This is a genomic window from Gluconobacter oxydans, assembly GCF_006539685.1.
GTDB lineage: Bacteria > Pseudomonadota > Alphaproteobacteria > Acetobacterales > Acetobacteraceae > Gluconobacter > Gluconobacter oxydans.
The window spans coordinates 1-56729 of sequence record NZ_BJNM01000008.1 but is presented as its reverse complement, the minus strand read 5'-3'; the positions used below and the strand labels follow the sequence as shown (position 1 = coordinate 56729).

Sequence of the window (56729 nt, the reverse complement as noted above, 5' to 3'; positions counted from 1 at the left end):
ATCCGTGGTCCGTTCACCCTTCAGTGGCAGACCCTCTGGTATGGTCCGTCCCACTACGCGGTCCAGGTCCCTGCGACCCAGTACTTTGCCAACAAGCGTCCGTCCTTCGCCATGTTCAACCTGACGGTTGGCTACGAAATCACCCGGAACTTCAGCGCAAACTTCATGGTGAACAACATCACGAACGCGCTGCCGAAGTACCCTGGCGCAGTCAGCCTGACGCGTTACTACGATGCGATCATCGGCCGTTCCTTCCAGATGAACCTCGGCGTTCATTTCTGATCCTTCGATCAGGCGGAACACTGGAAAAGAGGGGCTTCGGCCCCTCTTTTTTTGTCTGTCGCCCCAAACGCAGGCACAAAAAACGGGGCGGATTATCATCCGCCCCGTCTCCGGTTCCAGCTCCCGGTAAGGGCAGAGGTCAGTTCGTCTCTTTAGGCGTATGCTTGACCTTGATGTTGTAGCCTTTGAGCATTCCGTACCAGTACAGACGGGGGAAGACTTCCGTCTTGAGGAACCAGGCGAAGCGGCTGGGCTTGCGCTGGTCATACGGAAAGCTCGGCGCAACCTTGCCGCCATACAGGAACTCGGCCAGCACGACCTTGCCGTAGGACACTGTCAGCGGGCAGGCGCCATAACCGTCATAGCTGCCCATCTGCGGGCGGCCATCGAGCGAAGCCAGCAGGTTTTCCACGACAACCGGAGCCTGTTCGCGGGCAGCAGCGGCCGTTTTGGCATTGCTGGTGCCCAGAACGTCACCGGCCCCGAAGATGTTGTCATAGGTCTTGTGACGCAGGACGGTCGGATCGACGTCCAGCCAGCCGGCGTCGTTGGCGAGCGGGCTTTTCTTGACGAAATCCGGCGCACTCTGCGGCGGCACGACATGCAGCATGTCGAACTGGCGCACCACGGTCTGATCCGTTCCGACGATCTGGAACGTGGCCTCGCGCTTCTCACCATCCACCTTGATCAGGTTTTCCTTCATGTGAAGGTTCACGCCGTAATAGTCGATCTCGCGCTGAAGCGAGGGAACGAAATACGGCACACCGAACAGGGCGTTTCCGGCCAGCGAGAAATCGACTTCCGTGCGATGCAGCGAGCCTTCGCGGCGCCAGTGATCGCAGGCCAGATAGACGATCTTCTGCGGCGCACCAGCACATTTGATGGGCATAGGCGGCTGTGTGAACAGGGCCTTGCCGCCATCGAGATGACGGATGCACTCCCAGGTATAGGCGGCCGTCTCACGCGAATAGTTCGACGTCACGCCATTGCGGCCCAGCGTTTCGGGCAGGCCTTCGATCTTGTCCCAGTCCAGCTGGAGGCCGGGGCAGACAACCAGACGGCGATACTCGACAACGCGGCCGCTTTTCAGCGTCACGGTATTGGCTTCGGGCTGGAAGCTCTCAACGCTGTCGCGCAGCCAGGTGACATTGCGCGGGATCAGCCCGCCTTCCTGCCGCAGCGTTTCGGGCAGAGTCATCACGCCCGCGCCCACAAGGGTCCAGCCGGGCTGGTAAGCATGAGTCGTGGACGGCTCGATGATGGCGATCGACAGGTTGGCACGCTCGCGCCTGAGCTGGGCTGCAATGGTAATGCCGGCGGCACCGCCACCAACGATGACGACTGAGAAGCGATCCTGCTGGGTCGGGTCTGCCATGTTCGGTTACTCCAACGTCATTGTGTGACGGAAAGAGTCTAGTCCAGAAGGGCAAGTCTTTCCGTCAGAAGGGAATAGAAGGCGTCTGAATCAACGTCATTGATCCATAACGCGTTCGGAACGCGATCGGTTACGTTCCACAGGTCAACAACACTCTGACCCACACACAAAGGCGCGTCGACCTCGATTTCCACATTGCAGTCCCGCCCAGAGAAAAGCTCGGGCCACAGAAGGAAGCCGATGGTGAGCGGATCATGCAGCGCACCGCCTTCCCAGCCGTATTTCAGCTTCTCGAAGCGGTCTTCCGCGCCCAGCATCCGCACCACCATGTCCGTCACCGGCGTGCCGACCGCGGCGATCAGCGCCAGACGGGCCGGTGTGGCGATGGCGCGATGCGTCACGTCCAGCGGCAGGAGCGTGATGGGGATGCCGGAATGCATGACGATCCGGGCGGCGTGCGGGTCCACGAAAAAATTGAATTCTGCGGTCGGCGTGATGTTGCCGCCTTCGCGCTGCGCCCCGCCCATAGCCACGACTCCCGCGATCCGGGACGCGATATCGGGCGCGTGGGTCAAAGCCAGAGCCAGATTGGTCATCGGGCCGAGGCAGACGAGCGTGATCGCGCCCTCGGGTTCACGACGCAGCAGGTCCACGAGCCAAGTCGCGGCATCAATCGCCTGTGGGCGCAGCGTCGGTTCCGGAAGATCGGCGCCGGCCATGCCCGTTTCACCATGGACGTGCTCGGCGCTGATGGGCGCGCGGTGCAGGGGACGTGCCGCGCCTGCAAAAACAGGAATGTCGGTACGGCCTGCCAGTTCGAGCAGGGCGCAGGCATTCTTCGTCGTCAGGGCAACGGGCACATTGCCGGCAACGGTCGTGATGGCCTCGACCGTCAGTTCCGGCGAGGCCAGCGCCAGCAGGATGGCAACCGCGTCGTCCTGACCCGGATCGGTGTCGATGACGATGCGGCGGGGTGCGATCGGTGCGGAGCCGGCCTGTGTCATCATGCGTCTTCTTCGGAGTCCTTGATCCAGACCTCGACCGGTCCCGTAACCTTGATCGTCATCGGACGGCCGCGGCGATCCAGCGTCTTGCCGACGGCCAGACGGACCCAGCCTTCGCTGATGCAGTATTCCTCAACGGTCGTGCGCTCTTCGCCCTTGAAACGGACACCGATGCCGCGCGAGAGCAGCTCTTCGTTGTAATACGGGCTGTCCGGGCTGGCGGAGAGACGATCGGGAATGGTGTCGGTCATGGCAGGGCTATCCTCGTTTGTATCAGATCCGATCATGTCAGACCGGCGCGTCAGAGGTCTTCTCTGTAGCGCCGGATGGACGGCTCTCCAAGTCCACCCCCGTTCCGGAACAGGACATGGCCGCTCCCACAGGACGCAGAGCGCTGCTATGAGAGACGCTCCCCGTCGGAGACAGACCTCTCATGCCGTACTGCTCTTTTCGCCGCAAACCGGAGCGCCGCCTTGCCGGACTGACCGCCCTCGCATCGCTTCTGATGCTGCTGACAGCGGGAGCCGCCCTGTCCGGCTGCGCCTCGGATGACGATGGCGACAACTGGTCGGTCAGTGCACCAGTTTCGGCCGGTCAGGCCATCCGGCTGGACTCCGTGCCGTCCCATGAGCCGGCGTCGGTCTATCGCCTGACCTATCGCAGTACGGATGCGCGCAATCCGCAGCAGCTCGTCCGCGTCTCCGCTCAGGTTCTGGTGCCACGCGGTCGTGCCCCGGCGGGCGGCTGGCCGGTTCTGGCCTGGGCGCATGGGGAAAGCGGCCTGCACCTGACCTGCGCGCCGTCCGTCATGGGGATCGGCACCGTGCAGGCGCATTTCTATGACGGCTGGCTGCGTCAGGGCTTTGCGATCGTCGCGACCGATTATCCCGGCATGGGCGAGCCGGGCGCGCCTCTTCTGCTGAATGCACGCTCGGAAGGCATGAGCGTGCTCGATTCCGTCCGCGCCGCCCGCGAGCGCCTGCCGGATCTGTCGGAGAACGTGGTTCTGAACGGTCATGCACAGGGCGGTCAGGCAGTCCTCGCCGCTGCTGCCATGGCCTCGACCTATGCGCCCCATCTGCGGATTTTGGGCACAATCGCCGCTGCCCCTCCCTATCTTGACGAGCAGACAGTGCAGGAGCTTCTGCATTCCGCCAACCCGCGCAGCTTCTCGCCCGCCGTGCCGGAACTGCTGACACTCGGACAATCGCTGGTCGAAGCCGATCCGTCCACGGATATCAACGAGGCCTTCACGCCGCGGGGACAGCGCCTTCTGCATGAGGCCGGATCCATGTGTGCCTCGGATTTCTTCCCGATCACCAAACGCTCCGGTTTGACGCCCGCAACTCTGCTCGAACCTGAAGCGGACCGTGTGCTGGCGCCGGTTTTCGACTGGGCGAAATATCCCGGCTTCTCCCTGCCCTCGCCCGTGCTCATCGAGTCCGGCGCGCAGGATCTGCACACCTCCACCAGCCAGCAGAAGCGTCTCGTCACCCGTCTCTGCTCCGCCGGAACCGCCGTGACACACCGGATTCATGACGCCAGCCATAACGGCACCCTCGCCGCCATGATTACGGAGGCCCACAGCTTTGCCGGGCAGCTTCTGCAAGGCACGAAGCCCCGTTCGGACTGCAATTAACCAGACCAGGCACAGGAGCAGGAGATGTTTTCACCCCGGCGGGGGTCGCATCCCGGAAACACTCTGTTAGACTCTGCCGGATGAATATCCTGATTACAGGGGCCGCATCCGGCATCGGACGCGGTCTTGCCCTGAAACTGGCCCGCCCCGGCGTTTCCCTGCAACTATGCGATCATGCGGCAGACGGCCTGATGGAAACGGCCCGGCAATGCGATGAACAGGGCGCCAGAGCAGTCCCCACCGTGCTGGATACGCGGAACCGGCAGGGCATGGCGGAGTGGATCGCCACCGCTTCCGGCGAGAGGCTCGACATGGCGTTTCTCTGCGCAGGCATCACGGGCGGCCTGCCGCCCGAGGCCGATGACGGTCTGGTGCTGGAGCGTGAAGAGCGCGTGTGGGAAATGCTCGACACCAACCTGACTGGAACGCTCAACACGTTCTTTCCGGTGGTGCAGGCCATGCGCAGGCAGCAGCGGAATGGCGAAAACCTTCGGGGCCGGATCTGCGTGATGGCGTCCGTCGCGGGCTTCGTCTGCTATCCCGGAACACCCTCCTATTCCGCGTCCAAGGCCGCGCTGGACCGATTCATCGTGGCCAATGCGGTCCATCTGCAGCGCTTTGGCATCAGCCTGACCAGCGTGTGCTGTGGATTTGTCGATACGGCCATGGTGAAGCAGAACCGTTTTCCAATGCCGGGCCTGGTATCCACGGAAGAGGCCGTCCGCCGGATCCTGCGCGGTACGCTGCGCCAGACGCGACGGGTGATCTTCCCGTCCTGGCTGGTCATGGGCTCCCGACTGATGGACCTGCTGCCGCCCCGTCTGGCCGAGCGGTATTATATGACCCAGCCCTCCGCCCAGCCGGCGGGAATGCCCGATTTCTGACTCCCTGCACGGCGGATAACTGACATTTTGTGTCCTATCAGTAATGACCCCCGGCGCGGTTTTGTGGATAAACTGGCCGCATGAATTTCTGCCGCCTGTTCATAGACCGTCCGGTCGCGACGACACTGATGTCCATTGCCATCTTCATGGCGGGGTTCATCTGTTACCCCCTCCTGCCCGTAGCCACGATGCCGGACATGACCACGACCGCCATCATGGTCGTGGCGACCCAGCCGGGCGCGGATCCGCAGCAGATGGCAACATCCGTCACCACGCCTCTGGAGCGCAGGCTCGGCTCCATCGCCGATCTGGAAAGCATCGAATCCGACACCAACGCCGGACAGGCCCAGATTTTCCTTGAGTTCTCGTCATCGCGAAACATCGACGGCGCCCTGCGCGACACACAGGCCGCCCTGCGCGCCGCAAGAGCCGACCTGCCGACAGGGACGATGGATGCCGATCCGCAGGCCTTCAAGATGGATGGCAGCGGTTTCCCGGTCTATCTGATGAGCCTCACCGGCGATCAGAAAACGCAGGCCGAACTCTACGACATCGCCAATATTCGCATCAAACCGCTCCTGGCCGAGGTCAAGGGCGTGGGCCGTGTGGAAGTCGTGGGGTCAACGAATCCTGCCGTCCGTGTCGAGCTCAATCCCGGCCCACTCTACAAATGGGGCATCGGTTTCGAGGACGTGCGCACCGCCCTTGCTTCAGCCAATGCCTTCACGCCCAAGGGCTTCATCGACAGCAATGGCCAGCGGATGATGCTGTCCACCAACGACCAGGCCATCAACGCGTCCCAGTACCGGGACCTGATCGTCGGCTATCGCAACAACTTCTACCCCGTCCGGCTGAGCGACATCGCCACCATCAGCGACAGCGTCCAGGACGTTTATCAGACCAGCTACATCAACGGACATCGCGCCGTCACCCTGGTCGTGACCGCCCAGCCCCACGCCAACACCGTGGCCATCGTGGACGGCATCAACGCCAACCTGACGCATCTGCGCGATGCCCTGCCGGCGGACGTCAATCTGGTCGTGGGCCTCGATACGTCCCGCTCCATCCGGGCCTCGCTGGCGGATGCGCGGCTGACGCTGGTCCTGTCCGTCGTGCTGGTCGTGCTCGTGATCCTGCTGTTCTTCCGCAAGATGATCACGACGCTCATCCCGGCCATCACGGTCCCCATCGCCCTGTCCGGCACACTGGCCGCCATGGCCGCGTTCAACTTCACGCTCGACGTCCTGTCGCTCATGTCCCTGACCATCGCGGTGGGCTTCGTGGTCGATGACGCCATCGTCGTGCTGGAAAACATCGCCCGCCACATGGAAGAGGGGAAAGACCGCTACGAGGCCAGCCTGATCGGCGCTTCGGAAATCGGCTTCACGGTCCTGTCCATCAGCGCCTCTCTGGTCGCGGTGTTCATCCCGCTGCTGTTCCTGCCCGGCAGCGCTGGCTCGATCATGTTCGAGTTCTGCATGACGATGATTTCCGCCATCGTGATCTCGATGTGGCTCTCTCTGACGCTGACGCCGATGATGTGCGCGCATCTGCTGGAAATCGACCACGGCGAGGAATCCCGGAAAGGCATTCTCGGCCACATCGCCTTCGTCACGGAAACCTCGCTGGACTGGACGCTGAAACAGTATGGGCGGTCCATGCACTGGTGCCTGCGCCATCCGGTCCTGATGGGTCTGACCCTGCCACTCAGCTTTGTCGTGCTGGTGGGATCGGTCGTGCTGATGCCCAAGGAATTCATCCCCTCCCAGGACATGTCGCTGCTGGCAGGACGCATCAAGGGCGACGCCACCATGTCGTTCCAGGAAATCGACCGGCGGCTGCGGGAAGTCGGCGCCATTACCCAGACGGACCCGGATGTCACCTCGACAACCATCTTCAGCGACGACAAGAACAGCGGCGAGCTCTACATCCATCTGAAGGAAAAGGAGGAGCGCGCGTCAGCCGAGGTCATTCTGGACCGTATCCGCAAACGCCTGCCCGATGAGCCAGGGGCCGACATCTCGTTCTGGAGCGTTGGCGGCAGCAGCCAGGGCGGCAGCAGCTCCAAGAATACCGGCAGCTACCGTTACGTCCTGCGGGGAGACAACGTCGCCGACCTGTTCGGATATCTCCCGACCCTGCTGAGCGCTCTGCGCGCCTCGGGCAAGCTGGTCAACGTGTCTTCCACGACCGAGGGACAGTCGGTTGCGGCCTACATCACCGTCCACCGCGACACGGAAGCGCGCTATGGCATCACGCCGCAGCTGATCCAGAACGTGCTGTATGATTCGTACGGTCAGGCCATCGTTTCCACGATCCACCTGCCCACGACCGAGCATCGCGTCGTCATGGTGCTGGCGCAGCAATACCGCATGGACCCCGAAATGCTCCGGCAGGTGTGGATTTCCACAGCCGCGGGCACGGCGGCCGGTGGCGTGGCCTCCAACCTGATCCGGGTCCGCAGTGATGCGAGCACGTCCGCCAACAGCTTCACGTCCCTGGCCACGGCCTCCATCCAGAACTCGCTGGCCAACCAGATTTCGGGCAATTCCTCCAACGGTTCCGCTGTCTCGTCTTCGACCGAAACCATGATCCCGCTGACCAACGTGGCTTCCGTCCTGTGGAAGCCGCAGCCCCTCGATATCACCCATCGCGGCAGCTATTATTCCGCCAATATCTCCTTCGATCTGGCGACCGGCGTGAGCTATAATGATGCGGTCGATCTGATCAAACAGACCATGCAGACCACCCATGCCCCCGATGGTGTTCTGGGTGATTTCACCGGGACGGCCGGCGATACCCGCAAGCTCATGATCAACGGCGGCTTGGCGTTCCTGGCCGCGATTGCCGTGATGTATATCGTGCTGGGTATTCTCTATGAGAGCCTGATCCATCCCATCACGATCCTTTCTACCCTGCCGTCTGCTGGTATCGGCGCGGTTCTGGGGCTGTGGATCGCGGGAGAGTCCTTCAGCATCATCGCCATGATCGGCATCATCCTGCTGACGGGTATCGTCAAGAAAAACGCCATTCTCGTCATCGATTTTGCGATCCACGCTGAACGGATCGAGAAACTGTCCCCGAAAGATGCCATCTTCAAGGCATCCATCACGCGCTTCCGCCCCATCCTGATGACGTCCCTCGCCGCCGCGCTGGGCGCGGTTCCGCTCATCATCAGCAACGGATATGGCGCGGAAATGCGCCGACCGCTGGGTGTTTCGATCCTTGGCGGCATGGTCGTCAGCCAGCTTCTCACGCTGTACACCACGCCGATCGTCTATCTGTGGATGGATGCCATCGGCATGAGAAGCAAACGTCTCTGCTACTGGCTGCTCGGCCTGGTGCGTCGGCACAGCGGCACCGAACCCTCCGCCAGACAGGTCTGAACCCGGGCCTGTCCATTTACGCGGTGGACAGACTCAGAGGGACGGCAGGGACGTTGTCTGCTGATGCGTCCGGTTGTCGGCGGAAAGCGGCATGATGCCGGGGATGACTTCCACTTCCGTCCGGTCCACGACACGCCCTGTCAGGACCATGCGGCTGCTGGCATTGTAGACGTGCACGGTGTCGCCTTTGCCGCCCGCTTCGAGAACGGTTCCTGACACGGTCAGGTGGAGGCTCGGGCCGGAAAATGTCGCGACAACCGGCGATCCGCGATGCACGAGCTGCGGATGCGCGAGTTCGGACACGCTGAGGACCTGACCGGCGGCGAGCACACCCCGTGCCTCAAGACCGACAGCGTCCTCGGGAGACTGAAGCGCATCGTCCGGAATCAGACCGATGCGAACAAAGGTCATGGTGACGTCTTCTGGCAGAATGGGCTGTCCCAGATGCATGGCGTGACGCAGGGTCACGGCCCGGACTTCCATGGTCGCCGTTCCGCTCACATTGAAAGCCGTCCCCTGTCCGCCGCTTGCAGACGCGACTTCAAGGCGCGCGGTGAAATGCTCGCTGCCATGGGGGGGACGATCAATATGCAGGATCGTCGGTGCCGCCTGATCCGCAACGGGAACCGCAACAGGCTTGAACCCGGTCAGGGCTACCTCAACCCGGGCCTCGGACGGAAGCTCCAGACCTTGCCGGATGACGGGAAGCACATCATCAACCGTGATCATGCGCGCCGCATGCGTCACGGTCACAGAAACCAGCGGAGAAGCATCGGGCCAGTCCACGCCGAACTGCGCGGCGATGGCTGTCAGCTGCGGACCACCGACCACATAGCTGGCGCCCAGTGCCGGGGCATCGCCAATCTCGGTATCCTGTCCCTTGCCCAGATCGGCGAACAGGTCGGACAGGCGCACGCGCGGATGATCGACATTGACGTTTGTTCGCAGGGTTGCGGCAGAAGCGGACGACAGTGCTGTGCATCCTGCCAGCAGCAGGATGCCAGCTTTCAGCAGGATACGGCTCATGCTTAGCCACCACCCAGATTGGTCACGGTTTTCATCATGTCGTCCGACGCGGTGATGACCTTGCTGTTCATCTCATAGGCGCGCTGGGCCGTGATCAGATCGGTGATTTCCGTCACGACGTTGACGTTCGAGTTTTCGACGTAGCCCTGCATGATGCTGCCGTAGCCGACGGCTTCAGGATTACCCATCATGGCGTCGCCCGACGCCGTCGTCTGGGTGAACAGGTTCTGTCCCATCGCGGCCAGACCGTTCTCATTGGTGAAGATGCCAAGCTGAAGCTGTCCGACGAGCGTCGTGTTATTTTGCCCGGCGATCTGCACACTGACCTGTCCCGACTGATCGACGGAGATGCTCTGGGCATTGTTGGGGATCGTAATCGTGGGGCTGATAAGATAGCCATCCGCCGTCACGAGCGAGCCGTTGTTGTCCATCGAAAACGTGCCGTCACGGGTATAGGCAAGCTGCCCGGACGGGAGCTGGACCTGGAAATAGCCCCGTCCCTGCACAGCCAGATCTAGGGAATTGCTGGTCTGTTCGAGACTGCCCTGATCGTTGATGCGGTAAATGGCGGCCGTCTTCACACCCAGACCGACCTGAGCACCGGCCGGGATGGTCGTACCCGTATCGGACGAGCTGGCGCCGACGCGGCGGATGTTCTGGTAGATCAGATCCTGGAACTCGGCACGGGAGCGCTTGTAGCCCGTAGTGCTCATGTTCGCGATGTTGTTGGAAATGGTTTCGACGTTGGTCTGCTGGGCCTGCATGCCCGTTCCGGCGATGTCGAGTGCGCGCATGGAGCGTTATCCTTGTCCCGTGAGGGTCGGTAAATCAGGCCGAGACCTGAACGATCTTGTCGATGGCGTTTTTCTGGCGCGTTGCTTCGGCGTCCACGAACTGCGCCATGAAGTCGAAGTTCCGCTGGATTTCCATCATCTGCGTGACTTCGGTCATCATCTGGACGTTGCTGCCTTCCACCATGCCCTGCACGATGTTGGGCCGCTCGACAGCGGTGGTCGGCTGGTCGGAACGCAGCAGTCTGCTGCCTTCGGCCTGGAGCCTGTTGTTATCCTGCGCCGTCACGATCCCGATCTGGCCCTGCTCGCCGGTTTCGGTCGAGATCACGCCGTCTGCGGAAATGGTGATGCGATGGTCAGTCTGGGGTAGTTCGATCGGCTGTCCGTCACGGTCCAGCAGGGCATTTCCGTTTTCATCGACAATGGCGCCGTCCTGCTGCTCCTCGAAACGGCCGGCGCGGGTCAGCCGGACGCCATTGGCGGTGCGCACCTGAAAATAGCCCTCGCCACCCAGTGCGAGATCAAGGGGATTGCCGGTCGACTGCATGTCGCCCTGCTGGAAGTCCCGGTATGTCGCGCGGTCCTGCGTGTAGGATTCCGTATCCGCGCCTTCGGGCTGTTTTGAGCCGTGCTGGTGGGACAGGAAGTCACTGAAGAGGACATTTTCGCGTTTGTAGCCCACAGTCGAGGCGTTCGACATATTAGCCGCGACCACGGACATGGCACGCTGCTGGGCATCCATGCGCGAAAGCGCGATATAGGTACTGTTCTCCATGGGCTTTACAGGCTCCGGTCAATCCCGATTTCGGAGCACAGCCTAGCCGCAGAAAGCTTTCCCAATCGTTAAACGAACAGGGTTATCCCGACTCGCCGTGACGATATGGTGAAAGAGTTTCCAGTTCCGCGGCCTCTGCCTGCATGGCGGTCCGTTCTTCTTCCACAAAGGCGCCCACGGCCTGCCGCAGCCCGGGATCGAGAATGGCATGCGCGGAATGGGTGAAGGTCGGAAGATAACCGCGCTGTATCTTGTGCTCGCCCTGCGCCCCGGCTTCGACGCGGGACAGGCCGTGCTCGATGGCGAAGTCGATCGCACGGTAATAGCACAGCTCAAAATGCAGGAAGGGCCAGTCTCCCTCGCAGCCCCAGTTGCGACCAAACAGCGCATCCGCCCCCATGAGGTTCAGGGCACCGGCAACCGCTTTTCCGTCATGATGGGCCATCATCAGGACCACGCGGTCTCCGAGACGTTCGGACAGCATGGGAAAGAAGTGCTCCGTCAGATAGGCGCTGCCCCATTTTCGGTCGATCGTGGACTGGTAGAAGCGGTAGAACGCCTGCCAGTCTTCCAGGGTAATCTGGTTTCCGCGCAATGTGCTGAAGGTCAGACCGCAGGACTGCGCGGCGCTGCGTTCCTTGCGGATGGATTTGCGCTTGCGGGAGGCTAAAGCGGCCAGAAAATCATCGAACGTGGCGTAACCGTTGTTCTGCCAGTGATACTGGATGCCCGTGCGCGGCAGATAACCCGCTTCGGTAAAGGCCTCCATCGAAGCCATATCGCAGAAATTGGCGTGCAGGGAGGACAGACCGAGCTGCGCCGTGGCCTGAATGAGCGCGGAGGCCAGAGCCTGCGCCACGCCTTTCGGATCGGGCAGATCGGGCCGTAGCAGCAGTCTTGGGCCGGGAACCGGCGAGAACGGGACGGCGCAGACGAATTTTGGATAGTAGCGACCGCCCGCGGCTTCGTAAGCGCGGGCCCAGCTCTGGTCGAAGACGTATTCGCCCCAGGAATGGGACTTTCCATAAAGCGGAGCGAGGGCCGCAATTGTCCCGTCCGGCGCCCGCAGTACGGCATGGCGCACGAGCCAGCCGGTGCGGTCCGCGACGGAGCCACTGTCTTCAAGAGCGGACAGGAAGCCGAAAGAAACGAACGGATTATCCGCGCCCGCGCAGGCATCCCAGGCCTCGGCCCCGATCTCGTGGATCGAGGCGTGGAGGCTCAGGCTCCAGTCGGGGGACGGGGCGGTCTCCGGTTCTCCCATTCGGTCTCTCCCATCCGGGGTGATCAGGCGATTTCGAACAGCGCCTCGACTTCAACCGGGGCGTTCACGGGTAGGCTCGGCACGCCGATCGTGGAGCGGGCATGACGGCCGGCATCACCGAAAACCTCGACGGCCAGATCGGACGCGCCATTCATGACAGTGGCCTGATCGGTGAACTCGGGCGTGCAGGCGATGAAGCCGCCCAGACGGACAACGCGGGTGATACGGGAAAGATCGCCATCCAGTGCAGCCTTGGCCTGGGCCAGAACATTGATCAGGCAGGCGCGGGCACAGGCCACACCGGCATGAACCGAAACTTCGTCCCCGAGCTTGCCGGTGATCAGCAGCTTGCCATCCACCAGCGGAAGCTGACCGGAGACGATGAGCTGGTTTCCGGTGCGAACGGTCGTAACGTAATTCGCAACCGGAGCGGCTGCGACCGGCAGGGTGATCTCAAGGTCGGCGAGGCGGGAGTCGGGGGTTGCGGTCATGGCAGGTCTCCGGTTGGGGCGCCCGAAGCGGGCATCTGATGGGACCGCATGTTGAAACGGGAACGCCGTGATGCCAAGGGGCAAGACCGCATTGGCGGATCAGGTCGGCAGGCTTTCGTCCCCCGCCAAACTCCGGCGGCTGCGTTCGAGTTCCTCGGCATAGCGGCGCAGGGCGTGCTGTTCGGTCAGGGTTCCGATCACCTGCCGGGACTGCGGGTCCTCGACGACCACAAGCGCGTCGGCCTCGGCCTTTTCAAACAGTTCGATCGCCTCACGAATGTTCATGTGCGGCGTGAGCATGGCGTTGCGGAACAGGGCCAGCGTTGCGATCGGCGTCTGCGAAGCCGGGACGGCGTGCAGGTCGGCCAGATGGACGATACCATCATAATGCCCCTCCCCATCAAGCAGGACGATCCGCTGGGCCGAGCCGAGCGGGAACATGGCCTGCGCGCGGTTTACAGGTGTGTCCGCCGGGAGGGTACGGACCTGCCCGCGCATCATCCGGCGGACATTCAAGGAGCGCATCCAGCCGATATCGACGGCGGAGCGGATCGATTCACCCCGCAGATGGAAGCGCCAGGTGGCGAAGCTGTAACCGAACAGGCGGCGCACGGTCAGGAGTGACAGCACCGCAGCGACAAGTGTCGCACCGCTCATGGAGACGCTGCCGGTCAGTTCCAGCATCAGGCAGATCATAGTCATGGGGCTGCCGATCACGGCGACGGCCATCGCGCTCATGCCGACCAGTGCGCAGGCTGTGGCGGAATCCGGCGCAACGCCCAGCGGTTCCAGAAGCGTGCCGTAGATCGTGCCCGCCAGCGATCCAAGATAGAGCGATGCGAAGAACAGGCCGCCGCGAAACCCGGACCCGATACACAGGCAGGACGTCAGAGCCTTCAGGAACAGCAGAACAACGGCCATCTGCGCGGTGACGTTTCCGGCGAAGACAGCGCGCATCGCCTCGTGCCCGGCGGACAGGACGGATGGATGCAGCGTCGCCAGCCCACCCACGATCAGACCGCCAACCGCAGGCCGCAGCCAGACTGGGCCGGGCATTCGGCGGAACAGCGCCTCGGTCTGGGTAACGCAGAACATCAGGCCGATTGCCGTCAGAGCCGTCAGGACACTGATGATGACCGCCCCGGCCGTCCCTTCCCAGGACAGGGTGCCCGGCGATGGAATAACGATGCCCGGCGGGACACTCCCCAGCGAGCGCGTCACGCCCACGCCCGCCAGCGCAGCGACCGCCACGGGGGACAGGCTTCCCAGAGAATAGGAGCCGATCACCAGCTCGAACGCATAGAACGCGCCGGCCACCGGCGCATCGAACGCCGCCCCGATCGCAGCACCGGCACCGGCCCCCACCAGCACGCGCAGATCCTCGCGGCGCACCCGGAAGGAGCGTCCGATGCGGGAACCGAAAGCCGCGGCAATTTGGGTGAAGCCGGCTTCAAGCCCGATGGAACCGCCGACCCCGTTGGACAGAACCGTCTGGCAGACAATGACCAGACTGTCCCGCACCGACATGCGGCCGCCATGCAGCGCATTGGCCTCGATGGGGTCCACGGGACTGCGGGGCATGATTTGCGCGACCATGACGCCGAACAGCCCGATCACCAGCCCGCCCCCGGTCAGCACCGCTACCGTTCGAAGCGGTGGCAGGACGGTCAGTCCGGACAGATGGCCGCCGGACATGCCGGATACCCCGAACAGCAGCCGGTGCATGAAGAAGGTCAGATGGGTGACTACAAAAACGCACAGGCCCGACAGGAGCCCAACGAATCCCGCCAGAACGCTCAGCCAGATCTCGTTTCCACGCACCAGGGTTCGCAGATTCGACGGCGCATGGGGAAACAGACGCGCCTGAAAGCGGTTCATCCGCTGGCGCAGAACGCGGGACCTGTCCTGAAAACGGCCGGAAGAGCCGTCAGGAGATGCGGGCGAAGGGGCGGGACTGGTGGACAAGCGAGCTCCCGGGCGGCAGGTGTGATCCTGTTTGACGGCAAGCGCGTCGCCGATCAACAGCTGTCATGGAAGGATCATTGATGAAACTGCATGTCATCGAACGCGGTGAAGGCCCGGAAACCGTCGTCTTCCTGCACGGGCTGTTCGGACGGGGCCGGAACCTCGGCTTCCTCCAGCGCGGCGCGGCTGCCGATTTCCGGACTCTTGCGCTGGATCTGCGCAACCATGGACACAGTCCGCATGGCCCCGTTAGCTATGCGCTCATGGCGCAGGACGTGCTGGAAACGCTGGATGATCTGGGGATCGAGCGTTTTGCCGTCGTGGGTCACTCTATGGGCGGGAAGGTCGGGATGATGCTGGCCCTTGCCGCTCCTGAGCGCATCACGAAACTGCTCGTCGCGGATATCGCGCCGGCCCGGACGGGTCACGGGCATGGCGAGATGATCGCCCGGCTGGCCGCCATCACATTTCCCGCATCGCTCGAACGGCGGGAAGGACTGGATCTTCTGGAGCCGGTCGCCGGCAGCCGACCCGTTGCCGAACTCCTTCTGCAGAACGTCCGGCTCGGCGATTCGCCGGGGTGGAGCATCGGTTTTGACGATCTCGCCCGTGACATTCACGAAATCGAAAACTGGCCCGATCTGCAGATTGCGCCCTACGAAGGGCCTGTTCTTTTCCTGCGTGGCGGGGCGTCTCCCTATGTCCGCCCCGAACATCACGATCAGATCCGAACTCTTTTCCCCCACGCGCTGATCCACTCCCTGCCCGACGCCGGACACTGGCTGCATGCCGAACAGCCGCGCGCGTTCCTGAGGGAAATGATGGAATTTCTGCTTAAACCGACCTGAAACGGGACGTTACGATACCAAACCGGATCAGAGGATGGCGGTTTTGTGCGAATCATTTTATTTCGATAAAGCAACATAAATAAAATCTAATATATTAATTTTTTGCTATTTTAATAAAACTCAATTAAAATTAAAGTAAAAAACTTACTTTTTCGAAAAATTAACGACTACAACATCAATGCCGGAACGGCGCATGCAATAACTTCATCAGGATTACGCGGATGTACGCTCTACTGTTCTCCGAGCCTTTGGTAAATCGTGCCGAAATGCGTGTCTTTACACGAGAGAAAATCTATTCTTCCGCACTGGCCCGGGGCGCAGCCCATGGCGATAAAGACACTATTCGGGCCATGATGATCGGATGGTGGCCTTTTATTCAGGCTTTTGAGCGCGCTATTGATGTGCGCGTCGGTCATCTCCCCATCAAGCCGCTCGTCCAGCGCTTTGGCCAGAGCCGGATCAAGACCTTCTTTTCGGAAGCCCGTGAAGCCGTCCGCGAAATGAAGGAAGAGGAAGGGTCGCACGCCATCCTGTGGGCCGATGGTGCGAAGGAATTCGGCCTCGACCTGTTCGGGACCCACTACGACACGCTGCCGAGCGTCCAGAAACTGATTGCCAATGCCGACAGCGAAGATCCCGTGATCTTCTTCTCTTGGCTGGCCGCCGTGGAATACATCGCCGAAGAACTGGCCGCCTATCTCTGCCATGCGCCGAAGTTCACCAGCCTGTTCGCCAAGAAGCACTGGACCTGGGGTCTGGCCCATGACGAGCATGAGCATGACGGACCGTCCCATCTGGAAATCGACGAGGACCTGGCCCGCGCCTACTACCCGTCCAACGATCCGGACATCACGCGCGCAGCCCTGACCGCCAACATGCGCGAATGCATTGAAATGTTTGAAAAAGCGAGCTTCGAGATTTACGCCACGACGCCTGAAATGGCGCATTAACGAAATCTTAAGCCCTTATCGGCTATCTCCATGCCCGGTGTGCCATAACCGACGTGCGGAGATGTTGCCATCGACAGATTCGTCCGCCGCAAAGAAAAACTTCATAAATCCCTGTCATCGTGGCACCCTCCTCCTCTATTGGGAAGGTTCATGATGCTTCTGCCTGTCTCATCGGATCTTGCTGTCTCGTCCCAGTCAGGCGCAGCACAATGACCGCCCTGCTGACCCTGATGAAACAGGTGCGGCTTGCCCGGCTTTTCTCTTTCCGGACGGAAATCCCGGATGGAGCGGAAGAAGACATCCGGCTGTCACGCTGCCGGGTTCTGCGGGGGCTGAACTTCTTTCATTTCGTTCCCCAGATCAGCTGCGGCCCCATCGCCGGGCTCTGCCTGATGCGGAACTACCCGACCTACGGCATGATCCTCTGCGGGGCCGTCCTGTTCCTGCTGCTGGTCTACAACATCTGCTTCTATGCGATCCCGACCGAGAAGCTGGTCGATACCAGGCAGTCCTGGATCCTCAAGGGGCTCAATTTCGCATTCGCACTCTGCTGGATCACGCTGCCACCCGTCGTGTTCCCCTATGGCGACGCCAATGACAGGGTCCTGGTCGCCGGCATCATGGTTGGCCTGACGGCAACGACCATCACGCTGATGCCCCTGGCCGGCATGGGGGAGATCATTGCGCTCATGCTGGTCCTGTCGTGCTGCATCGCCCTTTTCCAGTCATGGGAAATCGATCACGGCTCGTTCTATTTCTATATCGCCCTCGAACTGGCGATTTACCTGTTTTTTGTCCTGTCCCTGACCATGGCAGTCCGGACCCTGTTCGCGGCGTTTCTGGTCAGCCGGTATTCGCTGGAGGAGCGCAACAGCATCGTCCAGCTCCTGCTGCGGAATGCGGATGATGATACCGGTGACTGGCTGTGGGAGACCTCCACGTCCGGAACACTGCAGAATGTCTCGGCCAGCCTGGCCTCCGCGTTCGGCAACAGCCGGGAATGGCTGGAAAACCGGAACTTCTTTGACATCCTGTCCGATCTGGCAGGCCCCGCGGCTTTCGACAGAGACGAACGGACAGGTCTTGGCCGCCTGCGGCAGTGCCTCGACAACCGGATCTTCTTCCGGGACATCGTGGTGTCGGGGGCCCTCCATGGCCAGCAGCGCTTCTGGTCGCTGAGTGGGCGCCCCATTTTCCAGGACCGGAATTTCATCGGATATCGCGGCGTCGGAACGGACGTGACCCAGACGCACTGGGCCCAGGAAAGCGCCTCTTTCCGGGCAAGACATGATCTGCTGACCGGTCTGCCCAACCGCGGCGCCTTCCTCGACGACATGGAAACCTATCTCATCGAGGCCGAGCGCACGGGGGAAGCCTTCGCGCTGCTCAATCTCGATCTGGACGGCTTCAAGCAGATCAACGACCGGTATGGCCACTCCGCCGGCGACGAGATGCTCCGGAAAGTCACCGTCGTACTGAGCCGGACGCTCAGCGAACGCCACAGGCTCTACCGGTTTGGCGGCGACGAGTTCATGCTGCTGGAACGTCAGACAACGCCTGCCCAGGCCGCCAACACGGCCACGGGACTGATCAACGCGCTGACGAATGTTCCCATCCGCATCGGGGAAGGCGTGCGCTGCGCGGTCGGCCTCAGCGTGGGAATCGTTCTGTCCATCGGGGGTTCGGAACGGGTGGGAAGCCTGCTGGAGGCCAGCGACCTTGCTCTCTACGAAGCCAAGAGCCTGGGCGGTCACACGCACCGTTTCTACAATCCCGAACTGCGCACCGTGGCCAAGCGCAACCGCGACCTGATCCGTGCCCTCCCCGAAGCACTGGAAGAAGGGACACTGGGCATTGTCTACCAGCCCTTCTTCAACACACAGAGCCAGAAACTCTGTGGATTCGAGGCGCTGATCCGCTGGTCCCATCCCGAATATGGCCGTGTCCCGCCCGAACGGATCATCCAGCTGGCGGAAGAAGCCGGGCTGATCCATCACCTTGGCGTCTACGTCATGGAAAAAGCCTGCGTTTTCGCCCGCGAATGGGATGAGGGGCTGGTTCTGTCAATCAATGTATCGGTCGGCCAGCTTGAGGCTCCGGCTTTCCTGAAGGACACGTTCCGGATTCTCGAGAAGACCGGGTTTCCGGCCCGCTGCCTTCAGATCGAGATGACCGAAAACATCTTCATGGAGCCGGATGCCGCGACATTCACCCTGCTGAGCCGCCTTCAGAACGCCGGGATTTCCATCGCGCTCGATGATTTCGGCAAGGGGTTCTCGTCGCTCGGATATCTGCGGTTCTTCCCGTTCTCGAAAATCAAGCTGGATGGTCTTTTCGTCAGGGACATGCTGCGCGAATCCCGTGCGGCTTCCATCGTGCGCGCCGTGGTCGATCTGTCCATCGATCTGGGCGTGGCGGTCACGGCGGAAGGGGTGGAAAGCCAGGAACAGCTGTCCTATCTCAGGCGCCTCGGCTGCACGGAAGTCCAGGGATATCTGCTGTCACGCCCGCTCTCCCCGGAAGATACCAAGCAGTTCATGGCTACGACCCCGGCCATGATGGAATCCTCGTAACCCCGAAGGCAGGACTCACGAGGTCAGCGGATTAGGCGCCGTTTTTTTCCCTTCCTCGGCCACACGCCAGCAATACCAGGCCAGCGTCGAGCGATGGGGGGCGAAACGTTCCGTCTCCTCTTTCAGCGCTTTCGGTTTGGGAGGCAGGTCCATTTTCCGGATCCGTCTCCACCCCTCCCGCACGCCGAAATCATCGACCGGCATCACGTCGGGCCGGTTGAGCGTGAACATCAGGAGCATCTCGACCGTCCATCGTCCGATGCCACGCAGGGTGACGAGACGCGCGATCAGCTCTTCATCCGTCATGACGGATGCCTCGGCGCGACTGGGGACGAGGCCATCCAGCCGGGCCTGCGCGAGGCCTTTCATGGCCAGGATCTTGTTTCCCGAAAGACCACAGGCCCGCAGGCGTTCCTCGGAAAGGGACAGAATCCGCCCGGGCGCAGGCGGCGGTCCGTCAACGCTCTCCTGCGCACCCAGAAGGCAGAGGCGGCCGAATATTTTCCGGGCCGCCGCGCCATGCAACTGCTGTCCGGCGATGGCGCGCAGAAGGGCATCATAGGGTTCCTGCCCGTTATCCCCGCGCAGCGTGCATGGCCCGATACGGGCGATGACAGCGGCAAGATCGGGATCCGCGCCCAGAAACAGCGTGGCAGAATCAGCCATCAGGAGCATGCCTTTCCGGAAGTTAAGGTTTGCGTGACTCTTTGTGTCTTTCTTGGGTCTCGCATTACTGCCATGATACGCCAATACAGACGCCCACCCCCAGCCCCGGATAACCAGCCTGCCGGATGACAACCCCGACCGCCCTGGTGCAAAAGGTCTGGCGATGATGCGACGCCACCTTCTCTTCGCCGACCGGCTGTTTTCTGCCAGGTCCTTTCCAGACAGGCTGTGCCGCGTATGAGCGGAACGGTTACCGTCACGTCTGGAAAGCCGCCGAAGCGCGAACCCCAGCTTTTCGCCCCCTCGGCGCGGACCGCTCCCGCACGCCCGCAGCACGCCCCCGCCGGCACCCGGGAGCGGCTGAGGGATTACGTTCCGCCATCGGTTCCGGTGCGCCCGGTCCTGACGCCGATGATGCGGCCGCAGACCATCGTCGAGAACGGGCCGACGGTTCCGTTCATTTTCTCGGCGGGACTGCACGCGGCTGTTCTGGCGTTCCTCCTGATGCAGCATCACGGCATGCATGGCTCGCCGGCCGGGCAGGAAGAGCCGCAGGTCGAAATGGTCTTCGATACGCCGCCGTCGAAAAGCAGCATGCGTGGACCCCGCGCGCGGGACGAGGGCGGCGCTCCGCCACCTCCCTCAGCCCAGAGCCCGGAAGAGACACAGGAAAACCAGCAGCAGCCGCAGAAGGAACAGTCCACGCCCACGCCGGCCGTCCCGACCCCCGAGACGCCGTCCGCGCCTGACGTCCCGCAGGAACCCTCGGCCGAACTGCCCAAGACAGCGCCGACCCCGGCCCCCGTCACGCCGGGTGCGGCCCCGAGCCAGCGCAGCCAGCAGACATCGCCGCATGCCCATCGCTCGCAGCGTTCCGTCCGCTCCGACCGGAACAACCCGTTCGCGCATCCGATGGATCTGTCGTTCGGCGAGCAACCTTCGCCCTATCGCCGCCGTCGTGGGCGTGCGTCCGGTTCCGGCGGCCCGATCGACATGTCCCTGGGTCCGCTCAGCATGAACGGCGCCATCAACGCACCGTATCAGACCCGCACGAGCGTCAAGGGCGTCAGCGAGGATTACGGCGGGGAAATCGACCGCTGGATCCGGGCTCACATGTACTATCCGGAAGAGGCCGCGCGGGCCGGCGAGGACGGTCCGTCTTCGGTGCATGTCGTGCTGGACCGTTCGGGACATGTGAAGTCCGTCCGGCTGATGAGCCAGTCCGGTTCGTACTCGCTGGATGCCGCGACGACCGGCATGTTCCAGGGGGCGCATCTGCCGCCAGTTCCGCCGGACATGAAGGGTGACCATTTCGACATCGACGTGACGATCAACTACATCCTGATCCGCCGCTAAGAAGGGCGCGCGGCTTCGACAACGGAGCCGCAATCCCATACAGTCCACCGGGTCACTGCCCTGTTACCGGAGCCCCGATGCGCCGCCTCTGTCCTGTTCTGCTGCCTCTCTGCTTTCCCCTTGTCCTGGGGGGATGCTTCAGCCTTTCGCGGCCTTTCGCCGATCCGGGGCAGCAGGCCAGATATCTGACAGCGGCCAATCTGCCCCCGGCCCGGCTGGCCGTTCCAACGCCCACGGAGTCCCTGCTGTCTGACGATGCCGCCGCGCTCTGGGCCCATGACATGGCGCAGGCGATGGTTGGCCAGTCCGTCCCGGCCATCGCACAGCCTCGCAAGAAGGGAGACTGGTGGCTGAAAATGAGCGCGGCCACACGGAACGGGGCCGTCGTGCCCCATTACGTCATCATGACACCGGAAGGAAAAATCCGGGCGGAAACGGATGGCCCTGCCGTGGACATGGCGGGATGGAGCGCTGGCGACAGGCTGGCACTTCAGGGCGCCGCGGTTCAGGAAGCTCCGCAACTGGCGAACCTGCTGACGGGCATCCAGGCCAACATGATGCAGCAGGACCCGCACAGTCTCATGAACCGGCCCGCGAAGATCTGCTTCAAGGGTGTCACCGGTGCGCCTGGAGACGGAAACATCGCCCTGGCCCGCGCCTTCTATGCGTCGCTGCCGGACAAGACCAACACGGTGACAACGACCGAAAAGGGCGCGGATTTCATCGTCCGCGGCACGGTCGATCTCAAAACGGGCGCACCAGGCAGCACCGGCCACGCCGTCGATCATATCGAAATCGTCTGGCATGTCCTGACCCCGGATGGAAAGGAAGCCGGGGCTGCGACCCAGTTTCACGACATCGCACCCCATTCGCTGGACGGGGCCTGGGGCGATACCGCCGACATGGCCGCCGACGAAGCCGCACAGGGCGTACGCACCATCGTCACCAACTATTCAGGCCGTAACCACGCCCCCCTGCCGGAAACAAAACCCGCACCGAAAAAAGCGGCCTGAGACTTCTGCCCTCGGACAGCCATGCGTTCTTTTGCGGGACTGGTACGCACAAACAATGAGACTGGATGGATGACAGGGCGCCCCTGCACTGTTAGAAGGCCAGCAACTTCCCTGTCGGACACCGGACGAGGCCGTTTTTCATGAAGATCGTAGCCTGCAACAGTAACCTGCCGCTGGCCCGTGCGGTCGCACATGAACTGCGGATGCCGCTGTGCAAGACCGTGGTGAAACGCTTCGCCGATGGCGAGGTATTCGTCGAGATTCAGGAAAACGTCCGCGGTGAGGATGTCTTCGTCGTGCAGAGCACCTGCATGCCGACGAACGACCATCTCATGGAGCTGCTGGTCATGCTTGATGCGCTACGTCGCGGATCGGCCAAGCGTGTCACGGCTGTCATGCCGTATTTCGGCTATGCCCGGCAGGATCGCAAATCCGGCCCCCGCACACCGATCAGCGCCAAGCTCGTCGCGAACCTGCTGACCGAAGCCGGCGCAAACCGCATCCTGACGATGGACCTGCACGCCATGCAGATCCAGGGCTTCTTCGACATCCCGACCGACAATCTCTATGCCGCGCCGCTCTTCGTGCGTGACCTGAAGGCCCGCCTGCCGGACCGCGAACTCATCATCGTCTCGCCGGACGTCGGCGGTGTGGTCCGTGCCCGTCAGCTCGCGCAGCGCCTGAACGTGGACCTCGCGATCATCGACAAGCGTCGCGAACGCGCCGGTGTCTCGGAAGTCATGAACGTCATCGGTGATGTCGCCGGCCGCTACTGCGTACTGGTGGACGACATCATCGACAGTGGCGGATCGCTGTGCAACGCCGCCAATGCCCTCATGAGCCGTGGCGCGGAAGGCGTTGAGGCCTATGTCACTCACGGCGTTCTGACTGGCAATGCCTGCCAGCGCGTGAAAGACAGTCCGCTGAACATGCTGACGCTGACTGACAGTATTCCGGCAACCGAGGCTCTTCTCGAGACCCCGAACATCCGTCAGATCACTACAGCCAACCTGCTGGCCCGGGCCATGAGCGCCGTTGCCGATGAAAGCTCGGTCTCCTCTCTCTTCGACTGATTTTTCACCGGCCTGCTTCACGGTCCAGCCTTCGTGAACGGACTTTCCCATGTCGCAGATTGCCCCCAAGCCCTACTGGTATCTCCGTCACGGTGAGACCGACTGGAACCGTCAGGGACTGGCACAGGGGCGGACCGATATCCCGCTCAATGAAACCGGCCGACAACAGGCCCTGCAGGCTGGCAGGGTTCTCGCCAGCCTTTTCGACAACGGGCAAAAACCTTTCGACCGTATCGTGTCCTCTCCGCTGACGCGCGCTTTCGTCACGGCAGAAACTGTTCAGAAAACAATTCAGCATTACACAGGTATCACCCTTCCGCTGCATGTGGATGATAATTTACAGGAAGTCTGCTTCGGGATTCAGGAAGGCACCCCCATGGGGGACTGGTACAGACCCTGGATTGAAGACGGCCTTACCCCCGAAGATGCTGAAAGCTTTGGAGCATTGACGGACAGAGCCCGCCTGGCCGTCAATGAGGCACTGGCAAACCCCGATATTCCCCTGATTGTTGCGCATGGGGCCCTGTTCAGGGGCCTGCGACATGCGATGAATCTTCCGGTCGACATACGCCTTCCCAATGCAGTTCCAGTCGCCTTGAAATTCACGCGAACGGGTTGGCAGACCGAGATGCTGGATCCATCAGTCTCTGCGACAAACGGTACTCTCCTTCACTCCAAAGACCCTCTTGAATATAAAAGTGAACAATGATCTTATGAAAGATATTCTAGAGGAGAATAATGGAATGGAATTCTTCCATTTAAAAACATTTCATGGAACCACTCTATTTTTCTGCTCGGAAGAGCGTACCTTAAAGCATTCGAACGAAAAGCAGGCGTCGTATATTGACGTCGTCATTGCCCAGTCCCCGGAAAATCCAGCTTTCTTTATTATCGCACCCGTCACTATCGGGGAGGACGTGGAAAAAATCCGTCCTGAAGAAAACACCCTTTTCAAGGACAGGTTTTTCGTTTTTGAAATCGGATTCCAGAACAACAACAAGTTGTCCCTTCTTTCTCTTGAAGAAAAAAAGTTTTTTTCGGCAGATCCTTTTGGAAACCTCGCTTTCAATCGAGAGGAAAGCCGGGAGTGGGAAATTTTTTCCCTATCCCCTAATCAGGTTGCATTAGACGAAAAATCCATAAGAATATTTTATGAAATCAATAAATTTGTTTCAAATAAAAATAATATAGAAAAATCCATTCGCGAAATAAGTCTTTCGAACAAAAATATCAGAGTCGAGCTTTTTAACCTGTTTTCCCGATCTCTGAACGCAACACGCCGCAAAACTTTTTCCAAAATCCTCACAACCGCCTTCCTGAACATCCCCGGCGAAAATTATTTCAATATCCTTGAAATAATCAATCACATCCCTCACGCAGAATGGGTCCACAGGGCACTTCTGGAGCTGGCACAGTGGAATGTACGTAGAAACAGATGTTCCATCAGAAAGGCCGCAGGCGAATATGATTTCCTGGGATATGGACATATCAGGGATCGCGGGAACGGAATTTACTGGGGATCTGTAATCCTTGGCATCGCCCGGGAGGCAATTGAAAGCAGAAAAGACATTGCTCTTCTGGCGACAGCCCGGGACGAAGGGATTTATTTTCTGGAATGGATAGCCCATCACCGCGTCATCGGAATAAAAGATTTCTTTATTTATACCAATGACAACACGGATGGTTCTGATGCCCTATTGAAAGTTCTCGCCGAAAATGGGGAAATTACCTGGATCAACAATACCAGTAACCCTGTTCCAGGCATCAACATGCAGTTCAAAGCCTACAACCATGCTTTGACGACACTCCCTGAAATCCTTGATTTCCGCTGGTGTGCAGTTGTCGATATCGATGAAGCCATTCTCCCATCCGAAGAGAGCAAAAATAGCATATTACCCATTATTTCAGCCCGAAATGAACAGGATGTAGACTGTTTTTCTCTAAGTTGGAGAGTTTATTACCCAAATGGACGTTTAACATGGTCAAATGAAATTTCCGCAGAGCGCTTTATCGAAGGCGAAAAGCATCCTCTTGTTAAATCAATTTTCAAAACCAGCCTGTTCAACTATTCATACGCGCATCACCCGGAATGCTCCTATTCACTGAGAGTGTATGCGACTGTAGACGGGAATATTTATCCCCCCAGCCAGACAACAAGCGAAGATCTTAACTTTACGCAGTCTTCAACCGAATGGGCACATGTCTGTCACTACCATCTGCGTTCTTTCGAAGAATACATCTGGAAATTTTCCCGTGGAGAAAATGACGGCAAGGGCGTCGTAAAGAACAAGCACTTCAGATATAATAGTCCTGCTATTTTCAGTCTTTTCGCACAGACTTTTGAAGTCGAAGGCACCTCGCCCGCTTCACGCTTGGCTGAAGATATCCGTACCGAGATGCGTCGTCTGACCAACATCCCCGGTGTGGCAGAAGCAATGCAGGAAATTATTTTTCGATATTGCACTGCATCTGCAGTTTTCGTTGAAGAAAGCCTTCAGAGTATGTCAGTAGATGACCGCATTGACCCGGATACCAAACAGGTGTGGGAAAAACTCTGTTCGTCCTGGCGCAATGATAGAGCGCAGACCCAGAACAGTGTTCTGTCAAAAGAATAAATTATAAATCTATTAAAGAGCTCTGGAAACACGACATGAAATACAATGAAACCATTCTCACCTATGCGATCGAGCCTCTTGCGTGCACCGAGAATCACGGGATCCGCCCCAAACCGAAATACACATACTCACTTGTTGCCTGCGCAAAGTGGGAGGAAAAATATATCTGCGAGTGGCTGGAGTATCATCGTTCTATCGGCATAGATCATATTTATCTTTATTCGAATGATGACTGCCCTGACGTCATTTATGATCGTATTCGCCCCTATATTTCAGGATCTGATCCCTTTGTAACATTCAGGCATTATCCAATACCTGGCCAGCAATATCAGATGTATTTTCACTTCCTGAGGAATTTTTCTACAGAAACCGAATGGCTGATGTTTCTGGACATTGATGAATTTCTTTGCATCAAGGGAAGTAACTTCCTTCCCTCTTTCATGTCCCGCATACCAAAAGAAATCGATGGAATTCACTTCAATTGGTGCTGTTATGGGAATAACGGATACAAAGACAGACCCGATGGCAGCGTTCTCATAAACTATACGAAGCGCGAAAGATGGGCCAATCCATATACAAAGGTGCTGATCAGAAGCAAAAAAGTTCCTTATAAGGACATTTACAGAACTTCCAGCTCTCCAATAATGCATGAATATAACAGCCTCGATCCTGATCTCAATATGATCAATGTGTTAGGTGAGAGCGTTAGTAAATATTATACTAACTTTCCAGAAACAGCTTGGGAAATGCTGAACTCGGAGGAGCGAAAACAAAAAATACTCACAGTTGCCTATGTTGCGCACTTTTCCATGAAGTCAGATACGGATTTTGAATTACGTATCCAGCGTGGAACAAGCGGAGATTACCGCAGCGAACTGGTATGGGGTACTTATTCTCAGGAACAACGCACCAACTACCATGAAACTACCAACGAAATATCTGACCTTTACCTTCACGAATACTGGCTATCACAGACCGCACGGGCCTGGGATTTCAGCATTTTCCCTCCGAGCCGATGGGGAAATATCTCACAAGGCATGACTGCCACTCAGATTTCCACAGTTCATGCAGGCACGGTCGAAGAAGATGCACGTCGTGTGCTATCCGGGAATCTCTGCGGTAAATGTCAAAACCATACGGCCCTGGAACATAATCCATGGTGGGAAATTGACCTTGAGTCGATCTGCCTTGTCCATGAAATGCGGCTCTTCAACCGGCTTGATGGCGTTCCTGAGCGCGTTGCAAATTTTGTTCTTCAGGGATCCCTTGATAACCAGGAATGGTTTGTGATGACGCGCAAAAATGACGGCATCATTTATGGTGGAGCTGACGGCCATCCTTACATCTGGATTGACCAGTCTGGCATTCAGGCCCGCTTTCTCAGGATAACGATCCTTGGAGAGGAAACCTACCTGCATTTCGATCAGATTCAGTTCTTTGGAGAAAAGGCTTCATAAAAGCCCTTTTGGAAATTCACGGATGAGCGTTTCGGCGTAGCATGAGGCTTCCCATGGCGATGTGGATCATGGCCTCTGCGACGTCGATCCGCTGTTCGTAGTCCTTCACAAGGCGACGCCAGCGGATCATCCAACCGAAGGTCCGTTCCACAACCCACCGACGCGGCAGGATTTCAAACCCTTTTGCTGTCTCTGACCGCCGGATGATCTCGACTGTGAAGTCGAGAAAAGTGGCCTTATCCATCAACTGGAGGCGGTCATAGGCTCCATCGGCAAACAGGTGCTTCACCCAAGGCCAGCGTTTACGAATGGCATCAAGGATCATCTGTCCTCCTGCACTGTCCGAAATATCGGCTGTTGTCAGCTGGACCAGGAGAAGGCGGCCATCCGTATCAACTGCGATGTGACGTTTCCGACCGACGATCTTCTTGCCTGCGTCATAACCACGTGTCTTTGCGTGGGGTGCCTTGATACTCTGGCTATCAATGACACCACCCGATGGACTGGTTTCGCGTCCTGCCGCTTCACGATCGAGCATCAGACAGACATCATGAATGGTCTGGAACAGGAAACGGCGCATCAGCCTGCGGAACCACCAGTAAACCGTTTGCCATGGGCCAAAATGAACCGGAAGCATCTCCCAACCGCAGCCTGAGCGCACGAGATAGCGCAGAGCATTGATGATCTCACGGAAATCGGTTGTCCGTTTCCGACCACGCCGGTTCGCAGGGGGCATCAGAGGCGCTATGCGCTCCCATTCCTCATCTGTCAGATCAGACGGATAGCGTTTCGTCTTGCGTGTAATTCCGGCCATGCGGCCTCGTTGTGCTGGCGTCCACATCCTGCCTTTGAATCACGCTCAAAACCTCTTGAAAACCTATCATAGCGAATTTCCAAAAGGGCTCTAAGGAGCCAGCGGTCCGGACCTGCAAATAAGACCAGTCTTTCAGGCTTCCATCTTGTGAAGGTCCGCATGGCCGGTTAGGGATTGAAGTAATTTGATTTACAAGCGGAATATCCTCATGTCCTCTCTGCGTCTTCTGGCCGCCCTGACGGCTTTCAGCGGTCTGGTCTCTCCCGCGCTTGCCCAGACCCAGCCCATGCCGCTGCCCATGCCAGCTCCCGTCCCGGAACCTCAGGACCGTCCCTTCCCGGGCAGTCTGACCGTTTCGGTCGATGCGACCGACACGGTCCATCACGTCATGTCCATCCATGAGACGGTTCCGGTGCCGAAAGAGGCGCAACAGAAGGGCGAGATGGTCCTTCTGTATCCAATGTGGATCCCCGGCGACCATTCCCCGACGGGCGTCATCGAACAGTTCGCCAGCCTGCGCGTGCAGAGCGGTGGCCGCACACTGAACTGGAAGCGCGATACGGTGAACGTCGCCGCCTTCCACATCCCGGTCTCCAGCAGCACGCCGAGCCTGGATCTGCATTTCCAGCTTATGACCCCGATCGCGCCGGGTATGGGCCGGATCGTCATGACGCCATCCATCGTCAACGTGCAGTGGGATCAGGTTTCACTCTACCCGGCAGGGTATTTCACCCGCGATATTACGGTGCAGCCTTCCGTACGCGTGCCGCATGGCTGGCAGATCGGCTCGGCCCTCCGCGCCGCCACCTATGGCGACGAGACGCATTTCAACGCCACGACCTTCAATACGCTCGTGGACTCGCCGATCTATGCCGGACGCTATTTCCGCAAGTTCGACCTGACCGGCCCGGACCATGTTCCGGTTTCGCTGGATGTCGTAGCGGATGATCCGGACTCACTGGATGCCACGCCCCAGCAGGTTGCCGCGCATCAGAACCTCGTGCGTCAGGCGACATCCCTGTTCGGCTCGCATCACTATGACCACTACGACTTCCTGCTGGCCCTGACGGAAGAACTCGGCGGCATCGGCCTCGAGCATCACCAGTCCAGTGAGAACAGTGCGGCTCCGGGCTATTTCACGGAATGGGACAAGACGTTCCCCACGCGTGACCTGCTGGCTCATGAATACACCCATTCCTGGAACGGCAAGTATCGCCGTCCGGCCGATATGTGGGCGCCGAACTTCAACACGCCGCAGCGTGGCTCCCTGCTCTGGGTGTATGAAGGGCAGACGCAGTACTGGGGCAATGTCCTGGCTGCACGTTCGGGTCTCGTGACCAAGGATCAGGGCTTCGAAGCCCTGGCCTATATGGCGGCGTCCTATGACAACCAGACGGGCCGTCAGTGGCGTCCGCTGGAAGACACGACGAATGATCCGGTCATCGCCCAGCGTGCCCCGCTCTCATGGCGCGACTGGCAGCGTTCGGAAGACTATTACGTCGAAGGCCAGCTCGTCTGGCTGGATGCCGATGCGCTGATCCGCAAGCTGTCAGACGGTCACAAGTCTCTGGATGATTTTGCAAAAGCCTTCTTCGGCACAAACAGCGGCAGCTTCGTCGTCAGCCCCTATCAGTTCGACGATGTGGTCGCGACGCTCAACAGCGTACAGCCCTATGACTGGGCGAAGTTCCTGCATGACCGTCTGGACACGATCCAGCCGCATGCGCCGCTCGATGGCCTGACCAATGGCGGCTACAAGCTGGTCTACACGTCCAAGCCGACCTCCTTCATCAAGGCCAGTGAAGCCGCCCGCCATGCCACGGACCTGTCCTTCTCCCTCGGCCTGACCGTGACCGGCGCCGGACATGTGGGACGTGAGCACTGGATGAGCCCGGCCTTCAAGGCGGGCATCGTTCCGGGCATGACGATCCTGGCCGTCAACGACATGAGCTTCACGCCGCAGCGTCTGCTCCATGCCGTCACGGACGCGCAGAAAGATCCGAAGCAGGATATTCGTCTGATCGTGAAGTCCGGCGACCATGTCAGCACGGTCTCCATCCCCTATCACGACGGTCTGCGTTACCCGCATCTGGAGCGCATCGAAGGCACACCGGATCGCCTGAGCGCGATTTACGCACCGCGTCCGTAAGGGCGTGTTCTCAGGGGCTCTGCCCCGGAACCCCGCAAAGGGACGCGGTCCCTTTGATCCCGATTAAACGGTTTCCAAAGGCCCCCGGCCTTTGGCGGGTTTCAGGGCAGAGCCCTGAGCGCCCTCACCAAGGCAGCAGCGACTTCCCGAGCGACTTCTGTGCTGCCGGCGTCATGCCCATGTCATTGCGGTTCCACCAGCCGCCACCCAAGGCCTGAAACAGCCCCACGCTGTCGGAGAACCGCGCGCCCTCGGCCTGAACATAGGCCAGACGGGCCTGTGCATTGGTCTGCTGGGCCTGAAGCATGACCAGTTCGCTGACATCGCCAAGACGAAGCTGCCCCTGGGCGATTTTCAGGCTCTGGGACGTTGCCTTCAGCGTATTCTCATTGGCCGTCAGGGCATCGGCGTCGAAGGTCACGGCATGCAGACTGTCTGCCACGTCCTGGATCGCGGACAGGACCGTGGCCTTGTACGTCTCATTGGCCTGAAGCAGGTTGTCGCGCGCCTGACGCTCGGCATGCAGAAGCGAACCGCCCTGGAAGATTGGCTGCATGACGGTTGCGGCGATCGTCCAGTTGCCATAGCCGGGCTTGAAGAAATCACTCATGACCCCGACCGCCTGCGCCGGCGTGGCGCTGAGCTGCACGTTCGGCAGACGGTTGGCGATGGCCACGCCGATCTGCGCACTGGCGGACTGGATCTGTGCCTGAGCAGCGCGGATGTCAGGCCGCTGGTTCAGCAGGTCCGAAGGCAGCGAGACGGGAAGCGTCTTCGGCAGGGTAAACTGCTCAAGCCGGAACTCCGGCAGCGGTGAATTGGGCGTCACGCCGACCAGCACGGCCATCTGGTCCCGCGTCTGGGCCAGTTGCAGGTTCAGACCCGGCAGCGTCGCCTCAAGCTGGGCCACGGATGCCAGCTGCTGGGCCATGTCCTGCCGCGACGCATTGCCGAGACCCTGCTCGGCCGTCACGGTTTTCAGCACGGCGCGCTGGCTGCGGATGAGCTCGTTCGTGGCGTCAATTTCGGCGCGGATCGTGGCTTCCTCGATCGTCGCATTCACGAGATCGGAAATCATGGTCAGCGCGGTCGCTTCAAGCTGGAACTTCTGCAGATCCGCCTGGGCCCCGGCCGCCTCGATCGCCCTGCGCGTGCCTCCCCACAGATCCGGCACATAGCCGATATTCAGCTGCGCGGTATGAACGTTGTACAGCCAGACATTGGCGTTCGGGATCGGCGAGTAGACGCGCGATGTCTTGTTCCGTGTCGGATTGAACGAGGCGGAGAGCGTTGGATACAGCCCGGCACCCTCGATCCGGCGCTGTTCCCAGGCGGATTTCAGCCCCTGCTGCATGGCACGCAGGGACTGGTTGTTTGCCAGCGCCTGATCGACGAGCGCATTCAGGTTCGGATTGCCGAACACCGTCCACCACTGGCCCGGAATATCCACGCCTGACTGGAACTGCTGCTGCACGGTAGCACCAACCACGCCATGCCCGGCCGTAGCTGTCAGGCGCGCGCCCTGATAGGCCATGTTTTTCGGCAGGTCCGGGCGATGGAAATCCGGACCGACCGCACAGGCTGAAAGCACGGTCAGACACAGAAGAAGCGAAACACGGCGGGACATTCTGGAGCGCAGCATCATGATCCGGCTCCGTCTGCGGCAGGTTTCGGACGCTTCTTCGCATCCCGGCGTTCAACCCACATTTCAAGCTCGCTGAAATAGACCGGCAGGGCGAACAGCGTCAGCAGCGTGGCAATGCCCAGACCGCCCACGACGACCGTTGCCAGACCGCGCTGCACGTCGGTGCCCACGCCCGTGGCGAGTGCTGCCGGGAACATGCCTGCTGTCGCGACCGTGGCGGTCATGAGGACCGGGCGGAAGCGTTCGGCCGCACCGGCGATGGTCGCATCGCGCACACCCAGACCTTCCACACGATGGCGGTTGATGCTGGCAATCATAATAATGCCGTTCTGCACCGCCACACCGAACAGTGCGATGAAGCCCACGGCAGTCGCGATATTCAGCGTCTCACCCCGGACATGCAGCGCGATCAGGCCACCCAGCGTTGCCAGTGGCACGACACTGAGGATCAGCAGGGCCTGACGGATCTTGCGGAACTCGGCGAACAGCAGAACCAGCATGACGGCGAACATCACGCCCAGCGCAATCATCAGGCGCTTCTGGGCCCGCTCTTCCTGCTGGAAGGAGCCGGCCCATTCGAGCGTGTATTTTTCCTTGTCGTAATGCAGCTGCTGGTCGATGCGACCCTGCGCGTCCGCCAGATACTGCGAGAGCGGCCGCTTGCCGTTGTCCACGCGGATGGTAATCTGGCGGTGGCTCATTTCATGGGCGATGTTGCTCTCGCCCATATGCAACCCGACATGCGCGACCTGCGACAGCGGGATATAGGCCCCTTCCGCATCCAGAAGCGGAATCTGGGACAGCGACTGCATGTCCTGCAGATCCTTGCGGCGGATATGCAGCGTCGCGTTGTAGAAGCGATCATCCACATAGACGGTCGTGATGGGCGCATCGCCGATGGCGTTCGACACCACATCGGAAATATCCGAGATGTTGATACCGTAACGCGCCGCGGCCAGACGGTCGGCCACCACGTCGATCTGCGGGATGCGCGGCTCCTGGAAGATCGACGCCTCGGCCGTTCCCGGAACCTGATGGAGAATGTCCACGATCTGCTGGCCGATACGGCGCAGTTCCTGGAAGTCATTGCCATAGACGCGCAGGACGAGCGGGCTGTGCGCACCGCCGACCAGATCGCTCATATTATCCTGGATCGGCTGGCTGATGCCGAAATCGATCCCCGGAATCCTGGACAGACGGGCGCGCAGACGCTCGACGAACTGCGACTTCGTCTCGCCGGAGGGCCACTGGTCATAGGGCTTGAGCCCAACCGGCATCTCGATATGCGACGGCGTCCAGGGATCAGTGCCGTCATCCGAACGGCCAAGCTGCGTGATGGCGTAGGATGTCTCGGGGAACTCACGAACGGCATGCCGCAGTTCGTTGGCGATGGACTCGCCCTTTTCCAGCGAAATCCCCGTCGGCATCTGCACCTGAAGCCAGAGTGACCCCTCGTCCAGATCGGGCAGGAACTCACGTCCGATCGTCGCGCCCAGGATCACGACCGCGACCATGGCCGCAACACCGGCGCCATAGGCGATCAGCGGACGGTCGATGAAATGGCCGAGCCAGTGCGTATAACGCGCATGCAGCCATTCCAGCGGCCGGTTGTGCCAGATGTGCCTGGGCTTGTGCAGGGCCAGATAGGTCAGGGACGGAATGAGCGTCAGGGCGCAGAGCAGCGCACCGAGCAGCGCAAAACTGACGGTATAGGCCATCGGACGGAACAGCTTGCCCTCGCTGCCCTCGAAGGCGAAGAGCGGGCTGTAGGCCACGATGATGACGAGCGTGGACGAGAAGATCGCCCGCCCCGCGCGCTGGGCGACGGGCAGGACTTCGGACGGAACGAGCGCCTCGGTCGGGCGCTCCTCGCGGATGCGGAGGATCGTCTCGGTGATGACGATGGCACCATCCACGATCACGCCGAAATCGATGGCGCCGAGCGAGAACAGGTTTGCCGACATGCCGAAGCTGTGCATCAGCACGAACACGACCGACAGCGCGAGCGGGATCGTCACGGCCGTGACGATGGCACTGCGGGGACTGCCAAGGAACAGGGTCAGGATCACGCCGACGAGGAGAATACCCTCGATCATCGTTTCCGTGACCTTGTGGGTCGTGGACAGGACCAGATGGTCACGGTCCATATACGGCACGATGCGGACATGGCTCGGCGCGAGCTGCTGCTGGAGCTTGGCCACCGTGCTGTGAAGCCCGTCGAGCACAAGCGAGGGGTTCTCCCCGCTCAGCATCGTCACCACGCCTTCGATGGTATCCGGATTCTTGTCTTTGCCCAGAATGCCCTGACGGACCTGATGCCCGAACTGGACCTGCCCCAGATCCTTGACGAAGACCGGCACGCCGCCGTGGCTTGCGACGACGATATTGCCCATGTCGTCCAGCGTATGGATCATGCCGATCCCGCGGATGATGTAGGACTGCTCGCCCCGGCTGACGCGGCCACCGCCGGCATTGACGTTGCTGTTGCGGATGGCGGTCAGCACGTCCTCAAGACCAACGTGGTAGCGCATCAGCGATGCCGGATCGAGAACGAGCTGGTACTCGCGCGTCAGGCCACCGAAATTGTCTACACTGACGACGCCGGGCACGTGCTGGATCGCGGGGATGATGGTCCAGCGCTGGAGATCGGACAGCTCCAGCAGGTTCTTGTCGTCGGATTCCAGCGTGTAGCGGTAGATCTCGCCGCTTGGACCGGAAATCGGGCCGAGCGACGGCATGGCGCCATTGCTCAGCGGGTTGTTGGCAAGCTGCGTCTCCACGAGCTGGCGCGCCGCGTAGACATTCGTGCCTTCACGGAAGATCAGCGTGATCAGCGACAGGCCGAACGTGCTGGTGGAGCGGCTGTCCGTCACGCCGGGAACGCTGGCCAGCGTCCGCTCAAGCGGGATCGTGACCTGCTGCTCCATTTCCTCGGCGGCCAGACCCTCCTGCTGCGTCGTGATCGAGACACTGACCGCACCCAGATCCGGATAGGCCTCGACCGGCAGGATCTTCCAGGAAAGACCACCGAGAAGCGCCAGGATCAGGGCGGAAAAGAAAACGATGTTCCGGTGGTTGAAGCACCAGGAGATGAAACGTTCGATCATCAGCTCAGGGCCACCGGCTCAGTCATCATTCAGAAGAATGGCACCGCTCGTCACGACGCGTTCACCGGCGGAAAGCCCCTTGAGCACACGGACACTGTCGCCCTCGTCATAGCTGATGACGATGTCGCGCCGCTGGAACGTCCGCGGTGCAACCTCGACGAAAACGGACACCTGATCGTTGTTCATCAGGAGTGCGGCCTTGGGGATGATGACGTCACTGCCCTGAGGGACATTCAGCGTCGCATCCACGAACATGCCCGGGCGCAGGGCGCCATCGATGTTCGGGCAGGCGATATAGGCGTTGATCCGGCGCGTATCGGGATGAAGCGCAGGATCGAAGCTGACGACACGGCCGGAACAGGTCCGCCCCGGGGATTCATCGAAGCTGACCGAGAGCACATTGCCGTCGCTGATCTGCGCCAGACTGTCCTGCGGGATGGCGGCGGCGATCCAGACTTCCGACAGGTCCAGAACCGTCATCTGGATCGCGGTCGGGTCGGTGATGTTCTCGCCCGGCGCCATGGTCGTCATGGACACGATACCATCCACCGGCGAGACGAGCGGGGCCTGTCCCTGCGCCGAATAGCCCGGACGTGCGCCCAGAACCTGAAGCCTGCGCTGCGTCCGCTCGGCTTCCGCCTGGGCCTGCGCCAGATCGTTGCGGGCGGATTCCAGATCCTTGACGGCATTGCCGCCGATCGCCTGAACGCCCTGGGCGCGGGCATAGGCCCGGCGTGCGAAATCGAGAGCCGCGCGGGCACGGGTATCGTCAGCCCAGGCCTGATCCAGATCGCCGGCGGCAATCGTGGCGAGGACCTGTCCGCGATGGACCTTCTGGCCCAGATGGACCGAGACGCCAGTAATCCGCCCGGTGACGGGCGCGTAGACATTCACCTGCCGGTCGGGTTCCGTCATGACCTGTGCGGGCAGCGCGAGACCATGACCGCGGGAAACGCTGGCAACCTCCTGGATGATCAGGCGTTTCTCAAGCGGGCTGCCTTCGCGCACGACAAGGTGCCCCTGTGACTGCGTCACCATGGGGGACTCGACCGCTGCAACGGGTGAATGCGGGGTTCGGAACCGCAGGACGACGACGAGAAGGATGGCCAGGCATAGCAGGCCTATGGCCAGCGCGCCGACGCGTGAAACGCGCATGCTGATAGAAAACCCCGTAACTCTGTCAGGACAGACGTCCCGTTTCGTCCGAAACGTCTGGAAAATACTGTATCTGCCACCAGTCGGACGTTTTCATGGCAGACGGTCTTACCATGCCCATGGCAGGACGCCAGATGTCACATAAGGAAACGATGGGACTTTTGCACTTCCCGAATGATCGCATTGCAAAAGTTTTATGAGATTGCCACAAAAACGCAAAAAAGCGGCCCTTCCGGGGAAGGGCCGCTTTCTCAAGATCCAGATCCTGATCGGAAAATCAGAAGCGGTATTCGATACCTGCGCCAACGACGGTCGGGTCGAGGGAATCATGCGCCGTGATCTTCGTCGTCTCGGCACTGTCCTGGGCCCAGACGTGGACACGCATGAACATCTGCTTCACGTCGAAGTTGAAGAACCAGTTGCCGACGACCTGGTAGTCGAAGCCTACATTGACGGACGGGCCACCGGTCACACCGATGTTCACCTTCTGCGTCAGGCCATTGTTGGCCGGAGAGATGTTGTGGAACCATGCCAGCGTTGCGCCAACACCCACATACGGATTGAAGCGCTTGTGCGGGCGGAAGTGCCAGGCGAACGTGACCGTCGGCGGCAGAACCCAGGCGCTGCCAACATCGACCTTGCCCAGACCCGGAACGCCTTCAGCGGCGATCTCGTGACGGGTGCTGGCGGCGATCAGGTCAACCGACAGGTTATCCGTGAAGAAATATTCGAACGTCAGTTCCGGCATGACCTGACGCGTCGTCTTCACGCGGCCACCGAGATGGGCGCCGTTCAGGGACAGGCTGCTGTCACGGTCTTCCGGCAGAACGCCGAGAGCGGACAGACGGACGATGAAGTCGCCCTTGCCGAGTCCGATGCGCGTGTTGGCGCAGGTCCGGAACAGGCCGCAGCGACCCGAAGCCGGCGCATGGATGTTCACGGAAGGCACCGGAGCCGCCGTCATGGGAGCACTGACCATGACCTGAGGAGCAGCAGGAGCAGTTGCCGGGGCGGTCTGGGCAGGGACCGTCTGGGCAAACGCCGGAGTTGCAACAACACCGACTGCGGCAGCCAGCGCAAAAGCGTTAAATTTCATCTGGAAGTTCCATCAACATTCGTTGAGCCTCACAAAGCACTCATCCCCACCCATCACGTTGACCTGAATCAAGTCTGGTAAATTATGTGGTAGTGTGGCTGAAAGTCTTCAGGCCGAGGTCAGCGCAACGGAAACGGGGTTCATCATGTCAGCGTCACATAGTCCGGAGGATGTCCATGATCGATGCGCCCATTGCGTGGGCCGTCGTCTGAGTATCTGCAACAGCATTGACGACTGCGATCTGGCCGTTCTTGCCAACGAGTCTTCCCGCATGACAGTCGCTGACGGCCGGTCCTTTATAGAAGAGGGTGCGCCGGCCCACGATTTCTTTGTGGTGACGGGTGGAAGGGTCAAGCTCTTCACCCTGCTTCCGGATGGCCGGCGCCAGATTACCGGCTTTGCGGAAGGCGGAGACTTCCTTGGGCTTGCGGCCTCCACCAGTTATGCTTTTGGCGCCGAAGCCCTGGGCAGCGCTACGCTGTGCCGCTTTCCCCATGCCGGTATGCAGCGCCTGACCGAACGCTTCCCCAGCCTTGAACACCGTCTGCGCGAGGAGGCCTCCCGCGAGCTGGCCCTCATGCAGGCCCGCATGACGCTTCTGGGACGCAAAACCGCCCGTGAGCGCGTGGCCACTTTCCTGATCGAACGCTGCACCCATCTGGACAGGCCCGACTCCGCCCGTCCGGTCGAACTCGACCTTCCGATGCCGCGCACCGACATTGCGGATTACCTCGGACTCACTATTGAAACAGTCAGCCGGATCCTCAGCGCATTCAAAAAAGAGAAACTTATCAGTATCAGAAGCATTACCCATATCACGTTATTGATGCCCGAACGGATATCGACGATCGCCGAAGGCATGGAATAGCCCGCTGTTCGCAGGGGCCACATTCCCGCCATCAGGGCGTGCTCTGATTTACTGATCCGTTTACAGGAGATTTTATGAACTTCACCCTTTTTTCCCGCTGGATGCTTGCTGCCGGACTGATTGCCGGAGCTGTTTCCCTTGCACCGCAGGCTCACGCCGCTGACACCACGGCTGCAAGCAACTGCCAGCAGAACGGCCAGAACGATGTCATCGGACGTCTGGCCCAGCGGGAAGACTGCCTGAACAGCCGGGTCCAGAACTACCAGAAGCAGTCCCAGGAAGCGCAGGCCGCCCGTGAGAAGCGTCTGCAGGACCTGAAAGACAAGTATGCGAACGCTCCGGCCAACCAGAAGGCCCGTCTGCAGAACCAGATCAACAACGAGCAGTCCAGACTGACCAACATGCGTGACCAGCAGACCCAGCGCCTGCAGCAGCTGCGTGACCGCGTTAACAATCTCGGGAACAAGACCCGCGGTGACGTTAACAACTTCCTGAACGGCGGTCTCTGATCCGCTCGTTCCGGCCCCTCTTTACAGCGGGGGGCCGGAGTTTCGGGAGTTCAGAGACTCCTGAAGGCCTGAAGGGCGCGATCCCGCCCTTCCTTGAGGTCAACGATCGGGCGGGGATAGGACTTCCCGAGCCTGACACCCGCCTTTTCCAGTTCTTCGTCCTTTGCCGCCCAGGGCTCGAACAGGGCCTTGCCGGAAAGACGGCGCAGTTCCGGCACCCACTGACGGATATAGTCGCCGTTCGGATCGAACTTCTCGGCCTGTCGCGTGGGATTGAAAATCCGGAAGAACGGTGTGGCCTCGATGCCCGTGCCAGCCACCCACTGCCAGTTCATGGCGTTATTGGCGAAATCTGCATCCACCAGTGTGTCGCGGAACCAGGCATCCCCTTCTTTCCAGTCGATCAGCAGATGCTTTGTCAGGAATGAGCCTACGATCATGCGCGCCCTGTTATGCATCCAGCCGGTCTGCCAGAGCTGACGCATTCCGGCATCCACGATCGGCACCCCCGTCTGCCCGCGCTGCCAGGCCTTCAGATCGGCAGCACTCCTGCGCCAGTGCATTCCGGAAAACTTGGGGCTGAGGTTCTCAAACGGCAGTTTGGGCAGGTGATACAGCGTGTAGCGGGCGAACTCCCGCCAGCCGAGTTCCGACAGAAAGATCCGCGGACCATCCGTATGCGCGCCGTGCTTCTGAAGCGCGGCCCAGACCTGCCGGGGCGATACCGCGCCGGAGGCGAGATAGGGCGACAGACGGGACGTCCCTTCCTCCGCCACCCGGTCCCGGCCTCTGGGATAACCTGCGACGGAATTCTTTAGAAAATCCTCAAGATGCTCCTGCCCTTCGGCCTCACCCGGCTCCCAGGTTTTGCGAAAACCCGCCGCCCAGTCCGGCGCCTGCGGACAGAGGCTGTCCTCGTTCAGCCGGGCATCGGACAGGACAGAGGCGGGGATGGCGTGGAACGACAGGCGGGACGGCGCTTCGAGCGGTTCGGGAACGGCATGGGTCTGAAGGGCTTTCCAGAACGACCCGCAGACCTTGTAGAATCCGCCCTGTTTCGTCTGCACGGTGTCCGGATCGACCAGAACCGTGCCCCATTGCGCGTGGACCTCACATTCCTGCTCTTCCAGCGTGCGCCGGATGCGGTTGTCCTGCGCCCGCTCCCGTTCATGCAAACGATGATGCCAGTGGACAGAGGCCGCATCCGTCTGTTTCGCGAGCTGCGGAAGCCGCTTTTCAGCCGAGCCGGAAAGCGTCAGCAGCGTCCCGCCCTGCTTTTCCAGGTTCCGTCGCAGATCGGCCAGCGCTCCACGAAGCCACCAGCGCGCGGCCGCTCCGAGAGGGTGGAGAGCCGGCGTGACATCATCAAGAATGTAGAGACAGATCAGCGGCCAGCCGGAAGCGGCGGCTTCATGCAGGGCAGGATGGTCTGCCATGCGCAGATCGTCTCGAAACCAGACGATGGCAGGGCGGTTCTGGGAGCTGGACATGGATCCTCACAGCAGGGGAAAACATTTCATAAAGCGCGTGACGGCGCAGGTCGTTCAGAATGAGCCCCGTCAGAATGGTATCAAGTCATTTTCCCGGTCCAGGCGGCTCATTACCTGAGAAAAAATTTCTCTTCCTGTTGTGAACCATTGTCATCGGATGTCGTTTACAAGGCAAAACGCTCTTTAGAGGATTTTTACCTATGTCCACCAAATCCATCGCACGCATTGCCCTGTCCCTGGCTCTTCTGTCCGGTGCCGGTGTTTCGCTCTCGGCCTGCAATACCGTTCATGGCGCCGGTCAGGACGTGAGCTCGGTCGGGCATGACGTTTCCCGCGGGGCCAATGCAACGCAGAACGCCATTCAGCGTAACACCCCTGCTTCCCGGAACTGAACCTCTTCTCCGGGCTAGCGGGTCTAACAGACAGGCCGCCAGATCTTTGGATCTGGCGGCTTTTTCGTATCTGCCCCGCAGACCGGATCTGTCCTCACTGGAATGCGAACGCATTTTTGCTTGTCATTCACCGCAGGACAGTCCCATAGTTTCCTTTGAACAAAGACGTTCTCAGGGCGGGGTGAAATTCTCCACCGGCGGTATTGGCGGATTTCTCCGCCTCAGCCCGCGAGCGCCTTCCGGATTTCGGTTCGGAAGGGACAAGCAGATCCGGTGAGACTCCGGAGCCGACGGTTAGAGTCCGGATGGAAGAGAACGCAGCACTTGTCCGGTGACGGACAGGTTTGGGCGCCCTTTGCCCGGCCTGTATTCCGTATCGGCTGAGGGCGGCGTGCGCCTTGCGGGCGTCCCGAGTGTAACGGGACCAGAAGACGCAACTTGGCTGACCAGACGACCCTTTCCGACACAGTTTCGCTGACCGCGATCCGCCATGGCTTTCATTCGGCCATCTCGCAGGCTGTCGAAACCTTCGGCGCCACGGCTCCCAACCCGTCTGTGGGTTGTACGCTGCTGGATGCGGAGGGCCGTATCCTCACGGTCGGCGTCCATCCGCGCGTCGGGCAGCCGCATGCCGAAGCCATGGCTCTGGCGCAGGCCCGGGCGGCAGGTGTGCTGGATCAGGCACGCGTGGCCCTCGTGACGCTGGAGCCGTGCAATCACACGGGCCGTACCCCGCCATGCAGCGAAGCCCTGCGCAATAGCCCGGTCCGCGAGGTCTGGATCGGTGCGGCTGATCCGAACCCGCAGGCCGCTGGCGGTGCGGCGCGACTGCGCGAAATGCCCGCTGGAAAGCACGTCGTCATGCTGGCGGATCGGCCGGACATGACCGATCTGGCACGGAACTGCCGCGCCCTTCTGGCCCCTTTCGCAAGCCGCGTCGTCCGGCACCGCCCGTGGATCAGCGTCAAGCAGGCGCTGGACGAAAACGGCTCCATGGTGCCGCCGCCGGGACAGAAAACTTTCACATCACCGGACTCGCTCACCCTTGCGCATCGCCTGCGCCGGGCAACGGATGCGATCATCACGGGTGTGGGCACCGTTCTGGCGGACCGGCCGCGCTTCACGGTCCGGCATGTCGCGGATCATGAAGGCCGTTCGCCGCGCCTGCTCGTCGTCTGCGACCGCCACGGGCGCCTTCCGGCAGACTGGGTTTCCGAAATGACGGAGGCCGGGTTCGAAGTTCTCACCAGCTCCGATCTGCTCTCCGTCCCCGCCATGCTGGCGGAGCGGGGCGTGAACTGGGCGATGATCGAGGCCGGTCCTGCCCTGCTGGCATCCGTGGCCAAAGCCGGGCTGTGGGATGACTGGCTCACCATTCATAAGACTCCGGGTCACAAAACTGCGGGCGCTGACCGCATCGACCTGAAATCGCGGGACGAGAGCCCGCTGCGACTGCTGAGGGAAAACGCATGTTCTCTGGAATCATAGAGCGTCTGGGAACCGTCCGCTCCGCTTCTGTCCGTGACAAAGCGATGGATCTGACCGTGGAGACCGGCTTTCCTGATCTGGAACTCGGCGAGAGCGTGGCCGTGAACGGCGTGTGTCTGACGGTCGAGACCTTCGATGCGGCAGGCGTGGCGACGTTCCATCTCAGCGGTGAAACACTCTCCCGGACCCCACTGGACCAGCTCAAAGCCGGATCACGCGTCAATCTGGAACGCGCCGTTGCCACCAGCACACGTCTTTCGGGCCATATCGTGCAGGGCCATGTGGATGGCATCGCGATCCTCGCCAGCATCGAAAAGGCGGGCGATTCCTATGCTCTGCGCGTGTTCGTTCCGCAGGCCCTGCGCCAGTATGTCGTGGAAAAGGGCTCCATCACTTTCGACGGCATCAGCCTGACGGTGAACGAGCTGCATGACGACATCACTCGCGGCAACCAGGCCGGTTTCGAAGTCGGCCTGACGATCATCCCGCACACCTGGGAACACACCAACCTCTCCACGCTGTCGGTCGGAGACCGGATGGATGTGGAAGTCGATGTGCTCTCCAAATATGTCGAGAACCTGCTGCGGTTCTCGCCCAGTCTTGCAAAGGCCGCATCATGAAGCCGTCCCTGAAAGCGGCCATCGAGGCCATCCGCGCTGGCGGCATGGTCGTCATGGTCGATGACGAGAACCGTGAGAACGAAGGCGATCTGGTCATGGCGGCGCAGTTCGCCACGCCGGAAGCCATCAATTTCATGGTCCGCGAGGCGCGCGGGCTGGTCTGCCTGCCGCTGGAAGCCGAACAGGTGGACCGCCTCGGCCTGCCGCCCATGGTCACGCGCAACCGCGATCCGCGCGGCACGGCCTTCACGGTCTCGATCGAAGCGGCAACAGGTGTGACGACCGGCATTTCCGCCGCCGACCGCGCGCGCACGATCGTCGTCGCGGCCAATCCGGACGCAACACCGGACGATGTCGTCTCACCCGGCCACATCTTCCCGCTCCGCGCCCATCCCGAAGGCGTTCTGGGCCGCAACGGTCATACCGAAGGCTCCATCGACATCGCGCGTCTGGCCGGGCTGGAACCGGCTGGCGTGATCTGCGAGATCATGGCCGATGACGGCAGCATGATGCGCCTGCCGGAACTTCGGAAATACGCGGCAAAGCACAACATGCCCGTGGTCAGCATCGCAGACCTTCAGGACTGGTGCCGCGAGCATGGCCGTGGCCCTGTCGCAGGTCATGACCTGATCTGCACGCCCGTCCCGGCCGCTGGCGAAATGGTGGCCGAATCCGCCCTGCCCAGCATCTTCGGCGGCCACGACCTGCGGATCCATGCCTTCCGCGCCGTCGATGGCGTGGAGCATGTCGCGCTGGTGAAGGGCGATCCATCCAAAGGCGTGCCTTTAGTGCGGCTGCATTCAGAATGCGTGACGGGCGATGCGCTCGGCTCCCTGCGCTGCGACTGCGGCGCGCAGCTCCGCGAGGCGCTGGAACGGATTTCGGCGTCGGAATCCGGCGTGCTGGTCTATCTGCGCGGCCATGAAGGACGCGGGATCGGCCTGGCCAACAAGATCCGCGCCTACGAGCTTCAGGATCATGGCATGGACACTGTGGAGGCCAATGAAGCCCTTGGACTGCCCGCCGATGCCCGTGAATGGGATGCGGCAGCCGACCTTCTGCGCCATCTGGGCGTGAGTTCACTCCGCCTTCTGACGAACAATCCGGACAAGGAATCCAACCTGGTCCGCTTCGGCTTTGACGTGAAATCCAGCGAGCGGCTGGAAATCGAGGCCAATCCTTTCAACCGCGCCTATCTTGCGACCAAACGCACGCGGATGGGCCATTTCCTTCAGGAACAGCCGGCATGAGCAAGCACATCCCCGTAGCCCCCGACCTGCGTCTCTCGCCCGCGCCGAAAATGGCCATCGTGGTCAGCCGCTTCAACACGAACATTACGGGCGGCCTGAAGAACGGCTCGCTCGAATGGCTGGAAGAGCGCGGCATCACGGATGTGGACGTCTATGACGCGCCCGGCGCTTTCGAGCTGCCGCTTCTGGCCCAGCGTCTGGCAAAGTCCGGCAAATATGAAGGCGTGATCTGCCTGGGCTGCGTCATCAAGGGTGATACCGCGCATTTCGAGTTCATTTCACTCGGCGCCACCATCGGAATCATGCAGGCCCAGCTTGCCACCGAAGTACCGATCGCCTTCGGAATCCTCACGACCTACACCGAACAGCAGGCCGTGGACCGCTCCCGCAAGGATGCCGAGAACAAGGGCCGTGAAGCGGCAGCCGCCTGCGTCGAAAGCGTGGCCTTCCTGCGCAACGTTCCCGCACGCACCTGACTTTTCCTACAGTACCTGAGTGGCAGATCTCTTTCATAGCGATCAAGAGAGTATTCAAACGCTCCCTTGATGACTATGCAAACACATAGATTTTTTTAGCCATATGTTTGATGATGATTTTTTTTGGGAAGGATTTTATATGTCGGATCTCATATATAATGATGACTATTATGAAGTTTCACATTGGAATAGAGAATCAAACAACGTTACAGTAGTATTTTCAAGCGCAGGCAATCTTGCTCTAGCAGAGCCAGTAGAAGAATTTAGAAATACCGTAAAAAACTTCAACATATCTTATATTTTCATAAGATCGAAACACCATGACTGGTATAACAACATTAGTTCCATTAAAATGTTTCGATTCGTTGATAATTTTTGCAAGATGTACCAATATATTTTTTCCATGGGGGAAAGTTTAGGTGGCTCTGGCGCTATTCTTTTCTCAAAATATTGCTCAAGATTGACAAGAATTCTATCTTTTAGTCCACAATATTCAGCATTACCTTCATTTTGTAAATGGTTTGGCCCGTTATCACCTATCGATGGTAAAATTAGTACATTTGCTTTTAGTGACTATGCTCCAGAAAATGCCGCATCTAAATCTGTTTTGATTTATCCCGCATGTTCATATGAAGACAGCATGCATGCAAAATTCTATAAGGCTGACAACTTTAATGTCGTTTTTATAGACACTCATCATCATGATATGGCCCGGCACCTCAAAAAGGACTACCAGGCAAATTATTTAAACATACTTCTTGATGCTTTTTACAATTTGCACCTTGAGTTTTCAGATAAGTCAATTATCGGCGCATTATACAATATTTCAGAACGCAGTCCAAAACCCTTCACGCAGTGGATTGGATCCCATACTTTTAGGTATGATGTTTTCATTAACCTTCCAAACCTACCGCTAATTTCTGATGAAGGAAAAGCAGACCAAAGCAGTGTTTGTGAATATTCTTTTGAAAAGCACAATACGGCAGTTGAAGCACAAAGGGCCGTCACAGAGCCCTTACAAATGGCACCGGCATTTCATACAGGTTTTGAAAAAAATCCATGGTGGAGCTTAGAACTCAAAGAGCGTGCTCACATCAAGCAAATCGTCATTTTCAACCGTTGTGATGTCGAAGAATATGCTCGCAGATTCAATAAATTTTCAATTCTGAAATCAGAAGATGGCCTCTCCTGGGAAGAATTTTACGAAAAGACCAATACCAACTATGTGGGCGGAGAGTTTGGAGAACCTCTTCAGATAGAAACAGATATTATTGCTCGATATATCAAGATTGTCCTGAACGGCACATCCTTTCTCCATCTTAGCAAAGTCAATATTTACGGCGATTACGTATAACGCCTGTAGAACAACGTGCTTTCTGGCTGCATGTTGTTCTCGACGGCCTGCTCCACCCGATCGTGATAGGGGGAGAGACTGCATACGGGATCGGTATTCGCGGCATTCCCCGTCAGCGCCATCGCCTGACAGCGACACCCGCCCCAGTCACGCTCCTTGCGCTCGCAGGAGCGGCAGGGCTCCGGCATCCAGTCCGTCCCGCGGAACATGTTGAACAGCGGTGAGATGTTCCAGATTTCGGACAGGGTCACATCCTGCACATTCGGGAATGCGACATCCGGAATGATTTCGGCTGCATGACACGGCAGGACCCGGCCCGAAGGTGTGACATTCACGAAACGCTGGCCCCATCCCCCCATGCAGGGCTTGGGCCGGTCTGCATGATAGTCCGGCGTCACATAATCAACGGACAAACCACCCTTAGCGCGCTCCGCTTCCACGGCGCGTGTGGATTCCTCCAGCTGATCCCGGCTGGGAAGAAGCGCCTCACGGTTTTTCAGCCCCCAGCCATAATACTGGGTATGCGCGATCTCCACCCGCCCCGCTCCGAGTTCCCGCGCCAGGGCGAACATCTCGGGGATACGGGCGACATTTTCCCTGTGCACCACAAAATTGAGCGTCATCGGAATGCCGGACGCGCGGATGAGCCGCGCCGCCGCAACCTTGCGGGCCTGCGCTCCCTTGAGACCGCCGATACGCTCGGCTCCCGCCTCCGTCACGTCTTGGAAAGAGAGCTGGATGTGATCCAGCCCCGCCCTGTCGAGAGCTTCCAGTTTCGGTTCGTCCAGCAACACGCCGGACGTGATCAAGTTGGAATACAGGTTGAGTCTCCGTGCGACGGAGACCAGTTCGACCAGATCAGGCCGCGCCATAGGCTCGCCGCCAGAGAAATGAACCTGGAGCACCCCAAGCTCGGCCGCCTGCTCCAGTACGGCAGTCCAGGTGGCCGTGTCGAGTTCTGCCGCCTTGCGTTCGAGTTCAAGCGGATTGGAGCAGTAGGGGCAGGAAAGCGGGCATCGATGCGTCAGTTCAGCCAGAAGGCTCATCGGCGGCGAAGGGAGTGTCATGTGTGCAGGACGTTCTTTTCTGTCAGTTCAGAAAGAAGCGCGAGGACATCTTTCGCAATGACCTCACGCGGGGCGGAAAACTCGATTGCAAGCTGCTGGATGATCTCGCCGACGCTGCGCTTCCCATCCAGCAGCCGCAGAATATGCGGCGCGGCGCCCTCAACTACAAATGCTTTTTCAGGCGCCTGCACGATCCACACGTCCCGCACACGATCGTGCTGGAGACGATGCCCCCGGGCAAAGGAGAGAACCGTCCCCTCCGCCACGACATGCGGGGCCTCCGTCATGGAACGAAAGCCCCCGGCGGAATGTGGCCTTCCACATAGGCGTAGTCGAGCGCATCCAGCATCGTCCACAGCACGGAGCACTTGAACTCCAGCGCTCCCAGGACTTCTTTCTGCTGCTCCGGCGTGCGGGCCTTTTCGCGGACATAGGCCAGCGCGAAATCGGAATCCCGCGGGGCCTGCGTCAGGCGCGGCGTGAAATAGGCCAGCGTCTTTTCCGACACAAAGTCGTAGTGCCGCAGCATCCCCGAGACGCGCTCGCTGATGATCGTGGGCGAAAACAGTTCCGTCAGCGACGACGCAATGGCCGCCAGAATCGACTGGTCCCGCACGAAGTTCACATAGGCATCGACCGAGAAGCGCGTGGCTGGAAGCAGACCATCGAGGCTTTCCACATAATCCCGGTCCAGCCCCAGACCATCCGTCAGCATCAGCCAGCGCGCAACACCGCCCGTTCCGGGCTCCGTGCCGTCATGGTCCTCGATCCGGCGACGCCATTCGCGGCGCAGTTCGGCCGTCGGCAGACGTGCGAGAAGCGTCGCATCCTTCGCCGGGATGCGGGCCTGATAATAATAGCGGTTCAGCGCCCAAGCCTGAACCTGTGCCTTGTCCAGCTTGCCGTCATGCAGCTTGCGATGGAACGGGTGCCGGTTGTGATACCGCTCGGCCCCGATCTGGCGAAGCTGTGCTTCAAGCTGGTCAGGTGTGAGGAGCGTCATGGTGTGTCCAGTCTGAAAGTCATGCCGTCTTCCGCAACCGTCCATCCGGCGCGTTCGACGTCTTTGCGTTCGGGGCTGTCTTCGAACAGAATTGGATTGGAGTTGTTGATATGAATCAACACTTTACGGGGTTTTTCGCATGTCGTGAAACATTCGACCGGTCCCCCGGCATCATTCACGGACACATGTCCCATCCGCTGTCCGCTCTTCGGGCTCAACCCGGCGCGGATCATTTCGTCATCCCGCCACAGTGTCCCGTCAAAGAACACGAGATCGGCTGCCGCTACCCGTTCCACGATTTCCGACGTGATCTGCGCACAGCCGGGAATGAAGAGCATCGTCTTGCATCCATCCGTAATGGAAAGGCCCAGCGTCTCGTCCGGGCGTGACCCTGCGGCTTCCGCGTAAAGCGGCGCCTTGCCCGGAACGGCGAAGGCCGTGAGCAAAAGACCGGACGGAATCCCGTCCTTGTTCATCAGGGACGTGGCTTCATCGAGAATGAGCGGAACACGTGGGACGATTTCCGGATCGAGCGCACCGAAGATCGGATTGTCCGCAAGCTGCTGAAGGGTCGAGTCGCTGCCCATCAGGGTAAAAGGCTCACGCTCACGCAGGGTCAGAAGCCCGGTTATGGCGTCGATCTCGCCGCAGGTCAGGACGACGCCCTGAATGGGCGTTCCACGCAGGCTGCCCTGATGATGCAGGGCCGGCGTATCGATGATCTGCTGCCGCAGATCGGGCGAGGCGTTGAGAATGAACCAGCGCTTTCCGTCGGCACTGACGGCAAGGGAGGCCTGGGTCCGGGCTTTCGCGCCCTGTCGCGTGCGGGCGGCCACACAGCCGGGTGCTGCGGAGTTCCACTGCGGAAAACCGCCCCCTGCCGCCGCGCCAAGCACGATGACATCAATCATTTTTTCACAAACCGTCTGACTGGGGCACCACAGAGCACCCATGAACGAAAACGGCCGCTCCATGGGGGAGCGGCCGTGCCATTATTCCTCAAGGACGGGTCCCCGGGAAAGCGGCTTATTTCTTCTCGCCGCAGACATACGAGTTGATTTCTGCGCCCAGCGGGATTTCGGTAACTTTCGGTGTGTTCCAGGCCATGATTTTTCTCCTTGGTCTCCGATAACCGGCAGATGCGAGAGATGTTCCACCCCTGCGCACCCACAGGCGCTCCTCATGATTTAGTGACCGGATGCCACTGGAGTTCAAGGGGGTTTTTGGGCAGAACACGCAACTGTGTCCTTTCGCGGATCGTTTTGGTCCGTAAGCTCCGTCTCCGTTGCAGGCAAAGAAAACATGTCCGGCCGTCCCATCGCGTCTTCCGCCGACCCTGCCTGTAGCGACAGCCCTTCTTCCTCGGGAAAGCCGGGCGAAAGACTGTTGCCAGACGGCGATTTTCCGGACCCGACCCTCGACCGGAATCTCCTGCGCGAACACCTGAACATCCGCGACATGTGCGTCCTGATCCTGACGATTCTGGCCGTATTCTATTCGCTGTATTTCACCGCGCCCATCCTGCTGCCCTTCGTCTTCGCGCTCGTCCTGAACCTGCTCATGATCGCGCCCATGCGATTCCTGACGCAGCGCCTGCACCTGCCCCGGCATCTGGCAGGCCTCATGCTGATCGTCATGATGTTCGGAATCGTGGGTGGAATCGCCACGACCATTTCCGTCCCGGCCGCCGGCTGGATCACGCGCGCACCGCAGACGCTCCCCGCCCTGCAGAGCAAGCTCGCCCTGCTCAGCGGGCCAATCGACGTGGTCCAGCGCGACTATATGCGCCTTTCCGCCATGTTCAGCGGTCATTCGGGCAGCACACACACCACGCATGGCGTGAGCGGGACGATCGGGGGAGAAACGGCTCTCTCGCGCCTCGGCTCCTCCGTCCTGGCCGGAACACGCGAACTGGCCGGCGGCTTCTTCTCGATGCTGCTGATGCTGTTCTTCCTCATGACGGAAGGCGACACGCTCCTGCGCCGCTGCGTCGAGATCATGCCAACCTACGCCAAGAAACGCCGCCTCGTGGAAATGGCGACGCAGATCGAGCAGAACGTCTCGCTCTATCTCGTGACGATCACGATGATGAATCTGGGTGTCGGGCTGGTGAACATGATCCAGTGCTGGGCCACTGGCATGCCCAACCCGCTTCTGTGGGGCGTGCTGGCTTTCCTGCTGAACTACATCCCCATCATCGGCCCGCTGACGGGTGTAGTCGTCTATTTCGTGGTCGGGCTGTTCAGCTTTCCATCCCTGCTTTACGCGCTCCTGCCGCCGTCGATCTATCTGCTGATCCATGTTCTGGAAGGCGAGACAATCACGCCCATGCTGCTGGCCCGGCGCTTCACCCTCAATCCTGTTTTCGTCATGGGATCGCTGCTGTTCTGGGACTGGATGTGGGGCATTTCAGGCGCGTTCCTGTCCGTGCCGATGCTCGCGGTCTTCAAGATCGTCTGTGATCATATCGAGGTGCTGGCGCCGCTCGGCCATGTGCTGGGCGGCCCGACGCGGCGGACAATCAGCAGTGCCATTGTTGCGCAGTTGCAGTCCGAGCCGTGAGGATCGGGGCTTTGCCCCGCGCCCCACAAAGGGGCTCGCCCCTTTGATCCCGTTTACAAATTCATGGGTTCAAAGGGACCGCGTCTCTTTGCGGGTTTCAGGGCAGCGCCCTGAATTCAGCCCGAATATCTGGCCAGAACGGCCTCTTTCACGCTAGACGCTTGGCAGAACACTTCCCATCCGGCTCATCATGCAAGGAGACCCCATGACCCAACTGCCCCGCCGCGGCGTCTGTCTGGTGATCTCGGCCCCGTCTGGTGCGGGCAAGTCCACCATTGCCAACGCCCTGCGCGCTTCGGAGCCCACGCTGCGCCATTCCGTCTCGGTCACGACGCGCAGTCCGCGTCCGGGCGAAGTCGAGGGCGTGCATTACCATTTCCGGGATATTGCGGAATTCCGCCGCATGGCCGCGGATGGCGAGCTTCTGGAATGGGCGGAAGTTTTCGGACGGGGGTATGGCACGCCGCGCGCACCGGTCGAGGAAGCGCTGGATGCCGGACATGACATGGTGTTCGACATCGACTGGCAGGGACACCGCCTTCTGCGTGCGGCCCTGCCGGACGATGTGGTGAGCCTGTTCGTCCTGCCGCCGTCGCTGGAGGAGCTGGAACGCCGGCTGAACAAGCGGGCCTCGGATCATCCGGAAGAAATCGCCAGGCGCATGAAGGCGGCGCTGGATGAAATTTCCCACTGGTCGGAGTTCGATCACACGATCATCAATTCGGATCTCGACACTGCCATTTCGCAGGCCCGCTCCGTCCTCACCGCCGCACGGCTTGCCACACGGCGTCAGCGCAACCTGCTGGACATGGTCGCCAGCTTCAGCCGCTGATCTCGTCAGTCACGACGCCCCGAGAGCCAGCTCTCCGGTTTTTGCGGAACCGGAAATCTTTCTGCGGAACTTGGGAAGAGTCCGGCTTCGTGATATGGCCTGCCGTTCTCTCAGTGGCTGCGGACGGCAAGGGAAAGACACTTCATGACAGCGCCCCAGAACGGGACCGGAAACGGCCTCCAGACCGGAGCGGACCTCGCTGTCCGCAGTGACTCACCCCTGATCCTGGCGCTCCCGAAAGGGCGGATCCTCAAGGCGCTGGCCCCCGTCCTGACACGCACCGGCATCGAACCTGATCCGGACTGCCTGACGGAAAGCAGCCGCCGCCTGCGCTTTGGCACGTCCGATCCGAATCTGGATGTGGTCCGGGTGCGCTCCTTCGATGTCGCGACTTTCGTGGCCTATGGCGGCGCCGATATCGGCGTCTGCGGTGCGGATGTGCTGATGGAGTTCGACTATCCGGACATCTATGCGCCGCTCGATCTGGGCATCGGTGGCTGCCGCATTTCCGTCGCACGCCCCAAGACCATGGTCGAGGACCCCGCAACCGGTCAGTCCCGCCTGCGCGTTGCCACGAAATACCCGACCATCGCCCGCCGCCATTTCGCGTCCCGCGCCATCAACGCCGAGATCGTGCATCTGAATGGTGCGATGGAACTGGCACCGACGCTCGATCTGGCAAGCGTGATCGTCGATCTGGTCGATACCGGTTCCACGCTGCGCGCCAATGGCCTGATGGAAACCGAGACCATCGCGCATGTCACGAGCCGCCTGATCGTCAACCGCGTCGCGCTCAAGACGCGCCCTGAAGAAATCAGCGCCCTGATCGAACGCTTCCGCGCCGCCCTGAACACGGAGGAAGCCGCCTGATGAAACGCCTTGATACATCCGCTGCCGGGTTCTCCGAAGACTTCGCAACACTGCTTGCCGCGCGTGGTAGTGACGAACGTAGTGTGGCCGAGCCGGTCCGCGCCATCCTCGCCGATGTGCGCAGCCGGGGCGATGAAGCCCTGTGCGATTACACTGCCCGCTTTGACCGCCTGACACTGCCAGCCGAAAAGCTGCGGATCAGCGCCGAAGAAATCGCGTCCGAAGCCGCGCGCGTCCCTGCTGACCTGATGGACGCCCTGCGCACCGCCGCACGCCGGATCGAGACGTTCCACGCCGCCCAGATGCCGAAGGATCTGGACTTCACGGATGAAGACGGCATCCGCCTCGGCATGCGCTGGACCCCGCTGGATGCGGTCGGGCTGTATGTTCCCGGCGGCAAGGCCGCCTATCCGTCTTCCGTCCTGATGAACGCCTTGCCCGCGCGCGTGGCTGGCGTGAAGCGGCTGGCCATGTGCGTGCCGTCTCCGGACGGCGTGCTGAACCCGCTGGTTCTGGCGGCCGCACAACTCTGTGGCGTCGAGGAAATCTATCGCATCGGTGGCGCGCAGGCCGTGGGTGCCATGGCATTCGGTACGGACCTTATCGCGCCCGTGGACCGCATCGTCGGACCCGGCAACGCGTATGTGGCAGAAGCCAAGCGGCAGGTCTTTGGGCATGTCGGCATCGACAGCATCGCCGGACCGTCCGAAGTTGTGGTCGTCGCCGATGGCCAGAACGATCCGCGCCTTGTCGCGCTCGATCTGCTCGCCCAGGCCGAACATGACGAGCAGGCCCAGGCCATCCTCATCACGACCGATGCCGCCTTTGCCGAGCGTGCTGCCGAAGCCGTCCGCAAGGAGCTGGAAACGCTCCCCCGCACGGCCATCGCCTCGAAAAGCTGGGAAGACCACGGCGCGATCATCGTGGTGCGCTCACTTGAGGAAGCTGCCGAGATCGTCAATGCCCTGGCCCCCGAGCATCTGGAAGTCATGCTCGACGCCCCGCGCGACTTCTCGGCCATGATCCGTCATGCAGGCGCGATCTTCATGGGCCGCTACTGCCCCGAAGCCGTGGGCGATTATGTCGGTGGTCCGAACCACGTCCTGCCGACCAGCCGCACGGCGCGTTTCGCCTCCGGTCTGTCGGTCTTCGACTTCATCAAGCGCACCACCACCATCGAAGCCGACGAAGCCGGCCTGCGCCGCATCGGCCCGGCCGGCGTGGCGCTGGCAAAGGCCGAAGGACTGGACGCCCATGCGCTGAGCCTGTCAGTCCGGCTGGAAAAGAACTGATCTCAGACCAGTGACGGGCAGGCGGCCGAAACACACGCCCGCCTGCCCGTATCCCTCAATCCGGACAGATCAATTACAGATCGCTCCTGCCTGCGCGGGGGATGTTTCCCCGTTCCCATGCGCTCCCGAGGAACACAGATCATAGTCATGGGCCTCACGCGATGAGGGGAACTGGTACGTGTAGGGATGATTCCAGGGATCCTTCGGCGCGTTTGCGTCCTTGAGATACGGACCGTTCCAGTTCTCCGCACCCGAAGGCTTGTGAATCAGCGCCTCAAGACCTTCTTCGGTGGTCGGATAGCTGCCGACATCGAGCTTATAAAGATCCAGAACAGTTCCAAGACGTGCGATCGACTGACGGGCGACCGAAACACGCGCTCCCCCAAGCTGCCGGAGTGCGGCAGGTGCCACGAGACCGACGAGCAATGCCAGGATTGCCAGCACGACAAGAATTTCGAGCAGGGTAAAACCACCCTCCCGTTCATCAGCGCCTGAACCGGTTTCAACCTTTTTCATAAAACCCTCACACGACGTCAAATGAGACGTCCGACTATAAAAAAGCTTTCCCTGCCGGCGCCGCTTCACACCGGCACACTGGAGACCATCCCCCGATGCCGTTCCCTCTGCTTGCCTGCGTCATTGCCAGCGCAATCCGCTATGACCTGCCGCCGCGGGTCCTTCCGGTCATCCAGAAAGTCGAGGGCGGTGCAGTAGGAATGGTGCATCAGAACAGGGATGGCAGCGCCGATCTCGGCCTTATGCAGATCAACACGCGATGGGTGCAGACACTCGCGGACGTCGCCCATCTTCCCGCGACGCAGACCGCAGCACGACTTGTCTCCGATTCCTGCTTCAATGTCGCCGCAGCAGCCCTGATCCTGCGGACGCTCATCAATCAGGAGCACGGCAACGTCATGCAGGCGATCGGCGATTATCATTCCCATACCCCGGTCCTGAACGAGAGCTATCGGCAGAAGGTTCTGGACACGGCAAAGTCCCTGTTCTCCGAGACGGAAAACTGAAGGGCAACCCGCAGCATTTCCCGGCATAGGAAATCCATCCGGCTCGGTACGACAGAAAACGTGAAACGGCTCTCGCCCTTTCACGCCTGCCTGCCCCGCAGAAACAGTTCCGGGAGGCGTGAACACCTCCCGGAACGTCCCGTTTGTTACTGAACCGTTCCCGTATCGGGATCCAGGATCAGCGGCGTGGTGTTCGGCGTCTGCGTGAAGTCGAACATCGGGTTGATCTGGCCTGCAGCCGCATCAAACGATCCCCCACCAAGCCGCTTTCCGCTCAGCCAGTTATCTTCAATGAAGCGCACCACCGATGCCTGGCTCGTCAGGCGATGGCTGACGAAGTTCTTGCGAGCATACGGAGAGATCACGATGAGCGGGATACGTGTTCCCGGTCCGCAGCGGCCGTTAACCGGCTTGCCCGCCACACCTTTGGGAGCCGATCCCGCAGTTCCGCAGACCCCGGCACCGTTAAGCTGATCCGCCGTGCCGTCAAACGAGCCCCAGAGCGGCTTCTGGAACGCATGGTCGTACCAGCCATCGGAGTCGTCATAATCAATGATGATCGCCGTGCTGGCCCATTCCGGCTGGCTCTGGATGAAGTTCACGAGCGTCACGATACCGTTCTGCTCATCCAGCGGGTCCGAGTTGCCAGGATGACCGTCCTGATAGGCCTGCATCTTGATATAGGAGACCGCAGGAAAATTTCCCGCCTTAACGGCTGCGTAGAAATCCTCGGTATCATACTGATGGTTTGCAGGCTCCGGCGTCACAGTGCCGGGAATGGTGCTGAAACCGATCGAAGCCGTGGAGTTCGGCCGGGCATGCGTCGGGTTGGACGTGCTCGCGAAATACTGGAACCAGGCGTGATGCGGAATATAGTCGGTGCGCGTTCCCACCGTGTCGGAATAGGTGCTGCGGCTGCAGCCGGTGGTGTTGTTCGCATTCGTGAGCGTCAAATCAAAGCCGCCCATGAAACCGCCCCAGGAAATACCCTTCTCGTTCAGCAGATCACCGATGTTCTTGGCATTGATCAGCACCTGTGAAGAGGTCGAGCAGCTATCGTAAGCCGGGTCCTCATCGTTGATCAGGGTGTATCCGCCCTGCCCGTCATTGATGTAGGCGCTGCCGAGCTTGTTGCCTGCGATTGACTGGAGACCATTGGTCTGGCCGGCCACAACCTCAAGCGCACCCGGCGTGGAGGGGCCGAATGTGTCCGTCCAGTTATTGTCGCTCATCGCGTAATGCTGGGCGTAATTCCAGAGTGCCGTGACGGTGTTGCCGTCAAAGTATCCGAGGACCTGCCCTTTAGTCCCAAAAGCACCTGAGCTTCCATACGTTCCTGATCCGGTATATTTTGGAAACAGATCCATCTTCCCGGCGTCGTAAGCCTGCTGTTCCGGCGTATAGCTGTGATTCTGGTCCGCGGTATTCGCCTGCGTCCGGTCGATGCGGAACGGAAGCGCTGCTCCCGATCCGTTCGCCGAACTGGAATTCGGATTGTTCGTAATGAGATTGGCGTTTGCGAGATTATTGACATAAGGCGTGCCGGCCAGAGCCGTAAACGCCGGCTCACCGCTCACATTCGCTGCCTTGGGATAGGTCGCGAAATAATGGTCGAACGAACGGTTTTCCTGAAATATCACGACGACATGCTTGATGGGCGTCGCAGTCTTATAGGACTCGGCCGCAGAAGAAGACGCTGCCAGCCCCACGGATGGAAGAAGGATGGAGCCGGACAGAAGGACTGCCAGGCCGGATTTTGCTCGTTGTACGCGCTTCATGGACACCTTGCGGAACCTTTCCTCACTGCGGTCGGATACTCAGGACCAGGATGTGAAAAACGATGCTGTTAATAACTGGTTACAAGTTTGGGCGATGTTATGTTTTTATTAAAGAATTATGAAAGCATATTTCAAATATCAGACCCCTGTTTTGAAAATAAATCTGGATCAATTCACCAAAAACACAGAGGTAAATTTTATGTTTTTCTTAAAATCGCCTCCGATATTGCAAGACACGCGGATGAAACGGAATAATGATCCGCGACAAACTGCCGGGAAGCCTCTGCTGCCGGCCTGTATGCATTTTCGTCATCGTGATACCGGGCAATCAGGCGCGCGAAGTGCTCTGCATCAGCCGTGACAAGCTCTTCAAGGGCGGAGGGAAGCGACAGTCCCTCAGCAGCAATGGGCGTCATGACGCAGGGAAGGGATGCTGCCAGACATTCAAGCACCT

At 60.1% G+C, this 56729-nt stretch carries 51 protein-coding genes and 1 riboswitch (1 of these 52 running past the window's edge); of the genes, 28 read left to right on the top strand and 23 right to left on the bottom strand.

The annotated features are described in order from the left end of the window. On the top strand, window positions 1-282 hold the end of the coding sequence (locus GOX01_RS05170; RefSeq protein WP_228119148.1) for a TonB-dependent receptor domain-containing protein. 2922 nt of this gene lie to the left of the window's left edge; 282 of the gene's 3204 nt are visible here — the last part of the coding sequence; the start codon falls outside the window, past its left edge; its stop codon occupies window positions 280-282. A 139-nt stretch (window positions 283-421) separates the two neighbouring features. Here the strand turns inward: GOX01_RS05170 and GOX01_RS05165 are convergent, their stop codons facing one another. Genes GOX01_RS05165 through GOX01_RS05155 form a run of 3 tightly spaced genes read right to left on the bottom strand, consistent with a single transcriptional unit; the run spans window position 422 to window position 2912 of the window. Next, window positions 422-1657 carry an NAD(P)/FAD-dependent oxidoreductase gene (locus tag GOX01_RS05165; RefSeq protein WP_062269416.1) on the bottom strand — a complete coding sequence of 412 codons (1236 nt, stop codon included), beginning with the start codon at window positions 1655-1657 and terminating at the stop codon, window positions 422-424. Window positions 1658-1695: 38 nt separating this feature from the next. Continuing rightward, window positions 1696-2664 carry a nucleoside hydrolase gene (locus GOX01_RS05160; protein WP_062269414.1) on the bottom strand — a complete coding sequence of 323 codons (969 nt, stop codon included), beginning with the start codon at window positions 2662-2664 and terminating at the stop codon, window positions 1696-1698. After that, complete coding sequence (locus tag GOX01_RS05155) at window positions 2661-2912, bottom strand: DUF3297 family protein (protein WP_011252515.1); 252 nt, start codon at window positions 2910-2912, stop codon at window positions 2661-2663. Before GOX01_RS05155 ends, GOX01_RS05160 begins: the two co-directional genes overlap by 4 nt. A gap of 182 nt (window positions 2913-3094) precedes the next feature. On the opposite strand from GOX01_RS05155, the gene GOX01_RS05150 reads away from it, so the two are divergent. The 3 genes from GOX01_RS05150 (at window position 3095) to GOX01_RS05140 (ending at window position 8570) form a co-directional block, all read left to right on the top strand. Continuing rightward, entirely contained in the window at window positions 3095-4300 is a 1206-nt protein-coding gene (locus tag GOX01_RS05150; protein WP_062269411.1) for a lipase family protein, read from the top strand. An 80-nt stretch (window positions 4301-4380) separates the two neighbouring features. Next, window positions 4381-5184, top strand: coding sequence for an SDR family NAD(P)-dependent oxidoreductase (locus GOX01_RS05145; RefSeq protein WP_011252517.1), 804 nt, complete (start codon window positions 4381-4383; stop codon window positions 5182-5184). Between the two features lie 80 nt (window positions 5185-5264). Beyond that, complete coding sequence (locus GOX01_RS05140) at window positions 5265-8570, top strand: efflux RND transporter permease subunit (protein ID WP_062269409.1); 3306 nt, start codon at window positions 5265-5267, stop codon at window positions 8568-8570. Window positions 8571-8603: 33 nt separating this feature from the next. On the opposite strand, the gene flgA is transcribed toward GOX01_RS05140, so the two are convergent. The 6 genes from flgA to GOX01_RS05110 form a co-directional block, all read right to left on the bottom strand. Continuing rightward, window positions 8604-9596, bottom strand: a complete 993-nt coding sequence (gene flgA / locus GOX01_RS05135) for a flagellar basal body P-ring formation chaperone FlgA (RefSeq protein ID WP_011252519.1) — start codon at window positions 9594-9596, stop codon at window positions 8604-8606. 2 nt (window positions 9597-9598) lie between these two features. Next, window positions 9599-10390 (bottom strand): flagellar basal-body rod protein FlgG, encoded by a 792-nt coding sequence (gene flgG / locus GOX01_RS05130; protein WP_011252520.1) that lies wholly within the window; start codon window positions 10388-10390, stop codon window positions 9599-9601. Between the two features lie 34 nt (window positions 10391-10424). Further along, window positions 10425-11165 carry a flagellar basal-body rod protein FlgF gene (flgF, locus tag GOX01_RS05125; protein WP_011252521.1) on the bottom strand — a complete coding sequence of 247 codons (741 nt, stop codon included), beginning with the start codon at window positions 11163-11165 and terminating at the stop codon, window positions 10425-10427. 82 nt (window positions 11166-11247) lie between these two features. Beyond that, the gene (locus tag GOX01_RS05120) at window positions 11248-12429 is read right to left on the bottom strand and encodes a GNAT family N-acetyltransferase (protein WP_011252522.1); all 1182 of its coding nucleotides are present in this window, start codon (window positions 12427-12429) and stop codon (window positions 11248-11250) included. 23 nt (window positions 12430-12452) lie between these two features. Continuing rightward, window positions 12453-12920, bottom strand: coding sequence for a RidA family protein (locus tag GOX01_RS05115; RefSeq protein ID WP_011252523.1), 468 nt, complete (start codon window positions 12918-12920; stop codon window positions 12453-12455). 99 nt (window positions 12921-13019) lie between these two features. Further along, window positions 13020-14798: a chloride channel protein gene (locus GOX01_RS05110; protein ID WP_011252524.1), complete on the bottom strand. Its 1779-nt coding sequence runs from the start codon at window positions 14796-14798 to the stop codon at window positions 13020-13022. Between the two features lie 167 nt (window positions 14799-14965). Here GOX01_RS05110 and GOX01_RS05105 point away from each other — a divergent pair, with 167 nt between their 5' ends. The 3 genes from GOX01_RS05105 (at window position 14966) to GOX01_RS05095 (ending at window position 19256) form a co-directional block, all read left to right on the top strand. Then, window positions 14966-15733 (top strand): alpha/beta fold hydrolase, encoded by a 768-nt coding sequence (locus GOX01_RS05105; protein ID WP_011252525.1) that lies wholly within the window; start codon window positions 14966-14968, stop codon window positions 15731-15733. Window positions 15734-16083: 350 nt separating this feature from the next. Then, window positions 16084-16683: a hypothetical protein gene (locus GOX01_RS05100; RefSeq protein WP_226986644.1), complete on the top strand. Its 600-nt coding sequence runs from the start codon at window positions 16084-16086 to the stop codon at window positions 16681-16683. Between the two features lie 209 nt (window positions 16684-16892). Then, entirely contained in the window at window positions 16893-19256 is a 2364-nt protein-coding gene (locus tag GOX01_RS05095; protein WP_062269407.1) for a putative bifunctional diguanylate cyclase/phosphodiesterase, read from the top strand. Between the two features lie 15 nt (window positions 19257-19271). Here GOX01_RS05095 and GOX01_RS05090 read toward each other — a convergent pair whose 3' ends face one another. Further along, entirely contained in the window at window positions 19272-19922 is a 651-nt protein-coding gene (locus GOX01_RS05090) for a DNA-3-methyladenine glycosylase family protein (protein ID WP_024716875.1), read from the bottom strand. Window positions 19923-20159: 237 nt separating this feature from the next. On the opposite strand from GOX01_RS05090, the gene GOX01_RS05085 reads away from it, so the two are divergent. The 6 genes from GOX01_RS05085 to GOX01_RS05060 all read left to right on the top strand — a co-directional run bounded on the left by GOX01_RS05085 (window position 20160) and on the right by GOX01_RS05060 (window position 27436). Beyond that, a complete protein-coding gene (locus GOX01_RS05085) occupies window positions 20160-21278 on the top strand; it encodes an energy transducer TonB (protein WP_024716874.1) in 1119 nt (372 codons plus the stop codon). 77 nt (window positions 21279-21355) lie between these two features. Then, window positions 21356-22291: a hypothetical protein gene (locus tag GOX01_RS05080; RefSeq protein WP_011252530.1), complete on the top strand. Its 936-nt coding sequence runs from the start codon at window positions 21356-21358 to the stop codon at window positions 22289-22291. A 140-nt stretch (window positions 22292-22431) separates the two neighbouring features. Further along, entirely contained in the window at window positions 22432-23364 is a 933-nt protein-coding gene (locus GOX01_RS05075) for a ribose-phosphate pyrophosphokinase (protein WP_011252531.1), read from the top strand. A 49-nt stretch (window positions 23365-23413) separates the two neighbouring features. Beyond that, window positions 23414-24073: a histidine phosphatase family protein gene (locus tag GOX01_RS05070; protein ID WP_011252532.1), complete on the top strand. Its 660-nt coding sequence runs from the start codon at window positions 23414-23416 to the stop codon at window positions 24071-24073. 34 nt (window positions 24074-24107) lie between these two features. Further along, a complete protein-coding gene (locus GOX01_RS05065; protein WP_011252533.1) occupies window positions 24108-25979 on the top strand; it encodes a glycosyltransferase family 2 protein in 1872 nt (623 codons plus the stop codon). Between the two features lie 35 nt (window positions 25980-26014). Then, a complete protein-coding gene (locus GOX01_RS05060) occupies window positions 26015-27436 on the top strand; it encodes a glycosyltransferase family 2 protein (protein ID WP_011252534.1) in 1422 nt (473 codons plus the stop codon). 16 nt (window positions 27437-27452) lie between these two features. Here the strand turns inward: GOX01_RS05060 and GOX01_RS05055 are convergent, their stop codons facing one another. Further along, window positions 27453-28277 carry an IS5-like element IS12528 family transposase gene (locus GOX01_RS05055; RefSeq protein WP_011251455.1) on the bottom strand — a complete coding sequence of 275 codons (825 nt, stop codon included), beginning with the start codon at window positions 28275-28277 and terminating at the stop codon, window positions 27453-27455. A gap of 181 nt (window positions 28278-28458) precedes the next feature. On the opposite strand from GOX01_RS05055, the gene GOX01_RS05050 reads away from it, so the two are divergent. Continuing rightward, on the top strand, window positions 28459-30399 hold the full coding sequence (locus GOX01_RS05050) for a M61 family metallopeptidase (RefSeq protein WP_062269218.1): 1941 nt from the start codon (window positions 28459-28461) through the stop codon (window positions 30397-30399). 124 nt (window positions 30400-30523) lie between these two features. Here the strand turns inward: GOX01_RS05050 and GOX01_RS05045 are convergent, their stop codons facing one another. The 4 genes from GOX01_RS05045 to GOX01_RS05030 form a co-directional block, all read right to left on the bottom strand. Further along, on the bottom strand, window positions 30524-32044 hold the full coding sequence (locus GOX01_RS05045; RefSeq protein ID WP_011252537.1) for an efflux transporter outer membrane subunit: 1521 nt from the start codon (window positions 32042-32044) through the stop codon (window positions 30524-30526). Then, entirely contained in the window at window positions 32041-35151 is a 3111-nt protein-coding gene (locus GOX01_RS05040) for an efflux RND transporter permease subunit (RefSeq protein ID WP_011252538.1), read from the bottom strand. Before GOX01_RS05040 ends, GOX01_RS05045 begins: the two co-directional genes overlap by 4 nt. An 18-nt stretch (window positions 35152-35169) precedes the next feature. Next, window positions 35170-36306, bottom strand: coding sequence for an efflux RND transporter periplasmic adaptor subunit (locus tag GOX01_RS05035; RefSeq protein ID WP_062269216.1), 1137 nt, complete (start codon window positions 36304-36306; stop codon window positions 35170-35172). A gap of 277 nt (window positions 36307-36583) precedes the next feature. Next, entirely contained in the window at window positions 36584-37402 is an 819-nt protein-coding gene (locus GOX01_RS05030) for an OmpW/AlkL family protein (protein WP_062269214.1), read from the bottom strand. A 271-nt stretch (window positions 37403-37673) separates the two neighbouring features. Between GOX01_RS05030 and GOX01_RS05025 the strand changes: the two genes are divergently transcribed. Together GOX01_RS05025 and GOX01_RS05020 are read left to right on the top strand one after the other, a co-directional pair. After that, the gene (locus GOX01_RS05025) at window positions 37674-38270 is read left to right on the top strand and encodes a Crp/Fnr family transcriptional regulator (RefSeq protein ID WP_034953992.1); all 597 of its coding nucleotides are present in this window, start codon (window positions 37674-37676) and stop codon (window positions 38268-38270) included. A gap of 74 nt (window positions 38271-38344) precedes the next feature. Further along, window positions 38345-38779 (top strand): hypothetical protein, encoded by a 435-nt coding sequence (locus tag GOX01_RS05020; protein ID WP_011252542.1) that lies wholly within the window; start codon window positions 38345-38347, stop codon window positions 38777-38779. A gap of 50 nt (window positions 38780-38829) precedes the next feature. Here GOX01_RS05020 and GOX01_RS05015 read toward each other — a convergent pair whose 3' ends face one another. Beyond that, window positions 38830-40269 (bottom strand): cryptochrome/photolyase family protein, encoded by a 1440-nt coding sequence (locus tag GOX01_RS05015; RefSeq protein ID WP_062269213.1) that lies wholly within the window; start codon window positions 40267-40269, stop codon window positions 38830-38832. Window positions 40270-40469: 200 nt separating this feature from the next. Between GOX01_RS05015 and GOX01_RS05010 the strand changes: the two genes are divergently transcribed. From GOX01_RS05010 to GOX01_RS04985, 6 genes are all read left to right on the top strand, one after another. Next, window positions 40470-40661 carry an entericidin A/B family lipoprotein gene (locus GOX01_RS05010; protein ID WP_024716914.1) on the top strand — a complete coding sequence of 64 codons (192 nt, stop codon included), beginning with the start codon at window positions 40470-40472 and terminating at the stop codon, window positions 40659-40661. Between the two features lie 163 nt (window positions 40662-40824). Beyond that, window positions 40825-40982, top strand: a riboswitch (FMN riboswitch). 117 nt (window positions 40983-41099) lie between these two features. Beyond that, the gene (gene ribD, locus GOX01_RS05005) at window positions 41100-42149 is read left to right on the top strand and encodes a bifunctional diaminohydroxyphosphoribosylaminopyrimidine deaminase/5-amino-6-(5-phosphoribosylamino)uracil reductase RibD (protein ID WP_011252545.1); all 1050 of its coding nucleotides are present in this window, start codon (window positions 41100-41102) and stop codon (window positions 42147-42149) included. After that, on the top strand, window positions 42131-42769 hold the full coding sequence (locus tag GOX01_RS05000; RefSeq protein WP_011252546.1) for a riboflavin synthase: 639 nt from the start codon (window positions 42131-42133) through the stop codon (window positions 42767-42769). The genes ribD and GOX01_RS05000 overlap by 19 nt, the downstream gene beginning before the upstream one ends. Then, entirely contained in the window at window positions 42766-44019 is a 1254-nt protein-coding gene (locus GOX01_RS04995) for a bifunctional 3,4-dihydroxy-2-butanone-4-phosphate synthase/GTP cyclohydrolase II (protein WP_011252547.1), read from the top strand. Before GOX01_RS05000 ends, GOX01_RS04995 begins: the two co-directional genes overlap by 4 nt. After that, window positions 44016-44495 carry a 6,7-dimethyl-8-ribityllumazine synthase gene (gene ribH, locus GOX01_RS04990; protein ID WP_011252548.1) on the top strand — a complete coding sequence of 160 codons (480 nt, stop codon included), beginning with the start codon at window positions 44016-44018 and terminating at the stop codon, window positions 44493-44495. Before GOX01_RS04995 ends, ribH begins: the two co-directional genes overlap by 4 nt. A gap of 103 nt (window positions 44496-44598) precedes the next feature. Next, window positions 44599-45849: a discoidin domain-containing protein gene (locus tag GOX01_RS04985; RefSeq protein ID WP_081107045.1), complete on the top strand. Its 1251-nt coding sequence runs from the start codon at window positions 44599-44601 to the stop codon at window positions 45847-45849. Here GOX01_RS04985 and pqqE read toward each other — a convergent pair. The 5 genes from pqqE to pqqA form a co-directional block, all read right to left on the bottom strand. After that, window positions 45840-46916 (bottom strand): pyrroloquinoline quinone biosynthesis protein PqqE, encoded by a 1077-nt coding sequence (gene pqqE / locus GOX01_RS04980; RefSeq protein ID WP_011252550.1) that lies wholly within the window; start codon window positions 46914-46916, stop codon window positions 45840-45842. The genes GOX01_RS04985 and pqqE overlap by 10 nt on opposite strands. After that, window positions 46913-47203 carry a pyrroloquinoline quinone biosynthesis peptide chaperone PqqD gene (pqqD, locus tag GOX01_RS04975; protein ID WP_011252551.1) on the bottom strand — a complete coding sequence of 97 codons (291 nt, stop codon included), beginning with the start codon at window positions 47201-47203 and terminating at the stop codon, window positions 46913-46915. The genes pqqE and pqqD overlap by 4 nt, the downstream gene beginning before the upstream one ends. Continuing rightward, the gene (gene pqqC / locus GOX01_RS04970) at window positions 47200-47919 is read right to left on the bottom strand and encodes a pyrroloquinoline-quinone synthase PqqC (protein ID WP_011252552.1); all 720 of its coding nucleotides are present in this window, start codon (window positions 47917-47919) and stop codon (window positions 47200-47202) included. Before pqqC ends, pqqD begins: the two co-directional genes overlap by 4 nt. Beyond that, window positions 47916-48830 carry a pyrroloquinoline quinone biosynthesis protein PqqB gene (gene pqqB / locus GOX01_RS04965; protein WP_011252553.1) on the bottom strand — a complete coding sequence of 305 codons (915 nt, stop codon included), beginning with the start codon at window positions 48828-48830 and terminating at the stop codon, window positions 47916-47918. The genes pqqC and pqqB overlap by 4 nt, the downstream gene beginning before the upstream one ends. A 115-nt stretch (window positions 48831-48945) precedes the next feature. After that, window positions 48946-49026 carry a pyrroloquinoline quinone precursor peptide PqqA gene (gene pqqA, locus GOX01_RS04960; protein WP_010502998.1) on the bottom strand — a complete coding sequence of 27 codons (81 nt, stop codon included), beginning with the start codon at window positions 49024-49026 and terminating at the stop codon, window positions 48946-48948. 195 nt (window positions 49027-49221) lie between these two features. Here pqqA and GOX01_RS04955 point away from each other — a divergent pair, with 195 nt between their 5' ends. From GOX01_RS04955 to hisD, 4 genes are all read left to right on the top strand, one after another. Continuing rightward, window positions 49222-50481 carry an AI-2E family transporter gene (locus GOX01_RS04955; RefSeq protein WP_011252554.1) on the top strand — a complete coding sequence of 420 codons (1260 nt, stop codon included), beginning with the start codon at window positions 49222-49224 and terminating at the stop codon, window positions 50479-50481. A 205-nt stretch (window positions 50482-50686) separates the two neighbouring features. After that, window positions 50687-51313, top strand: a complete 627-nt coding sequence (gene gmk / locus GOX01_RS04950) for a guanylate kinase (RefSeq protein ID WP_011252555.1) — start codon at window positions 50687-50689, stop codon at window positions 51311-51313. Between the two features lie 144 nt (window positions 51314-51457). Beyond that, on the top strand, window positions 51458-52183 hold the full coding sequence (hisG, locus tag GOX01_RS04945; RefSeq protein ID WP_041111502.1) for an ATP phosphoribosyltransferase: 726 nt from the start codon (window positions 51458-51460) through the stop codon (window positions 52181-52183). Then, the gene (gene hisD, locus GOX01_RS04940) at window positions 52183-53475 is read left to right on the top strand and encodes a histidinol dehydrogenase (protein ID WP_011252557.1); all 1293 of its coding nucleotides are present in this window, start codon (window positions 52183-52185) and stop codon (window positions 53473-53475) included. Before hisG ends, hisD begins: the two co-directional genes overlap by 1 nt. 69 nt (window positions 53476-53544) lie before the next feature. On the opposite strand, the gene gspG is transcribed toward hisD, so the two are convergent. Further along, window positions 53545-53991 carry a type II secretion system major pseudopilin GspG gene (gene gspG / locus GOX01_RS04935; protein WP_011252558.1) on the bottom strand — a complete coding sequence of 149 codons (447 nt, stop codon included), beginning with the start codon at window positions 53989-53991 and terminating at the stop codon, window positions 53545-53547. Between the two features lie 95 nt (window positions 53992-54086). Here gspG and GOX01_RS04930 point away from each other — a divergent pair, with 95 nt between their 5' ends. Next, a complete protein-coding gene (locus GOX01_RS04930; RefSeq protein WP_011252559.1) occupies window positions 54087-54497 on the top strand; it encodes a lytic transglycosylase domain-containing protein in 411 nt (136 codons plus the stop codon). A 146-nt stretch (window positions 54498-54643) separates the two neighbouring features. Here GOX01_RS04930 and GOX01_RS04925 read toward each other — a convergent pair whose 3' ends face one another. Continuing rightward, a complete protein-coding gene (locus GOX01_RS04925) occupies window positions 54644-56275 on the bottom strand; it encodes a phospholipase C (protein ID WP_080504736.1) in 1632 nt (543 codons plus the stop codon). A gap of 254 nt (window positions 56276-56529) precedes the next feature. Between GOX01_RS04925 and GOX01_RS13010 the strand changes: the two genes are divergently transcribed. Then, the coding region (locus tag GOX01_RS13010; RefSeq protein ID WP_218023014.1) for a hypothetical protein at window positions 56530-56729 on the top strand (200 nt) is incomplete at its 3' end.

What these genes read in the sequence shown, in the direction of transcription:
- GOX01_RS05165 (WP_062269416.1), bottom strand. Translation starts at nt 1,657, where the DNA reads ATGGCAGACCCGACCCAGCAGGATCGCTTCTCAGTCGTCATCGTTGGT.
- GOX01_RS05160 (WP_062269414.1), bottom strand. Translation starts at nt 2,664, where the DNA reads ATGATGACACAGGCCGGCTCCGCACCGATCGCACCCCGCCGCATCGTC.
- GOX01_RS05155 (WP_011252515.1), bottom strand. Translation starts at nt 2,912, where the DNA reads ATGACCGACACCATTCCCGATCGTCTCTCCGCCAGCCCGGACAGCCCG.
- GOX01_RS05150 (WP_062269411.1), top strand. Translation starts at nt 3,095, where the DNA reads ATGCCGTACTGCTCTTTTCGCCGCAAACCGGAGCGCCGCCTTGCCGGA.
- GOX01_RS05145 (WP_011252517.1), top strand. Translation starts at nt 4,381, where the DNA reads ATGAATATCCTGATTACAGGGGCCGCATCCGGCATCGGACGCGGTCTT.
- GOX01_RS05140 (WP_062269409.1), top strand. Translation starts at nt 5,265, where the DNA reads ATGAATTTCTGCCGCCTGTTCATAGACCGTCCGGTCGCGACGACACTG.
- flgA (WP_011252519.1), bottom strand. Translation starts at nt 9,596, where the DNA reads ATGAGCCGTATCCTGCTGAAAGCTGGCATCCTGCTGCTGGCAGGATGC.
- flgG (WP_011252520.1), bottom strand. Translation starts at nt 10,390, where the DNA reads ATGCGCGCACTCGACATCGCCGGAACGGGCATGCAGGCCCAGCAGACC.
- flgF (WP_011252521.1), bottom strand. Translation starts at nt 11,165, where the DNA reads ATGGAGAACAGTACCTATATCGCGCTTTCGCGCATGGATGCCCAGCAG.
- GOX01_RS05120 (WP_011252522.1), bottom strand. Translation starts at nt 12,429, where the DNA reads ATGGGAGAACCGGAGACCGCCCCGTCCCCCGACTGGAGCCTGAGCCTC.
- GOX01_RS05115 (WP_011252523.1), bottom strand. Translation starts at nt 12,920, where the DNA reads ATGACCGCAACCCCCGACTCCCGCCTCGCCGACCTTGAGATCACCCTG.
- GOX01_RS05110 (WP_011252524.1), bottom strand. Translation starts at nt 14,798, where the DNA reads ATGAACCGCTTTCAGGCGCGTCTGTTTCCCCATGCGCCGTCGAATCTG.
- GOX01_RS05105 (WP_011252525.1), top strand. Translation starts at nt 14,966, where the DNA reads ATGAAACTGCATGTCATCGAACGCGGTGAAGGCCCGGAAACCGTCGTC.
- GOX01_RS05100 (WP_226986644.1), top strand. Translation starts at nt 16,084, where the DNA reads ATGATGATCGGATGGTGGCCTTTTATTCAGGCTTTTGAGCGCGCTATT.
- GOX01_RS05095 (WP_062269407.1), top strand. Translation starts at nt 16,893, where the DNA reads ATGACCGCCCTGCTGACCCTGATGAAACAGGTGCGGCTTGCCCGGCTT.
- GOX01_RS05090 (WP_024716875.1), bottom strand. Translation starts at nt 19,922, where the DNA reads ATGGCTGATTCTGCCACGCTGTTTCTGGGCGCGGATCCCGATCTTGCC.
- GOX01_RS05085 (WP_024716874.1), top strand. Translation starts at nt 20,160, where the DNA reads ATGAGCGGAACGGTTACCGTCACGTCTGGAAAGCCGCCGAAGCGCGAA.
- GOX01_RS05080 (WP_011252530.1), top strand. Translation starts at nt 21,356, where the DNA reads ATGCGCCGCCTCTGTCCTGTTCTGCTGCCTCTCTGCTTTCCCCTTGTC.
- GOX01_RS05075 (WP_011252531.1), top strand. Translation starts at nt 22,432, where the DNA reads ATGAAGATCGTAGCCTGCAACAGTAACCTGCCGCTGGCCCGTGCGGTC.
- GOX01_RS05070 (WP_011252532.1), top strand. Translation starts at nt 23,414, where the DNA reads ATGTCGCAGATTGCCCCCAAGCCCTACTGGTATCTCCGTCACGGTGAG.
- GOX01_RS05065 (WP_011252533.1), top strand. Translation starts at nt 24,108, where the DNA reads ATGGAATTCTTCCATTTAAAAACATTTCATGGAACCACTCTATTTTTC.
- GOX01_RS05060 (WP_011252534.1), top strand. Translation starts at nt 26,015, where the DNA reads ATGAAATACAATGAAACCATTCTCACCTATGCGATCGAGCCTCTTGCG.
- GOX01_RS05055 (WP_011251455.1), bottom strand. Translation starts at nt 28,277, where the DNA reads ATGTGGACGCCAGCACAACGAGGCCGCATGGCCGGAATTACACGCAAG.
- GOX01_RS05050 (WP_062269218.1), top strand. Translation starts at nt 28,459, where the DNA reads ATGTCCTCTCTGCGTCTTCTGGCCGCCCTGACGGCTTTCAGCGGTCTG.
- GOX01_RS05045 (WP_011252537.1), bottom strand. Translation starts at nt 32,044, where the DNA reads ATGATGCTGCGCTCCAGAATGTCCCGCCGTGTTTCGCTTCTTCTGTGT.
- GOX01_RS05040 (WP_011252538.1), bottom strand. Translation starts at nt 35,151, where the DNA reads ATGATCGAACGTTTCATCTCCTGGTGCTTCAACCACCGGAACATCGTT.
- GOX01_RS05035 (WP_062269216.1), bottom strand. Translation starts at nt 36,306, where the DNA reads ATGCGCGTTTCACGCGTCGGCGCGCTGGCCATAGGCCTGCTATGCCTG.
- GOX01_RS05030 (WP_062269214.1), bottom strand. Translation starts at nt 37,402, where the DNA reads ATGAAATTTAACGCTTTTGCGCTGGCTGCCGCAGTCGGTGTTGTTGCA.
- GOX01_RS05025 (WP_034953992.1), top strand. Translation starts at nt 37,674, where the DNA reads ATGACAGTCGCTGACGGCCGGTCCTTTATAGAAGAGGGTGCGCCGGCC.
- GOX01_RS05020 (WP_011252542.1), top strand. Translation starts at nt 38,345, where the DNA reads ATGAACTTCACCCTTTTTTCCCGCTGGATGCTTGCTGCCGGACTGATT.
- GOX01_RS05015 (WP_062269213.1), bottom strand. Translation starts at nt 40,269, where the DNA reads ATGTCCAGCTCCCAGAACCGCCCTGCCATCGTCTGGTTTCGAGACGAT.
- GOX01_RS05010 (WP_024716914.1), top strand. Translation starts at nt 40,470, where the DNA reads ATGTCCACCAAATCCATCGCACGCATTGCCCTGTCCCTGGCTCTTCTG.
- GOX01_RS05000 (WP_011252546.1), top strand. Translation starts at nt 42,131, where the DNA reads ATGTTCTCTGGAATCATAGAGCGTCTGGGAACCGTCCGCTCCGCTTCT.
- GOX01_RS04995 (WP_011252547.1), top strand. Translation starts at nt 42,766, where the DNA reads ATGAAGCCGTCCCTGAAAGCGGCCATCGAGGCCATCCGCGCTGGCGGC.
- ribH (WP_011252548.1), top strand. Translation starts at nt 44,016, where the DNA reads ATGAGCAAGCACATCCCCGTAGCCCCCGACCTGCGTCTCTCGCCCGCG.
- GOX01_RS04985 (WP_081107045.1), top strand. Translation starts at nt 44,599, where the DNA reads ATGTTTGATGATGATTTTTTTTGGGAAGGATTTTATATGTCGGATCTC.
- pqqE (WP_011252550.1), bottom strand. Translation starts at nt 46,916, where the DNA reads ATGACACTCCCTTCGCCGCCGATGAGCCTTCTGGCTGAACTGACGCAT.
- pqqD (WP_011252551.1), bottom strand. Translation starts at nt 47,203, where the DNA reads ATGACGGAGGCCCCGCATGTCGTGGCGGAGGGGACGGTTCTCTCCTTT.
- pqqC (WP_011252552.1), bottom strand. Translation starts at nt 47,919, where the DNA reads ATGACGCTCCTCACACCTGACCAGCTTGAAGCACAGCTTCGCCAGATC.
- pqqB (WP_011252553.1), bottom strand. Translation starts at nt 48,830, where the DNA reads ATGATTGATGTCATCGTGCTTGGCGCGGCGGCAGGGGGCGGTTTTCCG.
- pqqA (WP_010502998.1), bottom strand. Translation starts at nt 49,026, where the DNA reads ATGGCCTGGAACACACCGAAAGTTACCGAAATCCCGCTGGGCGCAGAA.
- GOX01_RS04955 (WP_011252554.1), top strand. Translation starts at nt 49,222, where the DNA reads ATGTCCGGCCGTCCCATCGCGTCTTCCGCCGACCCTGCCTGTAGCGAC.
- gmk (WP_011252555.1), top strand. Translation starts at nt 50,687, where the DNA reads ATGACCCAACTGCCCCGCCGCGGCGTCTGTCTGGTGATCTCGGCCCCG.
- hisG (WP_041111502.1), top strand. Translation starts at nt 51,458, where the DNA reads ATGACAGCGCCCCAGAACGGGACCGGAAACGGCCTCCAGACCGGAGCG.
- hisD (WP_011252557.1), top strand. Translation starts at nt 52,183, where the DNA reads ATGAAACGCCTTGATACATCCGCTGCCGGGTTCTCCGAAGACTTCGCA.
- gspG (WP_011252558.1), bottom strand. Translation starts at nt 53,991, where the DNA reads ATGAAAAAGGTTGAAACCGGTTCAGGCGCTGATGAACGGGAGGGTGGT.
- GOX01_RS04930 (WP_011252559.1), top strand. Translation starts at nt 54,087, where the DNA reads ATGCCGTTCCCTCTGCTTGCCTGCGTCATTGCCAGCGCAATCCGCTAT.
- GOX01_RS04925 (WP_080504736.1), bottom strand. Translation starts at nt 56,275, where the DNA reads ATGAAGCGCGTACAACGAGCAAAATCCGGCCTGGCAGTCCTTCTGTCC.